The 53,424-nt window shown below is 61.3% G+C and carries 62 protein-coding genes and 2 pseudogenes (1 of these 64 only partly in view); 25 read left to right on the top strand and 39 right to left on the bottom strand.

Features of this window, described 5'->3' with window-relative positions:
• Positions 1–8: the 3' portion of a DMT family transporter gene (locus ACHMXK_RS00320; RefSeq protein WP_397436645.1), read on the top strand. 898 nt of this gene lie to the left of the window's left edge; 8 of the gene's 906 nt are visible here — the last part of the coding sequence; its start codon lies beyond the left edge, outside the window; the stop codon is at positions 6–8.
• A 107-nt stretch (positions 9–115) separates the two neighbouring features.
• Here ACHMXK_RS00320 and ACHMXK_RS00315 read toward each other — a convergent pair whose 3' ends face one another.
• The 3 genes from ACHMXK_RS00315 to phnA are packed head-to-tail and all read right to left on the bottom strand — an operon-like array spanning position 116 to position 4,080.
• The gene (locus tag ACHMXK_RS00315) at positions 116–1,816 is read right to left on the bottom strand and encodes a Na/Pi cotransporter family protein (protein WP_397436643.1); all 1,701 of its coding nucleotides are present in this window, start codon (positions 1,814–1,816) and stop codon (positions 116–118) included.
• 24 nt (positions 1,817–1,840) lie between these two features.
• Positions 1,841–2,815: a Bug family tripartite tricarboxylate transporter substrate binding protein gene (locus ACHMXK_RS00310; protein WP_397436641.1), complete on the bottom strand. Its 975-nt coding sequence runs from the start codon at positions 2,813–2,815 to the stop codon at positions 1,841–1,843.
• A gap of 35 nt (positions 2,816–2,850) precedes the next feature.
• On the bottom strand, positions 2,851–4,080 hold the full coding sequence (phnA, locus tag ACHMXK_RS00305) for a phosphonoacetate hydrolase (RefSeq protein WP_397436639.1): 1,230 nt from the start codon (positions 4,078–4,080) through the stop codon (positions 2,851–2,853).
• A gap of 73 nt (positions 4,081–4,153) precedes the next feature.
• Between phnA and ACHMXK_RS00300 the strand changes: the two genes are divergently transcribed.
• Positions 4,154–5,044, top strand: coding sequence for a LysR substrate-binding domain-containing protein (locus ACHMXK_RS00300; RefSeq protein ID WP_397436637.1), 891 nt, complete (start codon positions 4,154–4,156; stop codon positions 5,042–5,044).
• Between the two features lie 68 nt (positions 5,045–5,112).
• Here ACHMXK_RS00300 and ACHMXK_RS00295 read toward each other — a convergent pair whose 3' ends face one another.
• Positions 5,113–5,760, bottom strand: a complete 648-nt coding sequence (locus ACHMXK_RS00295) for a TetR/AcrR family transcriptional regulator (RefSeq protein ID WP_397436635.1) — start codon at positions 5,758–5,760, stop codon at positions 5,113–5,115.
• Between the two features lie 113 nt (positions 5,761–5,873).
• On the opposite strand from ACHMXK_RS00295, the gene ACHMXK_RS00290 reads away from it, so the two are divergent.
• From ACHMXK_RS00290 to ACHMXK_RS00260, 7 genes are all read left to right on the top strand, one after another.
• Positions 5,874–6,347, top strand: a complete 474-nt coding sequence (locus ACHMXK_RS00290) for a VOC family protein (RefSeq protein ID WP_397436633.1) — start codon at positions 5,874–5,876, stop codon at positions 6,345–6,347.
• Positions 6,348–6,411: 64 nt separating this feature from the next.
• Positions 6,412–6,849, top strand: a complete 438-nt coding sequence (locus tag ACHMXK_RS00285) for a VOC family protein (RefSeq protein ID WP_397436631.1) — start codon at positions 6,412–6,414, stop codon at positions 6,847–6,849.
• A gap of 44 nt (positions 6,850–6,893) precedes the next feature.
• Positions 6,894–7,379 carry a DUF1579 domain-containing protein gene (locus ACHMXK_RS00280; RefSeq protein ID WP_397436629.1) on the top strand — a complete coding sequence of 162 codons (486 nt, stop codon included), beginning with the start codon at positions 6,894–6,896 and terminating at the stop codon, positions 7,377–7,379.
• Between the two features lie 138 nt (positions 7,380–7,517).
• Positions 7,518–7,919 (top strand): GFA family protein, encoded by a 402-nt coding sequence (locus ACHMXK_RS00275; protein ID WP_397436627.1) that lies wholly within the window; start codon positions 7,518–7,520, stop codon positions 7,917–7,919.
• A 121-nt stretch (positions 7,920–8,040) separates the two neighbouring features.
• Entirely contained in the window at positions 8,041–8,997 is a 957-nt protein-coding gene (locus ACHMXK_RS00270) for an ABC transporter ATP-binding protein (protein WP_397436625.1), read from the top strand.
• Positions 8,994–9,755, top strand: a complete 762-nt coding sequence (locus ACHMXK_RS00265) for an ABC transporter permease (protein ID WP_397436623.1) — start codon at positions 8,994–8,996, stop codon at positions 9,753–9,755. The genes ACHMXK_RS00270 and ACHMXK_RS00265 overlap by 4 nt, the downstream gene beginning before the upstream one ends.
• Before the next feature lie 181 nt (positions 9,756–9,936).
• Positions 9,937–10,965, top strand: coding sequence for a pirin family protein (locus tag ACHMXK_RS00260; RefSeq protein ID WP_397436621.1), 1,029 nt, complete (start codon positions 9,937–9,939; stop codon positions 10,963–10,965).
• Positions 10,966–11,178: 213 nt separating this feature from the next.
• Here the strand turns inward: ACHMXK_RS00260 and ACHMXK_RS00255 are convergent, their stop codons facing one another.
• A complete protein-coding gene (locus ACHMXK_RS00255) occupies positions 11,179–11,988 on the bottom strand; it encodes a THxN family PEP-CTERM protein (protein ID WP_397436619.1) in 810 nt (269 codons plus the stop codon).
• Positions 11,989–12,240: 252 nt separating this feature from the next.
• Here ACHMXK_RS00255 and ACHMXK_RS00250 point away from each other — a divergent pair, with 252 nt between their 5' ends.
• The 3 genes from ACHMXK_RS00250 to ACHMXK_RS00240 all read left to right on the top strand — a co-directional run bounded on the left by ACHMXK_RS00250 (position 12,241) and on the right by ACHMXK_RS00240 (position 13,995).
• On the top strand, positions 12,241–12,633 hold the full coding sequence (locus tag ACHMXK_RS00250; protein ID WP_397442405.1) for a hypothetical protein: 393 nt from the start codon (positions 12,241–12,243) through the stop codon (positions 12,631–12,633).
• A 373-nt stretch (positions 12,634–13,006) separates the two neighbouring features.
• Entirely contained in the window at positions 13,007–13,408 is a 402-nt protein-coding gene (locus ACHMXK_RS00245; RefSeq protein WP_397436617.1) for a hypothetical protein, read from the top strand.
• Entirely contained in the window at positions 13,408–13,995 is a 588-nt protein-coding gene (locus tag ACHMXK_RS00240; RefSeq protein WP_397436615.1) for a GNAT family N-acetyltransferase, read from the top strand. The genes ACHMXK_RS00245 and ACHMXK_RS00240 overlap by 1 nt, the downstream gene beginning before the upstream one ends.
• A gap of 10 nt (positions 13,996–14,005) precedes the next feature.
• Here ACHMXK_RS00240 and dkgB read toward each other — a convergent pair whose 3' ends face one another.
• On the bottom strand, positions 14,006–14,809 hold the full coding sequence (gene dkgB, locus ACHMXK_RS00235; RefSeq protein ID WP_397436613.1) for a 2,5-didehydrogluconate reductase DkgB: 804 nt from the start codon (positions 14,807–14,809) through the stop codon (positions 14,006–14,008).
• A gap of 29 nt (positions 14,810–14,838) precedes the next feature.
• Positions 14,839–16,041, bottom strand: a complete 1,203-nt coding sequence (locus tag ACHMXK_RS00230; protein WP_397436611.1) for an MFS transporter — start codon at positions 16,039–16,041, stop codon at positions 14,839–14,841.
• Between the two features lie 109 nt (positions 16,042–16,150).
• Between ACHMXK_RS00230 and ACHMXK_RS00225 the strand changes: the two genes are divergently transcribed.
• Positions 16,151–17,041 carry a LysR substrate-binding domain-containing protein gene (locus ACHMXK_RS00225; protein ID WP_397436609.1) on the top strand — a complete coding sequence of 297 codons (891 nt, stop codon included), beginning with the start codon at positions 16,151–16,153 and terminating at the stop codon, positions 17,039–17,041.
• A gap of 626 nt (positions 17,042–17,667) precedes the next feature.
• Here ACHMXK_RS00225 and ACHMXK_RS00220 read toward each other — a convergent pair.
• Entirely contained in the window at positions 17,668–18,282 is a 615-nt protein-coding gene (locus ACHMXK_RS00220; protein ID WP_397436607.1) for a helix-turn-helix domain-containing protein, read from the bottom strand.
• Between the two features lie 129 nt (positions 18,283–18,411).
• On the opposite strand from ACHMXK_RS00220, the gene kbl reads away from it, so the two are divergent.
• The 5 genes and pseudogenes from kbl to ACHMXK_RS00195 form a co-directional block, all read left to right on the top strand.
• Positions 18,412–19,626 (top strand): glycine C-acetyltransferase, encoded by a 1,215-nt coding sequence (kbl, locus tag ACHMXK_RS00215; RefSeq protein WP_397436605.1) that lies wholly within the window; start codon positions 18,412–18,414, stop codon positions 19,624–19,626.
• Positions 19,623–20,627, top strand: a complete 1,005-nt coding sequence (locus ACHMXK_RS00210; protein WP_397436603.1) for an NAD-dependent epimerase/dehydratase family protein — start codon at positions 19,623–19,625, stop codon at positions 20,625–20,627. The genes kbl and ACHMXK_RS00210 overlap by 4 nt, the downstream gene beginning before the upstream one ends.
• A gap of 648 nt (positions 20,628–21,275) precedes the next feature.
• Positions 21,276–22,352: an NAD/NADP octopine/nopaline dehydrogenase family protein gene (locus tag ACHMXK_RS00205; protein WP_397436601.1), complete on the top strand. Its 1,077-nt coding sequence runs from the start codon at positions 21,276–21,278 to the stop codon at positions 22,350–22,352.
• Between the two features lie 68 nt (positions 22,353–22,420).
• Positions 22,421–23,398: a Bug family tripartite tricarboxylate transporter substrate binding protein gene (locus ACHMXK_RS00200; protein ID WP_397436599.1), complete on the top strand. Its 978-nt coding sequence runs from the start codon at positions 22,421–22,423 to the stop codon at positions 23,396–23,398.
• A gap of 76 nt (positions 23,399–23,474) precedes the next feature.
• Positions 23,475–23,618, top strand: a pseudogene (locus tag ACHMXK_RS00195) (LysR family transcriptional regulator); the annotation flags it as partial.
• 6 nt (positions 23,619–23,624) lie between these two features.
• Here ACHMXK_RS00195 and ACHMXK_RS00190 read toward each other — a convergent pair.
• Positions 23,625–24,524: a LysR family transcriptional regulator gene (locus ACHMXK_RS00190; RefSeq protein ID WP_397436597.1), complete on the bottom strand. Its 900-nt coding sequence runs from the start codon at positions 24,522–24,524 to the stop codon at positions 23,625–23,627.
• An 88-nt stretch (positions 24,525–24,612) separates the two neighbouring features.
• Between ACHMXK_RS00190 and ACHMXK_RS00185 the strand changes: the two genes are divergently transcribed.
• Genes ACHMXK_RS00185 through ACHMXK_RS00170 form a run of 4 tightly spaced genes read left to right on the top strand, consistent with a single transcriptional unit; the run spans position 24,613 to position 27,983 of the window.
• Positions 24,613–25,299: an RraA family protein gene (locus tag ACHMXK_RS00185; RefSeq protein WP_397436595.1), complete on the top strand. Its 687-nt coding sequence runs from the start codon at positions 24,613–24,615 to the stop codon at positions 25,297–25,299.
• 30 nt (positions 25,300–25,329) lie between these two features.
• On the top strand, positions 25,330–26,310 hold the full coding sequence (locus ACHMXK_RS00180; protein WP_397436593.1) for a Bug family tripartite tricarboxylate transporter substrate binding protein: 981 nt from the start codon (positions 25,330–25,332) through the stop codon (positions 26,308–26,310).
• A 22-nt stretch (positions 26,311–26,332) separates the two neighbouring features.
• Positions 26,333–26,995, top strand: a complete 663-nt coding sequence (locus tag ACHMXK_RS00175; RefSeq protein WP_397436591.1) for an RraA family protein — start codon at positions 26,333–26,335, stop codon at positions 26,993–26,995.
• Between the two features lies 1 nt (position 26,996).
• A complete protein-coding gene (locus tag ACHMXK_RS00170) occupies positions 26,997–27,983 on the top strand; it encodes a Bug family tripartite tricarboxylate transporter substrate binding protein (RefSeq protein WP_397436589.1) in 987 nt (328 codons plus the stop codon).
• Between the two features lie 122 nt (positions 27,984–28,105).
• On the opposite strand, the gene gap is transcribed toward ACHMXK_RS00170, so the two are convergent.
• Both gap and tkt read right to left on the bottom strand, forming a co-directional pair.
• On the bottom strand, positions 28,106–29,104 hold the full coding sequence (gene gap, locus ACHMXK_RS00165; RefSeq protein WP_397436587.1) for a type I glyceraldehyde-3-phosphate dehydrogenase: 999 nt from the start codon (positions 29,102–29,104) through the stop codon (positions 28,106–28,108).
• Between the two features lie 53 nt (positions 29,105–29,157).
• A complete protein-coding gene (gene tkt, locus ACHMXK_RS00160; protein ID WP_397436585.1) occupies positions 29,158–31,260 on the bottom strand; it encodes a transketolase in 2,103 nt (700 codons plus the stop codon).
• A 210-nt stretch (positions 31,261–31,470) separates the two neighbouring features.
• Here tkt and murU point away from each other — a divergent pair, with 210 nt between their 5' ends.
• Positions 31,471–32,163, top strand: coding sequence for an N-acetylmuramate alpha-1-phosphate uridylyltransferase MurU (murU, locus tag ACHMXK_RS00155; RefSeq protein WP_397436583.1), 693 nt, complete (start codon positions 31,471–31,473; stop codon positions 32,161–32,163).
• Between the two features lie 19 nt (positions 32,164–32,182).
• A pseudogene (locus ACHMXK_RS00150) lies at positions 32,183–33,569 on the top strand (aminopeptidase P N-terminal domain-containing protein).
• 441 nt (positions 33,570–34,010) lie between these two features.
• Here ACHMXK_RS00150 and ACHMXK_RS00145 read toward each other — a convergent pair.
• From ACHMXK_RS00145 to ACHMXK_RS00090, 12 genes are all read right to left on the bottom strand, one after another.
• A complete protein-coding gene (locus ACHMXK_RS00145; protein WP_397436581.1) occupies positions 34,011–34,838 on the bottom strand; it encodes a DNA adenine methylase in 828 nt (275 codons plus the stop codon).
• Positions 34,804–35,031 (bottom strand): Com family DNA-binding transcriptional regulator, encoded by a 228-nt coding sequence (locus ACHMXK_RS00140; protein WP_397436579.1) that lies wholly within the window; start codon positions 35,029–35,031, stop codon positions 34,804–34,806. Before ACHMXK_RS00140 ends, ACHMXK_RS00145 begins: the two co-directional genes overlap by 35 nt.
• Positions 35,032–35,571 (bottom strand): hypothetical protein, encoded by a 540-nt coding sequence (locus ACHMXK_RS00135; protein WP_397436577.1) that lies wholly within the window; start codon positions 35,569–35,571, stop codon positions 35,032–35,034.
• 264 nt (positions 35,572–35,835) lie between these two features.
• Positions 35,836–36,837, bottom strand: coding sequence for a hypothetical protein (locus ACHMXK_RS00130; protein WP_397436575.1), 1,002 nt, complete (start codon positions 36,835–36,837; stop codon positions 35,836–35,838).
• 9 nt (positions 36,838–36,846) lie between these two features.
• Entirely contained in the window at positions 36,847–37,440 is a 594-nt protein-coding gene (locus ACHMXK_RS00125) for a putative phage tail protein (protein ID WP_397436573.1), read from the bottom strand.
• The gene (locus tag ACHMXK_RS00120) at positions 37,440–38,567 is read right to left on the bottom strand and encodes a baseplate J/gp47 family protein (protein WP_397436571.1); all 1,128 of its coding nucleotides are present in this window, start codon (positions 38,565–38,567) and stop codon (positions 37,440–37,442) included. Before ACHMXK_RS00120 ends, ACHMXK_RS00125 begins: the two co-directional genes overlap by 1 nt.
• Positions 38,564–39,154: a phage GP46 family protein gene (locus ACHMXK_RS00115; protein WP_397436570.1), complete on the bottom strand. Its 591-nt coding sequence runs from the start codon at positions 39,152–39,154 to the stop codon at positions 38,564–38,566. The genes ACHMXK_RS00120 and ACHMXK_RS00115 overlap by 4 nt, the downstream gene beginning before the upstream one ends.
• A gap of 58 nt (positions 39,155–39,212) precedes the next feature.
• Positions 39,213–39,758: a phage baseplate assembly protein gene (locus ACHMXK_RS00110; protein WP_397436568.1), complete on the bottom strand. Its 546-nt coding sequence runs from the start codon at positions 39,756–39,758 to the stop codon at positions 39,213–39,215.
• Positions 39,755–40,876, bottom strand: coding sequence for a phage baseplate assembly protein (locus ACHMXK_RS00105; RefSeq protein WP_397436566.1), 1,122 nt, complete (start codon positions 40,874–40,876; stop codon positions 39,755–39,757). The genes ACHMXK_RS00110 and ACHMXK_RS00105 overlap by 4 nt, the downstream gene beginning before the upstream one ends.
• A complete protein-coding gene (locus ACHMXK_RS00100; RefSeq protein ID WP_397436564.1) occupies positions 40,876–42,213 on the bottom strand; it encodes a DNA circularization protein in 1,338 nt (445 codons plus the stop codon). The genes ACHMXK_RS00105 and ACHMXK_RS00100 overlap by 1 nt, the downstream gene beginning before the upstream one ends.
• Before the next feature lie 2 nt (positions 42,214–42,215).
• A complete protein-coding gene (locus ACHMXK_RS00095) occupies positions 42,216–42,506 on the bottom strand; it encodes a hypothetical protein (protein WP_397436563.1) in 291 nt (96 codons plus the stop codon).
• Positions 42,466–44,085 carry a phage tail tape measure protein gene (locus ACHMXK_RS00090; RefSeq protein ID WP_397436561.1) on the bottom strand — a complete coding sequence of 540 codons (1,620 nt, stop codon included), beginning with the start codon at positions 44,083–44,085 and terminating at the stop codon, positions 42,466–42,468. The genes ACHMXK_RS00095 and ACHMXK_RS00090 overlap by 41 nt, the downstream gene beginning before the upstream one ends.
• On the opposite strand from ACHMXK_RS00090, the gene ACHMXK_RS00085 reads away from it, so the two are divergent.
• The gene (locus ACHMXK_RS00085) at positions 44,072–44,308 is read left to right on the top strand and encodes a hypothetical protein (RefSeq protein ID WP_397436560.1); all 237 of its coding nucleotides are present in this window, start codon (positions 44,072–44,074) and stop codon (positions 44,306–44,308) included. The two genes, ACHMXK_RS00090 and ACHMXK_RS00085, sit on opposite strands and share 14 nt — an antisense overlap.
• On the opposite strand, the gene ACHMXK_RS00080 is transcribed toward ACHMXK_RS00085, so the two are convergent.
• The 16 genes from ACHMXK_RS00080 to ACHMXK_RS00005 form a co-directional block, all read right to left on the bottom strand.
• Positions 44,261–44,839 carry a hypothetical protein gene (locus ACHMXK_RS00080; protein WP_397436558.1) on the bottom strand — a complete coding sequence of 193 codons (579 nt, stop codon included), beginning with the start codon at positions 44,837–44,839 and terminating at the stop codon, positions 44,261–44,263. The two genes, ACHMXK_RS00085 and ACHMXK_RS00080, sit on opposite strands and share 48 nt — an antisense overlap.
• 127 nt (positions 44,840–44,966) lie before the next feature.
• Positions 44,967–45,338, bottom strand: a complete 372-nt coding sequence (locus tag ACHMXK_RS00075) for a hypothetical protein (protein ID WP_397436556.1) — start codon at positions 45,336–45,338, stop codon at positions 44,967–44,969.
• A 34-nt stretch (positions 45,339–45,372) separates the two neighbouring features.
• On the bottom strand, positions 45,373–46,857 hold the full coding sequence (locus ACHMXK_RS00070) for a phage tail sheath subtilisin-like domain-containing protein (protein WP_397436554.1): 1,485 nt from the start codon (positions 46,855–46,857) through the stop codon (positions 45,373–45,375).
• A gap of 57 nt (positions 46,858–46,914) precedes the next feature.
• Complete coding sequence (locus tag ACHMXK_RS00065; protein ID WP_397436552.1) at positions 46,915–47,175, bottom strand: hypothetical protein; 261 nt, start codon at positions 47,173–47,175, stop codon at positions 46,915–46,917.
• Positions 47,176–47,185: 10 nt separating this feature from the next.
• Positions 47,186–47,836 (bottom strand): hypothetical protein, encoded by a 651-nt coding sequence (locus ACHMXK_RS00060; RefSeq protein WP_397436550.1) that lies wholly within the window; start codon positions 47,834–47,836, stop codon positions 47,186–47,188.
• Positions 47,833–48,372: a phage virion morphogenesis protein gene (locus ACHMXK_RS00055; RefSeq protein ID WP_397436548.1), complete on the bottom strand. Its 540-nt coding sequence runs from the start codon at positions 48,370–48,372 to the stop codon at positions 47,833–47,835. Before ACHMXK_RS00055 ends, ACHMXK_RS00060 begins: the two co-directional genes overlap by 4 nt.
• Complete coding sequence (locus ACHMXK_RS00050; protein ID WP_397436546.1) at positions 48,369–48,881, bottom strand: phage protein Gp36 family protein; 513 nt, start codon at positions 48,879–48,881, stop codon at positions 48,369–48,371. Before ACHMXK_RS00050 ends, ACHMXK_RS00055 begins: the two co-directional genes overlap by 4 nt.
• On the bottom strand, positions 48,881–49,237 hold the full coding sequence (locus tag ACHMXK_RS00045; protein WP_397436545.1) for a hypothetical protein: 357 nt from the start codon (positions 49,235–49,237) through the stop codon (positions 48,881–48,883). The genes ACHMXK_RS00050 and ACHMXK_RS00045 overlap by 1 nt, the downstream gene beginning before the upstream one ends.
• 131 nt (positions 49,238–49,368) lie before the next feature.
• Positions 49,369–49,557: a hypothetical protein gene (locus tag ACHMXK_RS00040; protein WP_397436543.1), complete on the bottom strand. Its 189-nt coding sequence runs from the start codon at positions 49,555–49,557 to the stop codon at positions 49,369–49,371.
• Positions 49,547–50,008 (bottom strand): hypothetical protein, encoded by a 462-nt coding sequence (locus ACHMXK_RS00035; RefSeq protein WP_397436542.1) that lies wholly within the window; start codon positions 50,006–50,008, stop codon positions 49,547–49,549. Before ACHMXK_RS00035 ends, ACHMXK_RS00040 begins: the two co-directional genes overlap by 11 nt.
• Complete coding sequence (locus ACHMXK_RS00030) at positions 49,972–50,211, bottom strand: hypothetical protein (RefSeq protein WP_397436540.1); 240 nt, start codon at positions 50,209–50,211, stop codon at positions 49,972–49,974. Before ACHMXK_RS00030 ends, ACHMXK_RS00035 begins: the two co-directional genes overlap by 37 nt.
• 165 nt (positions 50,212–50,376) lie before the next feature.
• Positions 50,377–50,751 carry a DUF2190 domain-containing protein gene (locus tag ACHMXK_RS00025; protein WP_397436538.1) on the bottom strand — a complete coding sequence of 125 codons (375 nt, stop codon included), beginning with the start codon at positions 50,749–50,751 and terminating at the stop codon, positions 50,377–50,379.
• Between the two features lie 58 nt (positions 50,752–50,809).
• Positions 50,810–51,253 carry a hypothetical protein gene (locus ACHMXK_RS00020; RefSeq protein WP_397436536.1) on the bottom strand — a complete coding sequence of 148 codons (444 nt, stop codon included), beginning with the start codon at positions 51,251–51,253 and terminating at the stop codon, positions 50,810–50,812.
• A complete protein-coding gene (locus ACHMXK_RS00015) occupies positions 51,211–52,020 on the bottom strand; it encodes a hypothetical protein (protein WP_397436534.1) in 810 nt (269 codons plus the stop codon). The genes ACHMXK_RS00020 and ACHMXK_RS00015 overlap by 43 nt, the downstream gene beginning before the upstream one ends.
• Positions 52,021–52,046: 26 nt before the next feature.
• A complete protein-coding gene (locus tag ACHMXK_RS00010) occupies positions 52,047–52,415 on the bottom strand; it encodes a hypothetical protein (protein ID WP_397436532.1) in 369 nt (122 codons plus the stop codon).
• A 355-nt stretch (positions 52,416–52,770) separates the two neighbouring features.
• On the bottom strand, positions 52,771–53,094 hold the full coding sequence (locus tag ACHMXK_RS00005; protein WP_397436530.1) for a hypothetical protein: 324 nt from the start codon (positions 53,092–53,094) through the stop codon (positions 52,771–52,773).
• Between the last annotated feature and the right edge of the window lie 330 nt (positions 53,095–53,424).

Here is a 53,424-nt window from a genome sequence, read left to right as displayed (position 1 = left end):
AACCATAATTAATGCGCATCAGCAAAAAGAGCAGCCTGCGGGCTGCCCTTTTTATCGATGATGGCGACGTCAAGCCCGCTTGGCGCCAGGCCCCGCCTGTTTTAAAAGAGCGTCCTCACGCAGCCGTCTGGAACACACCCGCCTTGTTGTCCGTATTTTTTGCCCGAACCGCTGTGCCCGAAAGTGTCAAACGGCTGGGCGCGAGGGCGCCGGCGGCCTCCAGGATGGGGTAGGCCACCGAGCAGAGGTGCGAGTTGATACGTTTCAGGTCGCTGATCAGATCCAGGTGCAGCGCGCTGGTCTCCACGCTGCGCGACGTGTTGTCCGTCAGGCGTGTGAGGTGGGCGGCGGCATAGGCATGCTCCAGGTCGCGAAAACGCGCTTTTTCTTCCAGCAGTTTGTGCGCGTCGCGCAGCTTGCCGTTGAGAAACACACTCATGCCCAGACGCAGGTTGTCGGTCAGCCGCGCATGTAACTCGCAAATTTCGGCCATGCCCGCATCCGAAAAGCTGCGCCCCTTTCTGATTTTTTTCTCCTCGATGTCCAGCAACACGCGTTCGATGAGGTCGCCCACCTGCTCCAGGTTGATGCTGAAACTGATGATGTCGGTCCAGCGCCGGCTTTCTTCCTCGGCCAGCTCGTCACGCGATATTTTGGTCAGGTAATACTTGATGGCTGAATACAGCTCGTCCACGGTGTCGTCAAGTTGGCGCAGCTCTTCGGCCAGGCGCAAGTCGTTGTGTTTGATCACGCTCAACATGCCCATCATCATGGTCTCGACAATATCGGCCTGGTGCAGCGCCTCACGCGCGGCACACGAAATCGCCAGCGACGGTGTGGCCAGCGCCGAGGGGTCCAGGTGGTGCGGCCGGCCGGCGCGCAGGCTGGTGCCGGGTTGGGGCAAGCAGCGTGTGACAAGTCGGGCCACAGGCGCGGTCAGGCCGATAAACAGCAAGGCCACCACGCTGTTGAAACCCAGGTGAAACAACACCACCGCCGTCGCCGGCTCGCCCAGCAAGGGCCGCACATGTTGCAGCCACAGGCCCACCCACGGCGCCAGCAGGACCACCCCACCGGTCTTGAACATCAGGTTGCCCAGCGGCACCTGGCGCGTCTCCACGCTGGCGCGCGCCGTCGTCAGCACGGCCAGCAGGCCGCTGCCCAGGTTGGCGCCCAGCACCAGGCCCAGCGCCACCTCCAACGGGATCACCCCGGCCGAGGCCAGCGTGGCGGTGAGCAACACAATCGCCAGGCTGGAATAAGCCGCCACGGCCAGCAGCGCGCCCACGGTGATCTCCAGCAACAGGTCGCTGGACAGGGAGGTCAGCAGCAACTTGACGGCCGGCGCCTGGGTCAACACCGCCGTGCTGTCGCTGACCATGCGCAGGGCCAGCAGCATCAGGCCCAGGCCGATCAGGATGCGGCCGACACGCCCGCTGGGACTGGCCTGGCGCGAGATGTACAGCACCACCCCGGCGAGGATGAACAGCGGCGAGAGCCAGGACAAGTCAAAGGACAGCACCACCACCATCAGGCTGGTGCCGATGTCGGCCCCCAGCATGACGGCCAGGGCCAGCGGCAGGGCGATCAGGCCCTGCCCGACAAAGGCCGACACAATCAGCGCCGTGGCCGTGCTGGACTGCACCAGGGCGGTGACGCCCAGGCCAGCCAAGGCGGCGCTGTAGCGGTTGTTGATGCTGCGTGCCAGCACCTGGCGCAGGTTGGCACCAAACACCCGCAGGATGCCTGTGCGCACCAGCTGGGTGCCCCAGACCAGAAGTGCAATCGCCGCCAGAAGATTCAGAAGTACACGCATCAGAACCTTCCGCCTGCCCGGGGCTTAATCAACCTTGGCGCCCGCTGCGCGCACCACGGCGCCCCAGGTCTTGAGTTCTTCGTTCATGAAGCTGGCGAAGTCCGCCGGGCTGCCGCCGCCGGGTTCGGCACCGTCGTTGGCCAGCGCCGCCTTCACACCGGGACTGGCAATCGCGGCCCGTGTGGTTTCGGCCAGCTTGGTCACCACGTCCCTGGGCGTGCCCGCGGGCACCAGCAGACCGGCCCAGGAGGTGACGGAAAACCCTTTCAAGCCCGCCTCCTGCATGGTGGGCAGATTCGGCGCTGCGGCGGAGCGCTGGTCGGACGTGACGGCCAGGCCGTTGAGTTTGCCGCCGCGGGTGTGGCCGATGGCGCTGGGGATGGTCTCGAAACCGAATTGCGCCTCGTTGGACATCAAGGCCAGCATGGCCGGGCCACCGCCGCGGTAAGGCACGTGGCGCACATCGGTCCCGGTGGCGGTCTTGAAAATTTCACCGGCCAGGTGGGCGGGTGAACCATTGCCGGACGAGGCAAAAAAAGTCTGACCCGGATTGGCCCTGGCGTAGCTGATCAGGTCCTGCACCGAGTTCAGCTTCAGTTGCGGTGGCACCACCAGCAGCAGCGGGTATTTGGCCACCAGGCCGATGGGCTCGAAACTTTTGATCGGATCAAACTTGAGCTTGGCGTAAAGATGAGGGTTGATCGCCTGGCTGCTCAAGGTGGCCATGAACACCGTGTAGCCGTCGGGCGCCGCGGCGGCCACACCTTCGGCCGCGATATTGCCCGCCGCGCCAGGCCGGTTGTCCACCAGCACCGGTTGACCCAGCAACTCCCCCATGCGCAGGGCCAGCACGCGCGCCAGCTTGTCGGTGGAGCCGCCGGCGGCGAAACCCACCACAATACGCACCGGTTTGGCCGGGAAGGCCTGGGCGTGGACCTGGACGCTGCTCGTCAAAAGCAGCGCCGTCATGGCAAGAATTTTCAATAGTGGCTGGGTCATGTTGTCTCCTGGCGGTGGGTGTAGGACGTCACGCTCTAGGCGGCGTGATTGAGGGCGAGGGAAAGAATGTCGAAGTTGCGCAGACGCGTCGCGGGCACGTCGCTCAGGACGCAGTTGAACAACAGCGGCACACGTTGTTCCGACATGCCGCCGTGCGAACGCAGCGGAACCGTCAGGCCTGACAAGTCGTGCTGGCTGGCTGAGGTGCCGATGACGGTCAGGCGTTCGCTCAACACCACCAGGTCGCCGATGCGGTCGGGCGGCAGCTCAAAGCTTGCTGCCGCCTCGGAGCGGCCGAGCACGCGTTCTATACCGGGGAGGGCGGCGATCAGCGCGGCCACACGGGCGGTGTCCGCGGCGTGCTTGACATAGACCGTGGCATAGGAGCCGAGTGCGCCGTGGTGCACCACATAAGGGTCGGTGATGGGCAGCAACACCCGTGCTGTGCCGTCGCCCAGGTCCTTGTCCAGGACGTCCTGCAGAAACACGATGTTGGGCCGGCCCAGCGCGTCGGTCTTCGCATTCATGCCGTGGTCGGCGGTCAGGCCGATGAGTGCACCCATGGCATCCAGTTGCACCAGGTAGCGGTCCATCATGGCGTAAAAATCATTCGCGCCATCGGTGCCCGGTGCAAATTTGTGCTGGATGTAATCGGTGGTCGAGAGGTACATCAGGTCCGGCCGCTCCGACTTCATAAGCGTGACGCCGGCGGCGAAAACAAATTCCGACAAGTCGGCGCTGTAGACGGAGGGCACAGGCAGGCCAACCTTTTGCAGAACGTCTTCGATGCCGTTGTCGGCCAGCGTGGTGTCCGCCGCCTTTTCCGCCGAGAAACAAATGCCGCGCAAACCGTGGCCCAGCAGGCTGCGCAACTTGTCCTTGGCCGTGACCACCGCGACTTTTTTCCCGAGGTCGGCCAGGGCCGCCAGCACACTGGGGGCACGCAGGTAACGTGCGTCGTTCATCAAGACCTCAGCCTGCTGCTCGGGGTCGAAGAAAAAATTGCCGCAGATGCCGTGCACGCTGGGCGGCGCGCCGGTCACGATGGACAGGTTGTTCGGGTTGGTGAAGGAGGGCATCACACAGTCGCCCGTCAGCACCGTGCCTTTGTCCCGGAGGCTGGCGAAAAAGGGCGCGACGCCGGCCTGCACCGCCTGGTTGATGTATTCCTGTTCACAGCCGTCGATGCAGACAATCACGACGGGCCGGCTGGGCAGCCGGTAAGAACGGGTGTTGACGGTGAATTGGTTGGATGTTTGAGTCATGCCCGCAGCGTATTTCAGAGATTGCGTGAGGTCTATCGACAAAAACTCGGGCATCTGTGACTAATAATCACATATGCCCCATCATTTACCCCCGCTGAACGCCTTGAAGATTTTCGAAGTGGCGGCCCGTGCGGCCAGCTTCACCGAGGCCGCCCAGGAGCTTCACCTGACCCATGGCGCCATCAGCCGGCAGATTCGGCTGCTGGAAGAAGCGCTGGGGCAACCGCTGTTTCGCCGCGACGGCCAACGCATGGTGGCCACTGCCCATGCCAAGGCCTTTGCGCGCGAGGTCAGTGCTGCCTTTGACCACATCAGCGACGCGTCGCGCCGTTACGGCAAGCTGGCCTCGCAAAAAGTGGTGCGGGTGAATGCGCCGGCCACCTTTGCGATGCGTTGGCTGATTCCGCGTCTGGACAGTTTTCGCACCGCCTTTCCGGGTGTGGACGTGCGTGTCTCCACGGCCTTCAGCAACGAGCCGGCGCTCAAGGGCAGTTTCGACCTGATCATTCGCCGGGCACCGGGGGACGCCAGCCAGTACGAGGTTGTTCCGCTGTTCCAGGAGTTCAACACGGTGATCGTCAGCCCGGCCCTGGTGAAGAAAAAAATGGCCAGGCGCGATCTGCGCCGCTTCTTGTCCGCATCGTCACACCTGAGCACGGAGACCCGGCCGGGCGATTGGGAAGCCTGGCTGACCGCCGCCGGCATCCTGGACCTGCAGCCGGCGCAGCACCTGCGGTTTGACCACTTTTTTGTCACCTTGCAGGCGGTGGTTGATGGCATGGGCCTAGGCATAGGCCCGGTGCCCACGCTGCAAAGCGACCTGGACCTGGGCCGGCTGGTGGCGCCGTTTGATGACATCCGCGTACCCGGCAACAGTTATTACGCGCTGCTGCCGCGCGACGTCGACAAACCCAAACACCTGCGGTCGTTTCACGAGTGGCTGGTGGGTGCGCAGGAGGTTTGAGCCCGCCGGTGTCAGGCAAACGCCAGTCGCTCCCAAAAGAATAGCTAACTGCGCAATATGGACGGTGGCTACAGCCCTTTTTCAACCATATCCAGCAGGCGCTGGCCGACTTGCTGCATCTGCGGCCCGATGACCGGGCCCAGCGGGCCGTCCACCACCAGTATGGCCAGGCCGTGCACCGCCGACCAGGCGATGAACTCCGCGCCAGGGCGGCGCTCGGGCGGCATCACGCCGGCTTCGACCATCTGATCGAGCGCGGCGCCCAGCAATTGGAAGGGGTTGAGGCCGCTGTGACCGGCCCGGGCCGGGTCAGGCGTGGCCTCTGTCAAATCGTCCGACGGGCCAAAGGCGGTGCGAAACAAACCCGTCTCGGCCTGGGCAAAACGCAGGTAGCCGGTGCCCACCGCACGCACACTGGCACGGGCCAGGTCGGCGGGTGGCAGGCCGCCAGGCAGGGCCGCCAGCTCGGCTTCCATCGCCCCGGCCACGGCCGACAGGGCGGCAGCGCGCACCGCCTGCAACAAGGCCTGGCGGCTGGCGAAGTGGCGATAAGCGGCGTTGGGCGCCACACCGGCGCGACGTGTGGCCTCGCGCAGCACCACGGCATCGGGCCCACCGCTGCGCGCCAGCGCGATGCCGGCCTCCAGCAACACACGCCGCAGGTCGCCGTGGCGGTAGGTGCTACGGGCGACGGGTGGCCGGGATGCATTTGTCATGACTGCTTACTTTTTAATGTGGACACTGTCCATTATCTTTGTTATTCTATTGTGTACGGTGTCCACAATACCTTTGTTTCCCCGATCTTGCCAGCGCCAACAAGGAGCACCCCATGCAAAAGATCACGACCTTTCTGACTTTCAAGGACCAGGCGGAAGACGCCCTGAAGTTCTACACCTCGGTCTTCAAAAACGCGACGATCGGCGATGTCCGGCGCTACGGCAACACGGGGCCTGGCCCGGCAGGCTCGTTCATGACGGGTACTTTCGAGATTGAAGGGCAACAGTTCATGGTGCTGAACGCCGGCGCCGACTTTGGTTTTGCGCCCGGCATATCGCTGTTTGTGGACTGCAAGACGCAGGAAGAAGTCGATGACTTGTGGGAAAAACTCTCTGCCGGCGGCACCGTCCAGCAATGCGGCTGGCTGCAGGACAAGTTCGGTGTGAGCTGGCAAATCGTTCCCAGCGTCCTGATGACGCTGATGGGCGACCCCGACCCGGTCAAGGCAGAACGCGTCATGAAAGCCATGATGCAGATGGTCAAGCTGGACATCCAGAAGCTGCAGCAGGCTTACGACGCGGCCTGAGGCCGGCACCCATCCATTCCTCCACGGCATTCATTCCCCAACCACCCCTGAAAAGGAGTTCCCCATGCTAGTTCAGCCCTATCTGTTTTTTGAAGGCCGCTGCGAAGAGGCCCTGAATTTCTACAAGAGCGCCATAGGTGCCGAAGTGACGGCGATGATGCGCTACAGCGACAGCCCGCAGCCGCCGTCGCCGGAGATGTGCGCGGGCGGCTCGGGCGCCGGCAAGATCACGGGCAATCACATCATGCACGCCAACTTTCGCGTCGGCGACACGCAGGTGATGGCGTCCGACGGCATGGCGCAGGGCAAGGCCGAGTTCAAGGGCTTTTCGCTGTCCATCAGCGCCAGCGATGACGCGCAGGCGCAGCGCCTGTTCAAGGCACTGGGCGAGGGCGGGCAGGTGCAGATGCCCATGAGCGAAACCTTTTTTGCCACCAGCTTCGGCATGGTGGCCGACCGCTTTGGCGTGTCGTGGATGGTGATCAACCCGAAACCCATGTGAGGCCGCTGGCAAGCCTCGTTTCAAACCAAGCGGAGAGATGTCTGATGGAAACCGTCAAAGCGCAAAAAGAGCATGTCTGGCTGCAACAGTTGCTGGGCCAATGGACCATGGAAGGCGAGTGTGACGGCCCGCCAGGCGAGCCACCCATGAAGAGTTCAGGCACGGAAAGCGTGCGCGGCCTGGGCGACTTGTGGGTGGTCTGTGAAGGCCAGGGAAGCATGCCCGGCGGCGCCCCTTGCGAGATGTTGATGACGCTGGGTTATGACACGGCGAAAAAAGCCTTTGTCGGTCACTGGGCCGGCTCCATGATGAGCGGCATGTTTGTCTACCGCGGCACGCTGGACGCGGCGGGCAAGGTGCTGACGCTGGACACCGAAGGGCCGAGCTTCAAGGGCGACGGCAGCACGGCGCATTACCAGGACGTCATCACCATCAAAAACCAGGACGAGCGCACCCTGCATTCACAAACCCGGCAGCCCGACGGCTCGTGGCAACGTTTCATGACGGCGACCTACCGGCGGGCAAAGTAGCATTTTTGGAGCATGCCCATGAGGTCACATCAGCAACCCACACCGCCGCGCAAGCCGGCGAAGAACCCTGGCTTCGTTTCCCGGACGGGAGCGACGTTCTGAGTTATGCCAATTCATGAATTTTTTAAACGCAGGCCGATGAGAAAAACGTACCACGGCAGTTGCCACTGCGGCGCAATCCACTTTGAAGCAGACATCGATATACGTGCCAACACCTACCGCTGCAATTGCTCGATCTGTTCCCGCAACCGTTTCTGGCCGGCGATCGTCGCGCCAGGCGCTTTCCGCCTTTTGTCCGGCCAGTCGGACTTGACAAAATACCTGTTCAACACAAAGCGTCATGAGCACTATTTCTGCAAACACTGCGGCGTGCGGCCGTTTGGCATCGGCCGCACGCCGGAGGGCCATCAGATTTATGGTGTGAATCTGGGATGCCTGGACGATGTGGCACCCAAGGAGCTGGCCGAGGCTCCCATCCTCTATGTGGACGGCCAACACGACAACTGGTCCGCCGCGCCCTTGGTCACAAGCTACCTGTGATCCGGCCCGGCTTGATGCCCGGTGCGCAGGGTCTGGGCAGCGTTCACGCGATCCGGTTAAAGTGGCGCAGGCCCTTGCGCCTTCACCGTCATCTGCCTCGTCACGACCCCAGGAGCGCCGTGTGCCCGCCATTATTTCCATTCGCCAACTCGGCAAGACCTACGCCTCGGGTTTTCAGGCACTCCGTTCGGTCAACCTGGACATCCAGCAGGGAGAAATTTTCGCCCTGCTCGGCCCCAACGGCGCCGGCAAGACCACGCTGATCAACATCGTCTGCGGCATCGTCAGGCCCAGCTCGGGCAGTGTGACGGCCGGCGGGCACGACATTGTTCGCGACTACCGCGCGGCACGCGCCAAGATCGGCCTGGTGCCTCAGGAGTTGTCCACCGATGCATTTGAAACCGTCTGGTCCACCGTGAGCTTCAGCCGCGGGCTGTTTGGCAAGCCGCCGAATCCGGCGCACATCGAGAAGGTGTTGCGCGACCTGTCGCTCTGGGACAAGAAGGACAGCAAGATCATGACGCTGTCGGGCGGCATGAAGCGCCGGGTGCTGATTGCCAAGGCGCTGTCGCACGAGCCGCAGATTCTGTTTCTCGACGAACCCACAGCCGGTGTCGATGTCGAATTGCGCCAGGGCATGTGGCAGATGGTGCGCCAGTTGCGCGACCGTGGGGTCACCATCATCCTGACCACACACTACATCGAGGAGGCCGAGGAAATGGCCGACCGCATCGGCGTGATCAGCAAGGGTGAGCTGATCGTGGTCGAGGACAAGGCGGTGCTGATGCGCAAGCTTGGCAAGAAGCAGCTCACGCTACAGCTGCGTTCGGCCCTGCAGAGCATTCCCGCGGCGCTGGCCGGGCTGCCGCTGGCGTTGACCGATGGCGGCAACACGCTGGTCTACACCTTTGACACCCAGCAGGAGGAAACCGGCATCGGCGAGCTGCTCAAACGTCTGGCCGGCCTGGGCATCGACTTCAAGGACCTGCAGTCGAGCGAAAGTTCGCTGGAGGACATCTTCGTGAGCCTGGTGCACGCGGCCCCGCCTGCGCAAGCCCTGCAAAAGGAGGCCGCATGAACTGGCACGGCATCAGCGCCATCTACCGCTTCGAAATGGCGCGCACCTTCCGCACCCTGATGCAGTCCATCGCCTCGCCGGTGATCTCGACCTCGCTGTACTTCGTCGTCTTCGGCGCGGCCATCGGCTCGCGCATGGGCGACATCGACGGCATCAGCTACGGTGCGTTCATCATCCCCGGCCTGATCATGCTGTCGCTGCTCAACGAGAGCATTTCCAACGCGGCCTTCGGCATCTACATGCCCAAATGGTCGGGCACGATTTACGAGCTGCTGTCGGCGCCGGTGTCGTCGATGGAGGTGGTGCTGGGTTATGTGGGTGCGGCGGCCAGCAAATCGGTGCTGCTGGGTCTGCTGATCCTGGCGACGGCGCGCCTCTTCGTGCCCTACAGCATTGCGCACCCGTTCTGGATGTTGTGCTTTTTGCTGCTGACCGCGCTGACCTTCAGCCTGTTCGGCTTCATCATCGGGCTGTGGGCGGACAACTTCCAGAAGCTGCAGCTTGTCCCGATGATGATCGTCACGCCGCTGACCTTTCTGGGCGGCGCGTTTTATTCGATCAACATGCTGCCGCCGCTGTGGCAGAAGATTGCCTTGGTCAACCCGGTGGTCTACCTGATCAGCGGCTTTCGCTGGAGCTTTTACGGCGTGGCCGATGTCAATGTGGGCATCAGCGTGGCCGCCATCCTCGGCTTTCTGGCGCTCTGCCTGGGCACGGTCTGGTGGATTTTCCGCACGGGCTGGAAGCTCAAGGCCTGAGCGCCACCGACACGGCGCCCCGGACGCTACTCATTTAATAGCTAATTACGCCTACCCAGCAAGGGCCAGAGGCCAATTTAGCTTGAAAATCCGACGCAAAGTCGCGCCTGACCACTGCTTGAAAAAATGCCGGCCTGCCTCATCTCATTTGTTTGAAAGCTCACGCCAGAAAGGCCCCGCCATGCCCGCCAGCCCTGTCCTCCAGATCAAGCCCCTTGGTTTTCCGTGGGAGACCCTAGACCCGTTTCTGTTTTGCGTCTACCACGATGATGCCTACCCCGCGGCCAATACGCAGATGGGACCGCAAGCCTCGCTGGCCGGCCGCGATCTCGGCCAGGACTTCAGCCGCAAGGACGGCTGGAGCATGTACCACGGCAGCACGGTGCCGGGTTTTCCGGCGCACCCGCACCGCGGCTTTGAGACCGTGACGATAGCCCGCAAGGGCCTGATCGACCATTCGGACTCGCTGGGCGCGACCGCGCGTTTCGGCCAGGGTGATGTGCAGTGGCTGACGGCCGGCAAAGGTGTGGTGCATTCGGAAATGTTTCCGCTGCTGGACAACACCGCGCCGAATCCGCTGGAGCTGTTCCAGATCTGGCTCAACCTGCCGGCCGCCAGCAAGATGGCCGAGCCGCACTTCACCATGTTCTGGTCGCAGGCGATTCCACGCCTCACCGCCACGGATAACAACGGCCGCAACACCGACGTCGCGGTGATCGCCGGCCAGTTGCAAAACGCCGATGCGCCGTTACCGCCACCGCCCGACTCCTGGGCCGCACAGCTGGACGCCGACGTGGCGATCTGGACCATTCGCATGGAAGCCGGCGCGCGCTGGACGCTGCCGGCCGCCACGGGTCAAAACACGCGGCGCAGCCTGTATTTTTTCAAAGGCAAAACCGTCCACATCGCCGGCCAGGGCATCGACCATCCGGCCGCCATCGAGTTGCGCGCCGATGCCGCGGTGGAGCTGCTCAACGGCGACGAAGTCAGTGAATTTTTGCTGCTGCAAGGCAAACCCATTGGTGAGCCCGTGGTGCAACACGGCCCCTTCGTGATGAACACGCAGGCCGAGATTGTGCAGACCCTGGCCGACTACCGGTGCACGCAGTTTGGCGGCTGGTCGTTTGCCAGCGAAGCGCCTGTGCACGGGCGCGACCCGACACGTTTTGCCAAACATCCTGGCGGGCGCGAGGAAAAACCGGAATCCTGAACACCCTTTGTGCTCAAGACCCCTGGCCCAAACTGCCTGCAGGTGACGCACCAACGGGAAACTGATTCAGGGAAGTTAAGGTTTGCCCCAGACTGGGTCAGGGATTAAACGTCATTCGTAACAAAGCCGGAACATGCGCTAAACATGTTCCGGCTTACCAGGGATACGTTACAACTGACCCACCTTACCGGCCAGGCGGCGATAGTGCCCGGATTAATGCAGTTTGCGCCTACGGCTGGCCAACCAGCCTGCCGCCAAAGCGATGCCGAGCAGCGCAAGAATGCTTGGCTCAGGGATTTGCTGCGTCAAACGCTGGGTAGAAATCGTGAAGCCAAATGCCAGTGCAGTTGATTGACCTTCCACCGTGGTGAAGCCCAGGCAGTTGTTGGCTGCACCGGCTGCCGCACAAGCAGCATTTGGCAAGGTTCCCAACACGCCACCAGAGGTCGGAAAGATGTTGATGAAATAAGTATTGCCGTCAAAGTTAAGGATTTGGTTCAGGAAACCTGTTTGCTGCACAAAGATGTCATTGCAGGGAATGGGGCTGGCCACGACAGCGCAGGGCGTGCTATTCGGCGTTTCGGAAAACAAAATGTCGTAGTTGAGGGATGGCAAAGCGCCCGGAATACCAGGGGTGTTGGCGGGTAACGCTGCGGACAGGTTCAGGGTGACCCGAAGTTCCGCGTTGGTGAGGGTGGTTCCTGTAATAGGGTTGTTGTTGTGGGTCAAGGTCACGCCGGCAGCGGTGGTTCCAGGAACTGGCGAGGTCCCGGTGATTTGCGTCTGAATAGCGCCAGGGGCCGGGTCGGTAATCACCAGTGAAGATCGCCCCGAGCCGGTTGAGTCACCCCAAACCAAGGTCTTGGAATTGGGGTTGTCCACCCCAACTGGCGCGAATGAACCCCATACGCCTGACAAAGAGTAGGTCCAGTCGGTGACCAGGGGTCCCGCATGGGCGGCCGTGAAACCGGCCAAGCCGATCACCAGCGGAGCCAGGACCTTGAGTGCGGAGTATCTTTTCATGATGAGTCTCCATTCAAATTGCTAGGTTCAACTTGGAGGTTTCTTGCCCGCCAAGCCCTCCGCCAGATCAAATGCATAAGTCGTACCATCTTTCCAAGAGATGGGAAACGCTATATAAATCAATGCTCTCTCATGTTTGCTTCGCTTTCCTGAGATCTTGACTGTCAGGAAATCCGACAGTGCAAGGCGTTCTTTCGGGTTCGGCTACGGGTGGCCTCAAGTCAGTTTTTTTCGATCCCTGACGCCTTGAAAATGCCATACCTGCCAATAACGCAGTCTCCTGCACATCACGCTGGTCGGGCGCATTCGGCCTGCTGTCGCGCTGGGGCGATGTCCCAGGGCAAGCGCATCAAATGGCCGGCGAACACACGGTCTCTATATGACGTGGCACGCAACGAGGGAGGCCTGCACCTCAATACCAGCGTGGACACCAGCGAGTTCTGCCGCGACAGCATCGCGCACGGGTGGATCCAGCATGGCAGGCCTCAATGCGCCGACGCCCATCGTCTCTTGCTGCGGTGCGATGGAGGAGGCGCCAACGCCTCCAACCGGCATGTGTTCAAGGAAGCGCTGCAGAAGGTGGCCCAGCGGCGTGATTGTGGGCGCATCACGCGCTTGCCCGAAAGTGATGTCCAGCAGGATTGACTTGGCGCGGGCTTTGGAAGCTGCGGCCAAACGCAACAACGCATCGGCGTGGTTCTGGTAACGGTTAGGCCAGGCACTGGCGCTGCTTTGGAAAAATTGAGGGTCGTACATCACGTACCGTGATCTGGTCGCGCGCCCTGGCGAGGCAAACGAACAGGGCCGTTAGTGGTGCCTGTGTGTGAGCCATAAAGCCGATCAACGCCATGCCACTGTCGTTCGTGTGTGTGCCCTGACGTCTGTACAGCCTATCCGGTATCACACACGGATTCAGCCCGAGTCCCTGCGGGTCTATGCAGGCCAAGTAAACTCAGAATGCCCTTGCGGGCAGGCGCGGGTGACAGTCACTGGCGCCGCATTCACACGAGGTGGTTTGATGGCGATTGGTTGGCTGGCAGTGTTGCAAATGGTTCCCTGGTCGGACGTGATCAACAACGCGCCCAAGGTGGCCGAGGGTGCCAAAAAGCTGTGGAAGGCAGTCGGTAAAAAACCGCCGCCCCAGGCGCTGCCGGATGAAGAAACCACCGCCGCGCTGTCGCCCGAGGCGCAGGCCATGGCCATCTTGCAAGCGCGTATCGCCGCCATGGAAGAAGCTACGGGCGAGCTGCACAACCAGATGCTGGCCTCGTCCGAGCTGATCAAGACCCTGGCCGAACAAAACACCCAACTGATCCAGCGCATCGAACTCAGCCGCGTGCGGCTGTTGTTGCTGTCAGGCGTGACGGTGGTGGTCGCCATCGTCGCCGTGGTGGGGCTGACACTGGCGCTGGCGCGCTGATGCAAGCGCCGCTCCAGCCCGTCACCTTGTCCGGACACCATGTCCGGCTGGAACCGTTGACCCTGGCGCATGTGCCTGCACTGGCGCGTGTCGGGCTGGCCCCCGAACTCTGGCGACTGCAGCCGGTGCCCATCATCAGCGTGGACGACATGCACGCCTATATTGCCCAGGCACTGGCTGATCAACAGCGCGGTGTCAGCCTGCCTTTTGTGATCCTCCACAGCGGCACCGGCGAGGTGATCGGTAGCACGCGTTATATGGACATCGCGCCGGCCCATGACCGGCTCGAGATAGGCGCCACCTGGCTGGCGCCGGCCTGCCAGCGCACAGGCGCCAACACCGAGGCCAAACTCCTGCTGCTGAGCCATGCGTTTGAAACCCTGAAAACCATTCGTGTGGTGTTCAAGACGGAAGTGCTCAATGAACAGTCACGCAAGGCGCTGGCACGCCTGGGCGCGGTGGAAGAAGGCATCTTTCGCCAACACCTGATTGCAGCATCGGGGCGCCGACGGGACATGGTTTATTTTTCCATTCTGGAGACCGAGTGGCCGGCGGTCAAAACCGGCTTGCTGGGCCGGCTTCGCTGAGGCCGTCCTCCTAGTCCCAGGCGGGCGCCAGCCCCTCGGGATTGACCAGGCGTTCGCCCCGATCCAGCGCGGCGATCTGTGCCATGTCTTCCTCCGTCAAACGCAGTTGCTGCGCCAGCAAATTGCTTTGCAGGTTGACGCGCTGGGTCGATGAGGGAATCACCGCGTAACCCAGTTGCATGGCCCAGGCCAGCACCACCTGCGCCGTGGTGGCGCCACGGCTCGCCGCGATCTGCTGGAGCACCGGGTCTTGCAGCACCTTGCCGTAAGCCAGCGTCATGTAGGAGGTGATGTGAATGCCCTGGCTGCGCGCGAAGTCGGCCACCTTACGGTTTTGCAGGTAGGGGCTGAGCTCGATCTGATTGGTGGCGATACTGGCGGCGCCCACGATGGCTATCGCCTCCTGCATCAGCGCGATGTTGAAGTTGGAAATACCGATCTGTTTGGTCAGGCCTTGTGCCTTGGCCTCCATCAAGGCGCCCAGTGTGTCGGCCAGCGGCACGGCCGCACCCGGCGACGGCCAGTGGATCAGTGTGAGGTCCACATGGTCGGTGTGCAGCTTGGCCAGGCTGTCTTTCAGGCTGGGAATGACGCTGCCTTTGGCCAGGTGTTCGGTCCAGACCTTGGTGGTCAGAAACAGTTCGCTGCGCGGCACGCCGCTGCTGGCAATGGCCTGGCCGATCTCGGCCTCGTTGCCGTAGATCTGCGCCGTGTCTATGGCACGGTAACCGAGCGCCAGCGCGTTGCTGACGGAGGCCATAACGACCTGGTCTTTGAGGCGGAAGGTGCCGAGGCCGAAAGCTGGGATAGTCATAAGGATGTCCTTGTTGAGTGTTGAAGAAATTAGTGCGCAGGTACGGGCGCTTGGTTCATCGCGCGGGCCGGCACGCCGTCCCGGGTATCGAGGCGACCGCTCCAGTAGGTCAGGGCCAGCGCGCCCAGCACCACCAGCCCGCCTATCCAGGGTGTGTGCATCAGGCCGAGGTGCGTCACCACCAGGCCGCCGGCCCAGGCCGCGAAAGCAATGCCGAGATTGAAGGCGGCGATGTTCAGGCCCGAGGCCACATCCACCGCCTGCGGCGTGTGGCGTTCGGCCTGGCGCACCACATAAACCTGCAGACCGGGCACGTTGCCAAAAGCCACGGCACCCCACAAAAACACGGTGGCGACCGCTAGATAAGGATGCGGCGCGGTGAAGTTAAACACCAGCAGCACGGTGGCGAGCAAGGCAAAGATGAGCTTGAGCGCGGCGATGGGGCCCTTGCGGTCGGCCAGCTTGCCGCCCCAGATGTTGCCGGCCGCCACCGACACACCGTAGACCAGCATGACCCAGCCGACGGCACCAACGCCAAAGCCGGCCTGCTGCAGGATGGGTGCAAGAAAAGTAAACGGAATAAAGGAGCCGCCGTAACCCACCGCCGTGGTGGCGTACACCAGCAGCAAACGCGGCTGGGTCAACACCTTGAACTGCTGCGTCAAGGAGGCCGGTGGTGTGTGTTTGATGCTGCGCGGGATAAACAGCAGGCTCACGACAAAAGCGATCGCACCCAGCGCTGACACCGCCAGAAAGGTTTCGCGCCAGCCGAAATGTTGGCCTATGAAGGTGCCCAGCGGCACACCGGTGACCAGCGCCACCGTCAGGCCGGTGAACATGATGGCAATCGCGCTGGCGGCTTTGTCCTTGGGCACCAGACCCGTCGCAATCGTCGAGCCGATGGAGAAAAACACACCGTGGGCCAGGCCGGTGAGGATACGCGCGGCCACCAACGAGTTGTAGCCGGGCGCCTGCCAGGCCAGCAGGTTGCCCAGCGTGAACAACGCCATCAGGCCCAGCAGCAGGGTTTTGCGCGGCAATTTGCCGGTCAGGGCGGTCAGCACCGGCGCGCCTATGGCGACACCGAGCGCATACAGGCTGACCAGCAGGCCGGCCGAGGGCAGGCCGATCTGCAGGTCGGCCGCCACCGTGGGCAAAAGACCCACGATGACAAACTCGGTCGTTCCGATGGCAAAGGCGCTGATGGTCAGCGCGAGAAGGGCAATAGGCATGAAAAGCTCCGTCATGTTCACGAAGCCTGTAGTGTGGGATTTTTACCTTTGCAGAAAAAGCCCTGTTCAAGCAGAATATTATTGAGTCCAAGTCAATAATGAAGCTGCCATGAAAACCACCCTCGAAGAACTGCTGGCCTTTCGCGCCGTGGTCGACAGCGGCTCCATCACGGCGGCGGCCGACCAGCTGGGGCAGACCGTGTCGGGCATCAGCCGGGCGCTGGGCCGTCTGGAGAAAAAACTGGGCACAACGCTGTTGCGCCGCACGACGCGGCGGCTGGAGTTGACCGAAGAGGGTGCGACCTTTCTGGCGCGCACACGTGCCATCCTGGATGCGATGGAGGAGGCCGAGGAGGAGCTGGCGGCGCGCCGGCAAGCGCCCGCCGGCCTGCTGCGGGTGAACGCGGCATCGCCCTTCATGCTGCACGCCATCGTGCCGCGCTTGCCGGAATTCAGCCAGCTGTATCCCAAGATCCAGCTGGAGCTCAATACCGATGAGCTGAATGTGGACCTGCTGGCGCAACGCACCGACATCGCGATCCGCATAGGGCCGCTGCGCGACTCGACCTTGCATGCGCGGCCGCTGTGCAGCAGTCGCCTGCGTGTGCTGGCCAGCCCGGCCTACCTTGAAAAACATGGCAAGCCCAAACGTGTGGCCGACCTCGCCAGTCATGCGCTCATAGGCAACAGCCAGTTGCCCACGCTGAACCAATGGCCGCTGCGCGGACCTCAGGGCGACAGCTACCCGGCGACACTGGCCTTCAGCGCGTCCAGCGGCGAAACCATGCGGCATCTGGCGCTGGCGGGTGTGGGTATCGTCTGCCTGGCCGACTTCATGACCGAGGTAGATCGCGCGCGCGGCGACCTGGTGCAGGTACTCACGCGCGACACGGTGGAAGTGCGGCAAGCGGTCAACGCGGTGTACTACCGCAACACGGCGCTGTCATCGCGCATCACGGCGTTTCTGGATTTCATGGCGGCGCGGCTGGCGGACCAATGAAGAGCAGGGTCCACGTCGCTTTGCGACTGGGCCCTATCTCACTTTGGCCCGCCGTCGGCTACAGTGCAGCGACGCACACCACGCGCCAATCCACTTCATCCCGACTTGTCCGGCTGGCACAGCTCGCCGCCGGTTTGGCCTTGAGGCTGGGCACGAAGCCCAGAGGAGGCACTAGGTGGCTCCTTAGAAAGGAGATTGGTCCAAGCGATCTTTATTGCTACTTTGGCGCGCGATTTGGCCAGCCTAACGGCATACAGAACTTCCTTCGCAACAACGATTCGGACAATCCCATTCACTGGGAATGGACCCTCCCCGTTTTTGAATCGCGTCAGGAAGGAGCGAAACCTTGATGTCTAACCAGTCGTATATGGATTCCCCCTCAACGGCAAGAAACTAACCGATATGTTGGCTGTCGGGGAAGCGCCTACAGTCGGATATCCGGCAGGCGAACACAAAAACGCTTCACGCCATTGCAGGAAGAAGCACCGCGCAACGCCTCTCGAACTGAGCGCTTAGAGCCGCTAAAAAAACCCAGCGCAGCGGTCCTTGCTAGGCGTGTTGCCGCAGACAATACTGCAGCACGGCAAGGCGGAACAACGACACCAGGAGGGTTTTGTTAGCGGCGCTTAGTCGGGATGCATGACCACCAGCAACCCAGAGCCAGCGGCGCGGCCTATGTTCCGGATGCTGTGAGCAACGTCCGCTGGGTAGCGGGCCGTTTCCCCCACCGTGACCTTGGTCGATACGGTGCCTGCGCTGACCTCGAAGCTGCCCGACAAGACTGTGAAATGTTCTTGGGTTCCGGGTTCGTGAGGTTGGGAAAGCAAGCCGCCGCCGGCTTTCATCTGCAGTTGATACCACTCAAAATGACCTGCGGTTTCTATGGGCCCCAAGATCTGTAGCTCACCCAGCTCATCGCTGGTTCTAAGGGTTGGCGTCTGTGCGGCAGGGACCACCACCACCTTGGGTTGCGCATTCTGCACGTTGCCCGGCTCTAACAGTTCCAATAGCGGTACGCCCAGTGCATTTGCAAGACGCCAGACGACGGCGACTGTCGGATTCGCCTGGCCTCTTTCAATTTGCGACAGCATTGACTTCGAAACCCCGGCTCTTTGCGAGAGAGATTCCAAGGACCAGTTGCGCCGCTCTCGAAGTTTTGAAAGCTGCGCGCCTACGGCTGGAGGTGCCTGAATACCACCGGCTTCTTGCGGACTGGGGGTTGCTGATGTGGCGCGGGTCATTTTTGTAACTTGGTAGCGAAAAATTTGTTTGGCGCAGATGTCAAAGCATGCTTGCTCGCTCTAAAAAAGTTCGATATAGTGCAAATCATGTTCGATATGTTGGAATTTTCCAGCTAAAAGAGAGTTTACATGACAGCCACTGTATCCACAACCAGCACTTTCTATGCATCCGTCCGGCAGCAGCTTGACGACATCAAGGCCAGCGGTCTGTACAAGACCGAGCGGGTCATCACCAGTCCCCAGGGAAGTCAGATCCGCACGGCTGACGGAAAAGAGGTGATCAACCTCTGCGCCAACAACTATTTGGGTTTGTCTTCGCACCCAGAGGTGGTCGCGGCGGCGGGCGAAGCCTTGTCTCAGCGCGGCTTTGGCCTCAGCTCCGTTCGCTTCATCTGCGGCACTCAGGATATTCACAAAGAACTGGAACAGCGTTTGTCCCGGTTTCTGGGTACCGAGGACACGATTCTTTATGGCTCAGCTTTCGATGCGAACGGCGGTCTTTTCGAGACCCTGCTTGACGCGCAGGACGCGGTCATCAGTGATGAGCTCAATCATGCCTCCATCATCGACGGCATACGCTTGAGCAAAGCCAAGCGTTTTCGCTACAAGAACAATGACATGGCCGATCTCCGCCAGCAGCTTCAGGCGGCCCGTGCGGATGGTGCAAGGTTTATCTTGGTCTTTACCGATGGTGTGTTTTCCATGGATGGCACCATCGCAAAACTCGATGAGATGCGCTCCATCTGCGACGAGTTCGGCACCTTGCTGGGCGTCGACGATTGCCATTCCACCGGCTTCCTGGGAGCCACCGGGCGCGGCACCCAGGAGCACCATGGCGTCTTCGGAAAAATTGATTTGATAACGGGAACGCTGGGCAAAGCGCTGGGCGGCGCATCGGGTGGATTTACCAGCGGCAGATCGGAAGTTATCTCCCTGCTGCGCCAAAAGTCCCGGCCCTATTTGTACTCCAACACCATTGCGCCTGCCATCGCCGGAGCCAGCATCAAGGTGCTGGATTTGCTGGAAGCCGACACCAGCATGCGTGACAGGCTGGAAAGCAACGCCAGGCATTTCCGCAAGGGACTCGAGCAACTGGGTTTCGACCTCAAGCCGGGTAGCCATCCGATCATTCCCGTGATGGTGTACGACGCCGACAAGGCGCAGGAGCTATCCCGGCGTCTGCTTGAACTCGGGGTCTACGTCATCGGCTTCTTCTACCCGGTCGTGCCCAAGGGGCAGGCCCGGATTCGCGTGCAAGTCAGCGCGCAACACACCACGGAACAGTTGAATTTGGCCATAGCCGCTTTCGCCAAAGCGGGCACAGAAATTGGAATCCTGAAATGAACGCACAACCAAAAATCCTGATCATCGGCTCAAACGGCCAGTTGGGGACAGAGCTCGCGGCCGCGCTGGCAGAGCGTTATGGTGCAAAAAACGTGATCACCAGCGACGTGGCACCCCATGGCCGCCACGAACATCTCACGCATGAGATGCTGGACGTCACCGATGCTGGTCAGTTGAAGTCCATCGTTGAAGGTCATGGCATCACGCAGATTTACCACTTGGCCGCCGCTCTTTCCGCGACGGGCGAGCGAGCACCGGCCTGGGCCTGGAATCTCAACATGGTTGGCTTGCTCAACGTCTTGGAGTTGGCAAGGCACAAGAAACTGGATCGCATCTTTTGGCCAAGCTCGATCGCCGCCTTCGGCCCCTCGACCCCTCCTGATGACACACCTCAGCGTACTGTCATGGAGCCCACAACCATCTACGGAATCTCCAAGTTGGCTGGTGAGGGCTTGTGCCGGTGGTACTTTGAGAACCATGGCGTGGACGTCAGAGGCGTGCGCTACCCGGGTCTCATCTCTTACAAGACGGCGCCAGGTGGCGGTACCACCGACTATGCGATCGATATCTTCCATTCCGCGCTCATGGGAGAAGCATATGCATGTTTCCTCAAAGAAGACGAAGCACTGCCGATGATGTACATGGATGACGCGGTTAGAGCCGCTATCCAATTGATGGAAGCGCCCGCTTCCAGCATCTCCGAGCATGGCAGCTACAACCTGGCTGGCGTCAGCTTCACGCCCGCTCAGCTCGCTGCCGAGATCGCGCAACGTGTCGCAGGCTTTCGCATCTCCTACGCGCCCGACTTCCGTCAGGCGATTGCGCAAACCTGGCCCAATTCAATCGACGATGCTCTGGCGCGCCGCGACTGGGCTTGGGCTCCCGAGTTTGGATTGGCGCAGATGACCTCCGAGATGTTGGCGAACTTGAAGCGTTTGACGGCGGCCCAGAGCAAGATGAGCCGCGCAGACTCGCGACTTGAACACGCGCTCCAATCGTGATCACTGAGGTGCCTATGTTCAGAACATTGCAATCGAATGGTGCAGAGCGCCTCGTGGCTTCGGTGGTGCCAATGGAGGAGGGCTACCACTTGATGTTAAGTACACGGAACGCGCTCGGGAAAAGCAACGAGGAGTTCGTTAGGTTTCAGCGCCACGTCACAGCGGCAGAGCTTAGGGAGTTACGGGACTTTCTCAATGAGGCTTGTCCAGCCCAAGGCTCGCCGGGATACCTGGACTCGCATTGCCGTGCGCCACGCCGTCACAGCTTTAAAGAGCGCATCGCAGCAATACCAGATTGAACATTCATCAATTTCTTGATGAGTACAGGAGGCCCAAGACCCCGGTGATGATTCACTCTGGGCAGGGCAGTCAGTTCGGCAGTGATGAAGTCCAGTCTGGCTAGAAGAAAGAGCCGCGTAAACCCTAGCTTCAAGGTCGTTTTTATTTCGATTTAGTGAAATAAAATTCGATTTACAGGAATTTTATTAATTCATTTCCATATGCGTTCGATTCTTTGCAAAAGAATAAATAGTCGTTTCGTTCGCCTCATTTCTTTGCACTTCTGGTCGCATAGCGCTACAGCTTGACCGTCTAAGTGATCACGCATTTTTTGATTTTCTTCTAACAACTCCGACGAGAAAGGTCGATATGAATGTGAGTATTCTTGGCGCTGGCGGCGTCGCATTTGGCACCGCAGCTTTTCTAAAGCAGGCGGGCCACACCCCAACACTGTGGTCTCCTTCTGGAAAAGGTACCGCCCCGTTTAAGGCGGGTGAGCCGCTGGTCGCCGAAGGTGCAGTTCAACTTGAATTCTTGCCTCGCATCGCCAGTGATTGCGCGCAAGCTGTGTCGGACGCTGACGTCGTCATGATCTGTCTTCCGGGCTTTTGTCACAAGGCCACCATGGATGCCATGGCACCCCACATCCGCAACGGTCAGCCGATCATTATTAGTTCGCACAGTTCGTTCGGCGCGCTATATCTTTCCAAGCTCTTGGCTATCCGCGGCATACGTGCACCCATCATTGTCTGGGGCACAACGCTGACCACGGGGCCTAAGAATGGCGCCAAGGTCCATGTGGGGACTGTCAGAAAGAAGATTGATGTTGCAGCGGTGCCTGAGAGCGAAACGGCGGCAGCTGTCGCACTGTGTTCAAAGCTTTTCGGAGACCGCTTTGTTGAACGCGATGGGCTCTTGGCGATTGCTTTGAGCAATCTCAATCCCCAGAACCACCTCGCTATTGCTTTGATGAACCTCACGCGCATGGAGCGTGGCGAGGTTTGGGGACAAGCGGAGAACGTAACGCCAGCAGTCGGAAGATTGATTGAGGCTTTGGACCTTGAGCGGATTGCTATCGCGCAAGCATTGGGTCTCAAAGTAAGAACGGTGCAGGAACATTTCTCATTGTCCTTCCACGTTGCACAGGCGAACGTTTCAGATATGAATCAGGAAATGCATCGCAATGGCAATGGTGGCTTCGGGCCCAAGACAGCGGAATCTCGTTACGTCCTTGAAGATGTTCCATTTGGCCTGGAAGCGACGGCTCAACTCGGACGCTTGGTTGGCGTTCCCGCTCCACTCCACGAAGCAGGAGTCGCCCTGTTCTCTGGCGCCTATGGACGTGACTTCACCAAGGAGAATGATCTCTTGCCTGCAATTGCGATGGAGTCGCTTTCTCTTGAGCAATTGAAGGCCTTGTGCCGAAACGGTGCTGCGTTCGCTTGATTGCCGGCAACCCCTCGTGTCAGAAACACGAGTGATGCGTGTTTTCCCCCTCAACTAAAGGACTCATGATGTATCGTCGATTACTATTGGCTATCGTTTCCGCATTCGGGTTTTCGGCACTGCCGGCGCACGCTCAGACGGCGCCTTGGCCCAATGGACCCGTTCAAGTTGTTGTCCCTTTTGGTGCAGGAGGGGGGACTACAGACCCGCTCGCTCGAATCGTCTCCGAGGAGCTTGGTAAACAGCTAGGAGCAAGCTTTGTAGTCGCCAACAAGCCCGGAGCAAATGGCAACCTGGGGGCAGTTTTTGTCAAGCGTTCGGCGCCGAACGGGCAGACTTTCCTTTTCACCGGTGCCGGCACCCTGGCGACCAATCCCGCCATGTACAAGGATCCCGGATTCAGCACAAAGGCAGATTTTGAACCGGTGGTTGTCGTTGGTAGCGTTGCCAATATCCTGGTTGTCAATCCGTCGCTTCCTGCAAAAAACGTCAAGGAACTCGTTGACTATTTGAAGAAAAATCCGGACAAGGTGTCATTTGGCTCCACTGGAAACGGTAGCTCAATGCATACGGCCGGCGAGCTGTTTCGGCAAAAGACTTCGACGTCCATGACCCATATTCCCTACAACTCCGCGGGGCCAGCGACCACTGACTTGCTGAGCGGCAATATTCAAGCCATGTTCCAACTGGTGCCTGGGATCTCACAATTTGTGAGCAACAAGAAAGTCACCGCACTTGCGGTCATGTCGCCGCGACGCTCACCAACTCTGCCAGATGTGCCAACCATGGCTGAAGCCGGCTTTCCCGGTTTGGAGTCATATACCTGGCTATGTCTGATGGCGCCGAAAGGCACTCCAAAGGCAATTGTTGATCGCCTGAACGAGGCCGTGAACAAATTGCTTGTTCAACCCGCCTTTCGGGAGCGCTTGATTGCGATGGGCGTCGAGCCCGTGGGCGGTACGCCTGCAGAGTTTTCTGCATTTCTCGATTCGGAAATCAAAAAGTGGGGTGAGGTCGTGAGAAGTGCGCACATCGTGGTTGAATAGAACCGGCGCAAAAGACCCTGGGGCGCAGCAAAGGTATTGAAGCGCCCCAACTTTCGAGGAGGCCATTTGGTTTTACCGCGCCAACGGCAGCCTGGTGCAAGTGCTGATGCGCCACACCGTGGAGCTGCGCCAGCCCGTGAACGCGGTGTACTACCGCAACACGGCGCTGTCATCGCGCATCTCGGCGTTTCTGGATTTCATCGCGGCGCGGCTGCAATGACAACAGCTAGAGCCGCCGCGCAGATTGCGCCTGGATGATTTTCAGAAATGCATCGGTCAACCGGCTGTGCTCGTCCCGCTTGTGAACGGCAAACACCTTGGCCGTCATCCTGGCGCCGCGGATCGGCAAAAAGCAAACATCTGTCCGGTTGTTCACCGCCACCGTTTTTCCAACCAGTGTCGCACCCAGTCCGGCTGCCACCAGACCCAAGGCCGTATGAATTTCCTTGGCTTCATAGCCGATGCGCGGTTTGGCGCCCGCCGCTTCCAGCAACCTCAGCGACAACTTTGCAAAATTGCTCTGCGAATCTTTCGGGTAGCTGATGAAGGGCAATTCCTCCAGATCCGTGGCTTTGAGAAACTTTCGCGCGGCAAGCGGGTGATGCAGGGGAATGGCCGCAATCAACGCCTCCTTGAACAGAGGGGTGTACGCCAAGTCGGGCTCGGCCTCGAATTCACCAATGGTTCGCGAAACACCGATGTGGATGACTCCTTTTCGAATGTTTTCCGCCTGGTGTTCGGTCAGGATTTCGACCAGATCGATCTGCACTTTGGGGAAGGCAGATTTCATCTCCCTCACGGCGTCGGGCACCACCGAAAAAATCGTTGATCGCGTAAAACCGATGCTCAGCCATCCCAGGTTTCCAGACGCGATGCCCTTGGCTTCCTCGACGAGCCGGCCGGCATCCGCCAGCAGCTCCTTGGCTTTGGGATAAACAAAACGGCCCAGCGGCGTCAGTGCCATCGGCCTGGAGGAGCGATCAAACAGCTTGCCGCCCAGCAAATCCTCGAGCTGGCTCATTTGCATGCTGATCGCCGTGGGCGCGACAAACAGCTTGTGGGCCGCCGTGTTTGCGTTGCCGGACTCCACCACTTCACAAAAGTATTTGAGTTGCCGTAAGTTCATAAATATTGAATTTCTAATCAAAATTCAGCCATTGAATTCAATCTAACTTTACTAAAGAATAGCGCCTCCTTCATTCAAGAGCGCAAGCATGCAAGACGATTTCGAAAAACTGGACTGGTTCAACCAGGCCAGGTCACTGTCCACAGCCGAAGTGTCCGATGCGCTGGACTACTTTGGCTTGCCGGGCAGCGCTCTGGGCATCAAGCCGGTGGCCGGCCCGCAAAAGCTGTTTGGTTTTGCTTTCACGATCCGCTTCGCGCCGATTGACCGGTTCGAGCCCGGCACCGTGGGCGATTTCATCGACACCCTGGTGCCAGGCACGGTGGTGGTTCTGGACAATGGCGGCCGCCTGGACTGCACGGTCTGGGGCGGCATTCTCAGCCGGCTCGCCGCCCACAAGGGCATAGGCGGCACCGTGATCCATGGCGTCTGCCGGGACACGTCCGAAGCCGACGAAGCGGGCTACCCTTTGTACGCCAGCGGCAAGTTCATGCGCACAGGCAAGGACCGTGTCCAGGTGGAGGCTTACGAACAGCCGGTGACGCTGGGTGATGTGCGTGTGCTGCCTGGCGATCTGGTCATCGGCGATGCAGACGGCATCGTGGTGGTGCCCAGGCTGAGGATGCATGAAGTCCTTGCTAAGGCATTGCAGACCCGCGAAACCGAAGAACAAATATTGAAGGCCGCACTCGGCGGCATGGCCTTGTCCGAAGCCCGCAAAAAGTTTGGCTACCACACGCTCCAACGCGCTTGCGCAAGCGGGCTGGCTCAATAAATCAAATCAGCAACGCAGGCAACAAACAACATGAAACCCTTGAAGAAAACCGTATTGGCCCTGGCGACAGGCTTGGGCCTGGCCCTCACCGGGCTGGGCGTCGCCGCCCAAACGGCGTACCCCTGCGCCACGGTGAAAGTCGTCTCGCCCTACCCGCCCGGCGGCACAACCGACATCCTGTCGCGCCTGCTGGCGCCAGGCCTGGCCAAAGAGTTGGGCACCACCGTGATTGTGGACAACAAGGGCGGCGCCAGCAGCAACATCGGCACTGAATTTGTTGCCAATGCCACCGGTGACGGCTGCACCCTGCTTCTGGGCAACAACACCGGCATCGTGATCAACCGCAACCTCTACAAGTTGCGTGTCGATCCCGTCAAGAATCTTGTGCCCGTGGGCGAGGTCGCCTCGGTGCCCCTGGTTCTCTACGTCAACACAGCGGTGCCCGCGACCAGCGTGAACCAGCTGTTTGAGCTGATCAAGGCCAGCCCCGGAAAGTACAGCTACGCCTCCGGCGGCAGCGGCAGCCCACAACACCTGATGGGTGAACTGTTGAAGCTGGAGAAGCAGCTGGATATCACGCACATCCCGTACCGGGGCCAGGGCCCTGCGCTGGCAGATGTGTTGTCCGGCCAGGTGCCGATGGCCTTCGAGACGACCACCGCCATTGCTTCCCAACTCAACTCCGGTCGCATCCGCGCTTTGGCGACCACGGGGGCTGTTCGCTCTAAAAGCATGCCTGATGTTCCCACGATGAAAGAACTGGGTTACCCCAGCTTCGTGATTGAAAACTGGTACGGCATTTTTGTCCCTGCCAAAACACCTGCCCACCTCGTCAAGCGGCTGAACCAGGACCTGAACAAAGTGCTCAAGAGCGCGGAAGTTGCGGCCAGCCTCAACAAGATGGGCTCCAGCGATGTGGCGGGAACCACAGAGCAGTTCTCGCAGTTCATTGTCAAAGAGCTTCCCTATTGGGAGTCCCTGGTGAAGCGCTCTGGCGCGACCGTGGATTGAATGCACAAAAAGAGGAATCAACATGTCAAATGGAATCGTGATTGAAGCGAGACGCAATGCTTTCGGGCCCGGGATTGAGGCACTGCGCGGCATGCCCTCATCCGTGATCGGTGATGTGATGGGTCGTCTGGTGGGTACCACCGGGCTGCACCCTGTGAACCGCTCGCCCGTCACGGTGTGCGGCAACGCCTTCACCGTCAGCGTGCGCGCGGGTGACAACCTGTTGATCCACAAGGCTCTGGAACTGCTGCAACCCGGCGACGTGCTGGTGATTGACGGCGAAGGCGATGTTTCACGCGCCCTGGTAGGAGAAATCATGATGAGCGTGGCCCGCTGGCGCGGCGCCACCGGCTTTGTGGTGGATGGCGCGATCCGGGATGTGGAAGCCTTTGAGCAACAGCAATTTCCCTGCTGGGCGCGGGGTATCAATCTTCGCGGCCCCTACAAGGATGGCCCCGGAACTATCAACCGGCCCATCAGCATAGGCGGCATGCTGGTCAACCCGGGTGACATCATCGTTGGCGACTCGGATGGGCTGGTGGCCGTCACCCCCCAGGAGGCTTTGACGGTTGCCAAAAAAGCCGGCGACAAGGTCGCGCAGGAGCAGGCAACGATCCAGTCGATTCTCAACGGTAGTTATTCCGCCCCATGGGTCGATGTACTCCTCCAGCAAAAGAAAGCCTGAAATGACGACAAGCCTGAAAAACAAGCCTTTCGGCAAGCTGCGCCGCTGTGCTTTGGTGCTGACACTCGGTTTCCTGCCCTCGTCATGGGCCCTTGCTGCTTACCCAGACAAACCCATCAAGATCATTGTTCCCTGGGCGCCCGGTGGCGCCACAGACCAGGTCGGACGCCTGCTCGCCCAGGGCCTGGCGCAATCGATGGGGGTGGCCGTCGTGGTGGACAACAAGGCGGGCGCGGGCGGCAACATCGGCACACAGGCCTTTGTGAAGGAGAAGCCGGACGGCTATACCCTCTTGCTCGCCACCAGCTCGACCAACGCGGCCGGGCCTCATCTGTTCGCGAAGCAAGGCTTTGACCCGGTCAAGGACTTTACCGCCGTTGTCCTTCTCTGCGCCATACCGAATGTGATGGTGGTTCCGGCCAAATCACCGTGGAAAAGCCTGAAAGACATTCTGGAGGCTGGCCGCGGCGCCCCCGGTCAGTACACCTACGGGTCGGCGGGCATAGGGAGTTCGCAGCATCTGGCCGGCGCGCAGTTCAAGACCGTCTCCGGCATCGACATCCGGCATGTACCTTACAAGGGGAGCGGCCCGGCGGCGCAAGACCTGATGGCAGGACATATCGACATGATGATCGACACCGGCTCCCTGGGCAGCATCAAGGGCGGGCTGTTGAGGCCGCTTGCCGTGGCCTCCGACAAGCGGCTTCAGGCCCTGCCGACGGTTCCCACCTTCAAGGAAGCGGGTGTACCCATGGTGGCATCGGCCTGGTACGGCATCATGCTGCCGGCCGGCGCGCCCGCAGAGGTGACCAGCCGGCTCAACAAAGAATTCAACCTGTTGCTGCAAAAACCGGAAATTCGAACCAGGTTCCATGAAATAGGCGCCGAGATAGCCGGCGGAAGCGCGGAAGAATTCACCAAGTTTTCCATTTCGGAAATCAAGCGCTACGAGACTATCGTCAAAGACTCAGGCGCTCCGAAGGAATGAGTCTTGGATTGGGCCATGTTTTTTCGGCGTGCATTGCCGGAAAAAAGGCCCTGAAAAACCAGCTCATCGCCAACAAAAAACGCGCCCTCAGGCGCGTTTTTTGTTGGATGTGTGCGGCCGGATTACTTCGCGACCACGCGTACCATCTCCAGGCACTTGTTGGAGTAACCCCATTCGTTGTCGTACCAGGCGACGATCTTGACGAAGGTGCTGTCCAGTGCGATGGACGCATCCGCATCAAAAATCGAGGTGCGGGTATCGCCGCGGAAGTCGGTGGCCACCACCTTGTCTTCGGTGTAACCCAGCACGCCTTTGAGCGCGCCTTCGCTTTGCGCTTTCATTTCGGCGCAGATTTCTTTCAGTGTGGCTTCCTTGTTCAGCTCACAGGTCAGGTCCACCACCGACACGTCGGAGGTCGGCACGCGGAAAGACATGCCGGTCAGCTTTTTGTTCAGCTCTGGGATCACCACACCGACAGCCTTGGCCGCGCCCGTGCTCGAAGGAATGATGTTTTCCAGAATACCGCGGCCGCCGCGCCAGTCTTTGTTGCTCGGGCCGTCCACGGTTTTTTGCGTGGCGGTGGCCGCATGCACGGTGGTCATCAGGCCGCGCTTGATACCCCACTTGTCGTTCAACACCTTGGCCACAGGGGCCAGACAGTTGGTGGTGCAGGACGCATTGGAGATGATGGCCTGACCCGCGTAGGTCTTGTCATTCACGCCAAACACAAACATCGGGGTGTCGTCTTTGGAGGGTGCCGAGAAAATCACTTTTTTCGCGCCGGCGGCCAGATGTTTTTCACCCGAGGCCTTGTCCAGGAACAGGCCGGTGGATTCGATCACCACATCGGCGCCGACTTCGTTCCACTTCAGGTTGGCCGGGTCGCGCTCTTGTGTCAGGCGGATTTTTTTGCCGTTGACGATCAAGGTGTTGCCGTCAACCGAGACCTCGCCCTTGAAGCGGCCGTGCACCGAGTCGTACTGCAGCATGTAGGCCAGGTAGTCGGGCTCGAGCAAATCGTTGATGCCGACGATTTCAATATCGCCAAAGCTCTGCACCGCCGAGCGGAACACATTGCGGCCGATGCGACCGAAACCATTGATGCCTACCTTGATCGTCATGCTTGTCTCTCCAGAAAAGTTAATACAAAACCCGGTTCACGCTGAATGCGGAATTATTTCTTCAACACCTTGCGCACGGTGTCGGCCACGTTTTCCGGCGTGAAGCCGAAATGTTTGAACAGCACCGGTGCAGGTGCCGACTCGCCATAGGTGTCGATGCCAACCACGGCCGCGCAGCCGTATTTCCACCAGCCGTCGGTGACACCCATCTCCACCGCGATACGTGGCAGGCCTTCGGGCAAGACTTCGGTTTTGTAGGCGGTTTTTTGTTTGTCAAAAGTCGTGGTGCTGGGCATGGAAACCACACGCACGGCGATTTTGTAGGTGGTGGCCAGCAGCTCTTGCGCCTTCAGCGCGAGTTGCACTTCGGAGCCGGTCGCAATGATCACGGCCTGGGCTTTTTTGTTCAGGCCCACTTCGGCCGGTTCGGCCAGCACATAAGCACCTTTGCTGATTTCGCCGAGGTCGTTTTTCGGCGCGTAAGGCAGGTTCTGGCGGCTCAGCAACAAAGCTGTCGGCTTGTTTTTGTTTTGCAGGGCCACGGCCCAGGCCACGGCGGTTTCGGCGGTATCGCCCGGACGCCAGACGTCGAGGTTGGGGATCAGGCGCAGGCTGGCCGCATGTTCAATCGACTGGTGGGTCGGGCCGTCTTCACCGAGGCCGATGGAGTCGTGGGTGAACACATGTACCACACGCAACTTCATCAGCGCGGCCATACGGATGGCGTTGCGGCTGTAGTCGCTGAAGGTCAGGAAGGTGCCGCCGTAAGGGATGTAGCCGCCATGCAGCGCAATGCCGTTCATGATGGCGGCCATGCCGAATTCGCGCACGCCGTAGTTGATGTGGCGGCCGCCGATTTTGCTGCCGTCCGCCGTCTCGGTTTGCACCACCTCACCGGCCAGGTCAAAACGCAGGCTGGGGGTGGATTTGGTGTTGGTCAGGTTGGAGCCGGTCAAATCGGCCGAGCCGCCCAGCATTTCCGGCAGGCCGGCGGTGAAGGCTTCCAGCGCCAGTTGCGAGGCCTTGCGCGAAGCCACGGTTTCGTACTTGGTGTGGGCGCCCACCACGGTGTCCACGGCGATCTGCGCAAACGCCTTGGGCAGCTCGCCTTTCATGCGGCGCACAAACTCGGCGGCCAGTTCGGGGTAGGCCAGTTGGTAGGCGGCGAACTTGGCATCCCAATCGGTTTCCAGTGCCAGGCCCTGGGCCTTGGCGTCCCAGGCCTCGTAGCTTTCTTGCGGGATTTCGAAAGGCGCGTAAGGCCAGCCCAGCGCTTCACGCGTGAGTTTGATTTCTTCGGCGCCCAAGGGCTCGCCGTGGGCCTTGGCGGTGTTGGCGCGGTTCGGCGAGCCTTGGCCGATGTGGGTCTTGCAAACAATCAGCGTCGGTTTGTCGGCGCTGTTTTTGGCGTCGGCAATCGCACGTGACACCGCGTCCACGTCGTGGCCGTCGATAGGGCCGATCACGTTCCAGCCGTAGGCGGCAAAACGCAGCGGCGTGTTGTCGACAAACCAGGGCGCGACCTGGCCGTCGATGGAGATGCCGTTGTCGTCGTACAGCGCGATCAGCTTGTTGAGCTTCCAGGCGCCGGCCAGCGCGCTGGCTTCGTGGCTGATGCCTTCCATCAGGCAGCCGTCACCCATGAAGACATAGGTGTGGTGATCCACCACCTTGTGCTCGTCACGGTTGAACTCTTTGGCCATCAGCTTCTCGGCCAGCGCCATGCCGACCGCGTTGCTCAGGCCCTGGCCCAGCGGTCCAGTGGTGGTTTCGACGCCGGCGGTGTAACCGAACTCGGGGTGGCCCGGGGTCTGGCTGTGCAACTGGCGGAAGTTTTTCAGCTCCTGCATCGACAAGGCGTAACCGGTCAGATGCAGCAGCGCATAAATCAGCATGGAGCCATGGCCGTTGGACAGCACAAAACGGTCGCGGTCAAACCAGTTCGGGTTCTGCGGGCTGTGCTTGAGGTGCTGGCCCCAGAGCGCGACCGCGATGTCGGCCATGCCCATGGGCGCGCCGGGGTGGCCGGAATTGGCCTGTTGCACGGCATCCATGGCCAGAGCACGGATGGAGTTGGCCATGAGGGATGAAGTGTTGTCAGCCATTGCTTGAAGTCCAGGTGGGTAATGAGGCAAATCCCTTGTCCGGCAGGCCATGGTGGAGATGGCGGGCGCACGCGGGAAAACCCGGATTTTACGGGATGTGCCCGCCGGCAGTGCCGCTGCGGCGACTTGGCGCAGCGCGCAGGTCGGCGATATGACTAACGACCAACACCCCAGTCGCTAGCAATTCAATAGCTGCTTGCGCCCGTGACATAAGGGTTAGAGGCCAATCTAGCTTGTAAAAAGGTGATAATCAAAACCAATATGAGCACCCAAGCCCTGATTCTGGCCGCCGGTCGCGGCGAACGCATGCGACCGCTGACCGACCAACACCCCAAACCGCTGTTGCCCGTGCAGGGCAAGCCGCTGATCGTCTGGCACCTGGAAAGTCTGGCGCGTGCCGGCGTCACCGACGTGGTGATCAACACCGCCTGGCTGGAAGAACAGTTTCCGGCCACGCTGGGCGACGGCAGTACGTTTGGCTTGTGCATTCGTTATTCGCACGAAGGCGCGCGTTATGGCGGCGCGCTGGAAACCGCAGGCGGCATTGCCACCGCCTTGCCACTGCTGCAGGACGCGCCCTTCTGGCTGGTGGCCGGCGATGTGTTCATGCCGGGCTTTGAATTTCCGGCCGCCGATGCGCAGCGTTTTGCGGCCTCCAGCGCACTTGCGCATATCTACCTGGTGCCGAATCCGCCGCACAACCCGCGTGGTGACTTTGGCATCAGCGACCAAGGGCTGGCGCGGTCCCAGGCCAAAGAACAATTCACCTACAGCACCCTGGGCCTGTATCGGCCTGCACTTTTTAAACACACCCCACCCGGCCAGAAAGCGGCGCTGGCACCGCTGCTGCGCCAGGCCATGCAAAACGGCGAGGTCACGGCGGCGCTATATTCAGGGCCATGGACCGACGTGGGCACGCCCGAACGTCTGGCCGAACTGAACACCCACCGTTGACAACCAGGCGCTTCAACCCATGACCACGATTTACGAAAAACGCCGTGCCGCCGTGGCACGTGCCCTCAAAGCCGCCGGCGGCGGTGTGGCCCTGCTGCCCACCGCGCCCGAGCTGGCCCGCAACCGCGACAGCGACTTCCCCTACCGCCACGACAGCTATTTTTATTACCTCACCGGTTTCGACGAACCGCAAGGCTGGCTGGTGATTGAAGCCAATGGTCGCAGCACCTTGTTTTGCCGCCCCAAAGACCTGGAACGCGAAATCTGGGACGGCTTCCGCTTAGGCCCCAAAGCCGCGCCGGCAGCACTGGGTGTGGATGCGGCCTTCAGCGTGGAGACGCTTGATGAAAAAATGCCGGCCCTGCTGGCCAACCAGAATGCCGTGTGGTTTCCGTTTGCCACGCACAAGGGCCTGGAGACGCAGGTCGATGGCTGGCTGAACCAGGTGCGCGCGCGCGTGCGTTTGGGCGCCGAGTGCCCGCAAAGCCAGCACGATTTGTGCAAGCTGCTCGACGAGATGCGGCTGTTCAAGGACAACCACGAAATCGCCATCCTGCGCCGCGCTGGAAAAATTTCCGCCGGTGCCCATGTGCGCGCCATGCAGACCTCGGCCGCCATGCTGCGAGCCCCCGTGAAAGGCGGCCTGCGTGAATACCACCTGGAGGCCGAGCTGCTGCACGAGTTTCGCCGCCACGGCTCGCAGTTTCCGGCCTACACCAGCATCGTCGCCGCCGGCACCAATGCCTGTGTCTTGCATTACCGCGCCGGCAACACCGAACTGAAAGACGGCGATCTCTGCCTGATCGACGCCGGCTGCGAGCTCGACGGTTACGCCAGCGACATCACCCGCACCTTCCCGGCCAGCGGCCAATTCACACCGGCGCAACGCACCTTGTACGACATCGTGCTGGCCGCGCAGGAAGCCGCCATCGCCGTCACCAAGCCTGGCAAACGTTTCATGGACCCGCACAACGCCGCCACCCGTGTGTTGGTCCAAGGCATGCTGGACACAGGCCTGCTGGCCAGAAACAAACACGGCAACGTCGATGACGTGTTGGCCTCGGGCGCCTATCGCCAGTTCTACATGCACCGCACCGGCCACTGGATGGGCATGGACGTGCACGACTGCGGCGACTACACCGAACCCGGTAGCAAAGCACGCGAAGAAAAAAGACGCGCTGGGCCAGACCGTGATGCGCAAACCCTCACGGATCCTGCGACCCGGCATGGTGACCACGGTGGAGCCCGGCATTTACGTGCGGCCCGCCAAAGGCGTGCCCAAGGAGTTCTGGAACATCGGCATCAGGATTGAAGACGATGCGCTGGTCACGGCCAAAGGCTGTGAGCTGCTGACACGCGGCGTGCCGGTGAAAGCCGATGAAATTGAGGCCTTGATGCGGGGCTGATGTTGGGCTGAGGCGGAGCGACGCGAAGCCGGCGCAGTAGCGCGCCGTTTGGTTTGAGCTAGAGAAGCGTTTGGTTTGATCCAGCATTTAAGCAACAAAACGCCGCAATTGTGAACCAGCATTAAAACGGCTTTGAAGAGCGTTCATGGCTCCGGCGCTATTCGGTGAAGCTGAATTCAGTCTTGCAGTGCTTGCACCTGGCCAAGCCAGTTCCGACCGGGCTAGTAAGAGGCACAAGCCGCCCCTCGTTGCCAGCCATGAAACAAACCGGACAGGGCAGCGGTTGGCCTGGATGGCCAACAGCCCAATTCCAGCCAGCCTCCCAGCCGTTCAGCACCGGCTGACCTGCACCAGCCTCATTCAGCTGGCGCAGGCATTCGTCATGAAGATGATCCAAAGCAGCCATGGCGTCCCTTTCAATCGAAGCCCACAGTATGACTGTCAGGGTTTGAAGTTGCTGATCACCAGCTCGCCCTTGGCATCCCGCCCCTTCCCTGACGCCCCTACCGTGTAGTTGACCGTGATCCGCTTCATGGTGTGCCCTTTGAAGGCCTGGCGCATTTCCGGGATGTCGTTGACGCTGACCACTGCCTTGCCCTTCATGGTGCCCATGAGGGCGGCCATCTGGTCGTAATGCTCCAGCCCGAACTCGACGCCGTAACCCTGGGTGCCCCAGTACGGCGGATCCAGGTAGAACAGGCTGTGCGGCCGGTCGTAACGCTTAAAGCAGTCTGCCCAGCTCAAGTTCTCAATAAACACCTGGTGCAGGCGCAGGTGGACGGCGCTGAGCTGCTCTTCCAGCCTTAAAAGGTTCAAGCGGGCGCCACTGGTCGTGGCGGTCCCAAAGCTCTGGCCATCGACCTTGCCGCCGAAACCGAGTTTTTGGAGGTAGAAGAAGCGCGCCGCCCGCTGGATGTCCGTCAGGGTCTCAGGCGGGGTTTCCTGCAGCCATTGGTAAATCTGGCGGCTGGCCAGCGCCCACTTGAAGTGCCTGACGAACTCTTCCAGATGATGCTGGACGACCCTGTACAGGGTGACCAGGTCGCCATTCACATCGTTCAGCACCTCTACCTTGACCGGCTCCTTGATGAAAAAGAGCGCGGCCGCCCCGGCGAAGGGCTCAACGTAGCAGCTGTGGTCGGGGAACAAGGGCAGGATGTGGGGCGCCAGGCGGCGCTTGCCACCCACCCAAGGCACCAGTGGCATGGCTGGGGCGTCTGCCCCGTTCGGGTTGTTAAGGGGCGCTACGGCCCCGGTTTTGCGCGTCATTGTCGTTTCCATTCTTGGACGACGCTCGACGGCGTGCTGGTGGGGCGCTCTGGCTGCTGGGATCAGCGGCACTGGCTCTCAAGATGTTCAAGGCCCCACAGCGGGGGCACTTGATGTTTAGGCTGGTGTAGCGGCCTTCGCCCAGCTTGCGCTGGCAGCTGCCGCACCGTATTTCTTCTAGCTTTTCAGGCATTTAGACCGTGTAAACCACCGCCTCCATTGCAGCGCGACCAGCCAGCTCGGCGGCTGCTACGCCTTCGGCGTCCACAGCCTGGCGGATGGCCAGCTTGGCCCGCAGTCTGGCGGCGCCGCGCAGGTCAAAGGCGACGGCCTGCGCCTCGGTCCATTTTTGAACCACGACATTTGCGGCCTGCTCATTGGTCACGCCGTAGCTCTCGGCCAGGGCTTTGACGCGCTCGGGCGCTGGCTCAGCCTGGTTTTCCAGCCAGCGCTTGGCCACCATGTAAGCCGCATCGTATTCAGCCTTCAGGGCGCTGTTGGGCACGGCTTGGTCGAACAGTGCCTGATAGTGGCTGTCGATGGCGGCTTGTGCGGCCGCCTTGGCAGCGTCCACCAAAGATATCAATTCTGCCCACTCGCCCTCGACCAATTGCCACCGACCGGGCTCAAGCAAAAAATCATCAGGAACATCAACGGGCAAGTCAGTACCGTTGCTGTCAACATAGCCCCACGCGGTCAAAACGCCGGACGCGTCAATAAATGCTTTTTTCATCAGGAATCTCCATTTGATACGGCGTAACCGAAAACGGCGATGGTTAGCGCAACACTCGTATCCGACACCGTGTACAAAACACTCTGACCCACGTTGGGCACGGTGATGCCTTGATTCGCGTAGCCGGAGATCGTCACGTTCAAAGACGCGAAGATGACGCCAGCAGCGAGGCGGATCGAAGCCGACCGGGAGGTGCCCGCCCCATTGCTGAGCGAAAAATCCAAATGCGCTCGCAGCGCGTTTGGGGGCACATACGGGGCCAGACTAACCGTCGCCTCGGCGGTAGACGTGCCTCCGGACAAGGCGAGCTGCGTCGCTTGGTAGCCAACCCACCCGCCGCGAAACGTAGACCCGCCTCAGAATGCTGGCCCCGTCGTACCACTGCGGGTGCGAATATGCCCAATGCGTGTAACCCGCGGGCAGCGCTGGTCCTGCGGTGGGTGGCTGAAGGCTAGAAAGTGTGATCAACGTTCCGGTCGAGGGGTTCAGGGCCCAATAGAAATGCACCCATGAAGACGCCGGGAACACTGCGGCTCGATCCCGCCCATTGGCGGCAGGACCGGCCACTGTCACGTCGTTGGTGATGGTGCCCGGTGCCGCCTTGCGGATGGTCTCGCCGGTTGCGGGGCTATACACAATGACAACATCGGCGAGCAGATCGACCTTGGAATTCGGGGTAGCGGCGTTGCTTTGGGAAGCATTGTTAACGCAGCGCGAAAAGCCCTCTTTCAGCCCGTCAACAAAGGCGACAGTAGACCAAGCGGCGCCGCCGTCTGAGGCTACCTTGCAGGCTTTGCCGGGGCTGAGCGTGAAAGAAGTTAGAGCGCCGTCAATCGTATCTGCCCCTGCGCGGTTGACTGTGGCCATGTTTGCCGAAGCGTCTTTTCGTCGGAAGTCAAATTTCAAAGCCGACAGCGCGTTGGCCGCTGGCAGCGTGACGCTCGCGTTGCCAGCCGTCGCGTCCATGATCACCAGCCCGGCGTGGTCTTTAGTCAGCACAAACGGCGAGTTAGCGGCGTTGACCGTCGTGACATTGCCGCCGAAAGCGGCCTTTAACGCGCTGAGCAGCACCTTATAGGTGGCGGGCACTGCTGGGTCAAACTGCGCGCCCGCCTGACCGCCGAATTTGACGACCTCCATCAAGGACCATATCAACGAATTCATGTCTTTTTTTGTGACCGCCGTCGGGACAGCGGCATTGTCCTCATGCCGGTTAAAGCCCGTGCCCGCGTCAACAACAAAGGCGTTTGATTGGGTGTAATCCATGGGTTTTCCTCAGATAAAAATGACGTTGACTTCATACCGGGCGTGCACGATGCGCTGCAGGTAGCAGGCCAGCTCGCCGCCGTTCAAAGTGCCGATGCGCAGGCGGTCGCCCACGCGGTTGACGCCCACGCGAAAAGGGGCGGTTTCGAGCGTCACTGTGATCCACAAGCGGCCATTGAGCGCGCCCAGCCGCTCGCCCACCCGGTTACGGCCCACACGGAACGGCGTGTTGTAGCGGACGGTCGCCTTGTAGCCCAGCCAGGCGCAGATCGCCTCGATGGAGCCGGTCGCCGCAGGGCTCGAATCCCCATAAAACAACTCAACTGGCCGTAGCCTGGCCAGCAACAGCTTGCGGCGCAGGGCCAGGGGCTGGTCAAGTCCAAAGCAGGCATCCGGCAGGCCGGTGGATTCTTCCCATTCGGCCATGCGGTTGACGGTGGTGGCCGGTTGCCACTGGCGCACCGTTTCCGCGACGACTTCGTGGTGTTCGTTAAACGATGCCGCCACGCCCCTGATCACCCGCATCAGCGTCGAGCGCGGGTCGCGTGGCCATGCGAAGCCGGTGGGCAGCAGGTTGGCAAGGGACTGGAGAAACTTTTCCATCACGGGACAAAGGTAAAACTGCCCGACGCCAGCAACTCATAGATGCTGGCCACCGTGAAAATCCCGCCCTCGGTCAGCACGGGCGACATGATGTTGTGGTTGTACTCACCGGGCGAGGCGCTGATCACTTCCTTGACGTGGCTGTGCGGAATTTGCCCACCGGGAATCGCTTCGCGGAAAAACAGGTCTTGCACCGCCGCAATGACCGCCTTGCGGTTATCCGCCGTGTCCGGCGTGATGGACAGCACCCAGTTCTTGGTCACCGCCGTGGGAATGATCACAAACAGCTCATCGGGCGGGCCGCGCTTGGGGTCGCGTATGTAGTCCAGCACCTGGCGCTGTTGCATGGCGCTGGGCAGGCCCGGCGCTACATTGCCATCGGCCATGATGATCACGCCCGCCGAGGTCGGCCCAGCCGGGTTGCGCACGCCCCACGCTCGCGTGATGCCAGGTAGCTGCAACGCCCAGCGCACATAGTCTGCCGGGCACCCGCCCATGGGTTCATTGCTCAGGCGCTGCTGCAGGCGGTAAATGGCCTGGTCGTCGCTTTCCTGGTCCGCACCGCCGCCCAGACCGTCTACGCCGACGGTGAAGGCCGAATCAATGCCGTTCATTGGCGATACAAGCGTCAGCTTCAGCCCCGCCACGGCGTTGCCGGCAATGCCGGTCACGGTGGCAATCAGGCCAGGCGTGACCGTGCCGCCAACAGCCACGGCGACGTCTGACGTGACCCTGAACTGTCTGCCCTGGTCGTCGGCCATCAGCGTGCCGGTGGTCAGCAGCGTGCCGGGCACCCCCGTGCCGCCAGCCGGGCCGATAGCTGCAGCGGGCTCTTTGCGCTTCAGGCCGTAGGTTTCCAGCCAGCCGTCCAGAAACTCGCCGACCGACTTGATGGGGATGGCCTGCCGTGCGATGAAGTCGCGCAGGTAGCGGTAGGCGCCGTGCAGCCCGGCGCCCTCTACAAAGGCCAGCGCCTTGACGTTGGAGCGCGCCAGCTCCAGATCGACGGAACTGAGCGAGGCCGGGTCGGCAACCTGCGCCGCCTGTGACAGGCTTTGCTGCAGCAGGCGAGCGGCGTTTTCCGCCGCTTGGCGGATTGAGGGGATGGGTACGTTTAGAGGGGTCATTGGCCGAACCTGCGGATGGATGTGCCCCACAGCACGTCGTAAACGGGCGTGACCTGGTTGGGCTTGTAAATCTGCGGCCGAACAGCCAGCCGGTCGAGGCCTTCGCCGGTCCACAGGGCGGTCACGTCAACGCGGCTGGCAATGCCAGCGCGAATGAGCCAGCGCAGCCCTTCCTTGCAGGTGAACTCGACCATGCCCAGTACGTCGTCTGTCACCTTGCCGGTGTAGTACAGCCATAGCAGCGTGCCCCAGTCGTCGCGCTGGTCGGTCGCGCTGCTGGCCATGAACTCATCGCCCACCCAGCCGCGCCGGTTGGTTTCATTCGCTGGCAGCATGTCGTCAAGGCTGGCCCGTGCGTCTGTGAAGAGCGAAAGGATGATGGGTGTTGCCAGCGTGTCTTCCAGCTCCAGCGCATAGGTGACCAACTTCTCAACAAACTGCTGCGGCGCGCCGGTTGGGCTTCCGAAGTCTGTCCACGGGTAGTCGGACGGCGCTGTCGGCAGGGTCAGCCGCCAGTCAAACGGCACAACGCTGGCCATGCCGCCGCGTGCGCTGCTGGGGAGGGGTCGAGTAGCCACATCAAACATGCAGCCAGTCTCGGTTCTTAAGCGTTTTGGGTCTTGGTGAAACGCTTCACCAGCGGGGTCAGTTGTTTGGCCCGGTGCGGACGCCCGTCTCGTTGTGGTCGTGGCCGTCGAGGTTCTTGCCCGCAGCCGTCACGCCCAGCGCGCTAACGCGGCCCGCCGCAAAGGTGGCATTACCGCCACCTGTGAGGCCGTTTTTCACATCCAGCGTGTCGCCGACCGTGGCCTTGGTCGACATGGCCACGGTCGGCGTGTTCAATTCAACCTTGACCGCCGCGTTGACCCGGTAAATATCACAGTTGGTCTCTACCACCTTACCGTCGCGCAGGGTCACGTTGTGGCCTTCCTTGTGCCATACGCTTACCTCGTAAGCGGCGAGCCTGGGGCGGTCTGCAATACGGTCCATACGCAGAACGATCACGGTGCCGTCAATGGTCAAAACCAGTCCTTGCCCGTCCACCACGTTGGCGGCAAAGCCGTAATCCTGCATACGCTCGATAGCGTCCTTGGCATCGTTCTCCGTTGCCTCGGTGCGCACGGTCTGCACCAGGCCCTCTTTCAGGCTGCGCAAACGCGCACGGCGCAAGAAGATGGCGGGCGTACTCACCGTGCCCCGCCTTGCGCCTTGTCACGCGGTCCGCGTGCGTGGTTGGTGGTATTGCCCTTGTTCCCGAAGTTGCGATGCTTGACCTTGGTTTTGAGTGGCGCGGTGTCGTAGGCCTCGATGGGCCGCACGACGACCTCTGTCACGTCGCCCTCCTTGAGCGTGCAGTGCTGCTTGACTTGGCAAAGCAGCCATTCCTCACCGTCAAGACCGGCAATGTCGTCATACACCGGCACGCGCTGATTCAGCGGCCACGGCGCGCCCTGGTGCGTCCACCCCTCTAGCAGGTACTTGAAGCCGAAGGCGTGGCCACGTCGGACGCGGGCGGTGTGGTCAACCAGGGTCTGCAGATCGGCTTGCGTGATGTTGCCGTCAGCGTTGATGACCAATGGCATGTAGCGGGTCACCTCGGGGTCTTTGGCCATGGCCTTCAAGCTGCGGGAAGTCTCAAAGTCGGCAATAGTGTTTTGCTGGCCGTAGGCGATGTACTGGCTGTGACGTTGCTCATCAGAGCCTATGCCCTGCATGCTGATGACGTTTTGGCCGCGCACGATGGCGCCGGTGAATTTGGTGGTGCCCGCCTTGGTCAGCAGCAGGCGGCCAAAGTCGTCGCGGGTGACCAGCACGCCGCGCAGCCGGGCCGCCCTGGCCAGAGCGTCAACCACCGACTCACCGTGGGATAGCTTGAAGTCATGCAGGGGCGCCCCGGTGTCGGCGTCCACCTTCACCTCTATGCCATAGGGCGCCAGCAAGTCCCTGGCGACCTGCTCAAGCCGGGCGTTGCGCCACTGGCCGCCCTTGTGGATGGCCGAGCAGCGCACCAGGTCGCCCGTGCGGTCGCGGCCTGTGACGCGGTAGCCGCAGTTGTCCTTGTCGTAAAACGGCTCAGCGGCCAGCACAGAGCCGGTAATGACCTGCACGCCGCCAATCCGCACCGTTATGGCGTCCTGGCGCTTGATGGCCGGGGGCTGACCGGGAATCATGGACACGGGGATGCTGAAAGTGCCACTGATCGCCTCAAGGCTGCGCTCGACTTCGCTTTCCAGCCAGCCTTCGTACTCAAGGCCTTTCACCTCGACCGTGATCTTGACGTTGTCCCGTGGTACGCGCCGCTCGGCCATCAGTCGTGCCTCACGATGCGCAGCGGCCTGCCGGGCTGCGCCAGCAGCGGGTGGCGAATGTGCGGATTCATGGCCATGATTTCGTCTGCGTAGTCCGCCGTGCCAAACAGCTTGTAGCTGATGGACCAGATGGATTCCCAGCCTTGCGGCGTGTACGTCGTCAGGCGCACCAGGTCACGGCTGCGCACCTGCAGGTCGGCCAGCGCTGCGGTGTGCAGTTGCCGCATGGCGTCATGCCATGAGGTGGCCGTCAGCCCGCCCGACGGCGTCATGCTGGACGCCTCCATCAACAGGCGCGTGCACTGGTTGTTAATGACCGTGCGCAGCGCCAGCGCTTCGTCATAGGCTGTCAGGTCGGTATCGGCCACCACCTGCACATAGCTCGCCGTGGCCAGCGTTTCGAAAAGCTGGTCACTGGCGGCGGTCAATTGGGTCAACTGCTGGCGGGCGGCGGTATCGGTCTGCAGGGCGGCCGGATTGCCCGCGCCGTAGATCACCAGCCCGGCATCACCGCTGCCCCCCGCATGGCCGCTACTGGCCGGGGCCGGGATCACAAAGCTTTCAAAGTCGTTTCGGGCGACCTTTTTATCAAGGTCAAACCCCCAGCTAAAGGCGCTTTGAAAGGCTGCGGCGGTCGCTGCCTGCAGGTCGCTCGGCAGGCTGAACAGGTTGGCGATCTCGCTGGCCAACTGCTGGGGCACACGTACCAGGTCGCCCAGATTGGCGCGCATGGTCTGGTAGCCGCCGATCAGCCCATTGCTGTAGTCGCCCAACCCGGTCTGCACGCCCTTGAGCTGGCCCCACACGCCGTCTAGCGACGAGGTCAGGTTCTTGATGGCGCCGTTGACAGCCCAGCCCGGCGCCTTGAGTAGGTTCCAGTCAATCTTGAACTGGTCCTGCGCGGCCTGGGATGCCGCCTTGGCCGCGTCTTTGGCCTGGCTGCCGGTGTTGGCCACGCCCACCGGGTAGCGGCGTGCCTCGGCCCGAACAAAGGTCAGGTCGAAGCGGGCCATGCCGCCCTCTGCGGTCGGGTTCTCCTTGATCGTGGTCTTGCCCACCACGTAAACGCGGATCGCGCCGGCCGTTGGATGAATCAGCACGCGCTCGCCCGTCAGCACTGCACGCAGCGCCTCGCGCTGTTCGATGTAATCGTCGCCAATCACATAGGCTGAAAACTTGATCTCCTCCACGCCATCGCCCATGCGAAAGACAGTCGGCAAGTCCTGAAATGGGTATTCGCGCAGGACAGTGTTGTCACCGAAACTGACGTCGATGCTGTCCACGTGAAACGGCACACCGGCCAGGCTGGCGCGTTTGAGTTGTTCGAGCCAACCCATCTTTAGAGTCCTGCAGGGTTGGTGGCCCCGGCGCTGACCTTGACGCTTGACATGGGCGTAGTCAGCGTGGTGCTGGCAGAAGCGCGCTCATCGGTCACCCGAACGTCCACGGCCAGCTTGCCTTCGCCCAGCTCGATCTTCGTGGTCTGGCCCATGGCCATGGCCTGGTCGGCGATGCTAGGGGTTGTTAGGCTCAAAAGGCGCGGGTCGTTGTAGCCCTTGCCTCTCAGTCCATCCCCGTTTTTACGAGCATCAGCCGCATTGAGCGTGGCGATGTCCGCGTCGCTTGTCATAAACAGTTCGCTGGCCAACGCCAGCCCTGAGCCGATCCAGCCCAGGCTGCGCATTGCGCCTGCCACTTCCCCCCGGCGCTCGCCCCGGCTGCGGGCGTAGCGCCCTCCAACACGGGAAGGCGCCGGGAGAACCTCCGGCACGTGGCAGCCCACCCCCTGGCCCGCCAAACCCCGGAAGTCCCCCAGCATTCTTTGCCCCTAACAAACCAAGAACGGCCAGCGCAGTTGCAGCGCCGCCAGCGGCTGCGGCAAGTCCGCCGACAGCCAGCTTTGCGCCTTCGATGTACTGGGCGAACTCGGGGTATTTTTGGTAAAGCGCGGTTGTGCCCTCGGCAAATTTGCCAAGCACCGCGTTGAGCCCACCAGTGCTGCTGGTCTGCGCAAAAAGCTCCGAGTTGGCCTTTTGCTGCATCTTGTAGTCATTGGTCTGGGCGATGGTCTCGAAGTCCTGTCCGCCGATCTGGCCCTTGGCCAGGCCCGTGGCAGCGATCTGATCCTTGTAATAGTCGCGGTTGTTCCGCAGCGCCACCAGCGCCTGCATGGACTGCTGGTTGTGGAACAGCTTTCCCAAGGCGCTACCCTGAAAAAGCGCCGCCTGCTGTTGCATGATTTCTTGCTGCTCGGGCGTGTACAGCGGCTGGCCACCTTTATCTCTGGCAATGCCCCCGGCCTTCAGCTTGTTATCAAGGGCCATGTAGCGTGGGTCACTGTTTGCCACGCGGTCGGCAAGGCCAACGATGCCGGTGATCGCATCGCCGCCTTCGGCAATATGTTTGGCAATGGCGTCCGAAGGGCTGATGCCAAGTTTCTTGGCCGCCGTCATCAGCGCGTGGCCATTGATCATGGACAGCAGGTCTTTAAAGTTCGTGCCCGCCTCGTCCTTGGTGCCAGCGGTCAGACGAGACGTTTGCACGCCTGCCAGCATGGACTCGTAGCCCTTCATGCCGCGCAGGCCCGCCATGCTACCCGCAGCGCCGACCTGTGGCATCCACTTGGCCAGGCTGTCGAACTCCATGCTGCCCCCCTTGGTTGACTGCAGCGTCTTGTCCAGCATCAGGGGAATGTCCTTTGCGTCGAGCTTGAGCGACCGCAGGCCGTAAATCACGAGCTGGGCGATGTTGGCCGGATCAGCGTTGCCCGACGTCGCGTATTTCTGCATGTGCGGCAGCACGGATTCCACAACGTCCTTGTCGATGTTGGCCGCGTACAGGTCGTTCATCGCCTTGAGGGCCGAATCCCTTGTCCCGCCGCCGCTGCTCACGGCACTTTCAATCTGCTTGTTCATGGCCGCCATACCCTGCTTGCGTGAGCCGTATGGGAAGGCGATGTTGGCCGCGTCAGCCAGAGAGCGCTCATAGGTCCGTTCAATCTTGAGCGGCTCCGCCAAAACCGCTTTAGCCGCCTGATAGCCCGCAAACCCTGCAGCACCGGCCTTTCCCAGCTTGACGGCCGTCGCGCCCAGCCGTTCCATCCGGGCGTGCGCATGGTCAACCGACCGCGCCAGGCGCTGCATGTAGCCGATCTGCCGCTCGGTGCCGGTGTTGTTCAGGAAGCGCAGGTAAGCGGTGTCCAGCTTCACAAAAGACCCCGTGGTCTTGTCCACCGACGACTTGATGGCGGCTTGCGACTGCTCCAGCGCCTGCGCCTCGGTGCGCGCCTTGGAGCCGATGTTGCTGGCCAGCTCAAGAAAATACTTCAGCTTTAACTCACGCATGGCGGGTCATTTCGATTTGGTCAATTGCTTGACCATCGCCTTAAGTCTGGCCTTCGGCAGAACTTCCAGCGAAGTCGGCGAGCAGTGAAGGGCCAGACTCAGGAAGGTCAGCAACCGCTCCCACTGTTGGAGCCTGGCCCGAATGCTGTGGGGGCGAATTGATCGGCTTTGACGCGCCAGCGACGGCGCTGTCAAACTCAGCCTGCGTGATGTTGCCGTACCGCACTTCGCTGGCCAGTGTCAGCAAGAAGATGCGCTGTTCGATCAGCTCAAGGTCGCGGGACGAGAGCCTGTCGTACATATCCAGATCAATCAGCCCCCGCGGGATCACCGTGTCGTCGCAATGAAACGATTCGATGTGCAGCATGTTCAGCACGTGTTTGAAATTGGAGTCACTGACCAGCAGCTTCCAACCACCGCCCACCATCATCGCGCGCTCGGACAGCGCCTCGGCCTTGCGTTCGTCGGCTACGTTGGTGTCGCGCAGGCTGACGACCTTGTAGAGGATGTCCTTGCCGCCGCTTTCCAGCTTGAGCCCGTCGGCTAGAACGAGTTTGTAGAGGTTGTCGATCCGCACTGCGGGGGACGACTCGGCATTGGGGGTGCTTTGTTCGGTCATGCATGCAGTGTCCGGCTGCAGGCGCTTTGGGTCTTGGTGAAACACTTCACCGCGCCAATGAAAAAGGCCGGTATTACCCAGCCTTCTTCATTTCGGTGCGACTTGCACCAAATCGCAAACTATCCCTTTAGAGCCATTGCGGCTCAGAAAGCACGTTAAACGTGATGTCCACCGAGCCGCCGCCGAGGTCGCCCATCTCGCCGAAGCTGCATTTGGTCATCAGGCAGCGGCGGCCAGTCTGGCTGTCGCGGGCCGTGATCTGGATGCCGCGCAGCTTGTTGTAGTCGCCCGGCTGCTGGTTACTGCCGAACTGGATTTTTGCCTTGAAGATGCGCGGCACGCGGGCGCGCTTTTCAAAGTCATCACCGCTGGCGCTGGGCACCACGGTGTTCGTGAAGCTCGCAAAGCCGGAGGCGATGCCAGAGCCGTCTTCGAAAGGCAGTGGTTTTCCATCGACCGTGATCTGGTCGATGTGCAGCAGCATGTTTTCAGTTCCCATTTATCTCTCCTGAAGTTGAAAGGTTTGTTGCTGCCTAGACCTGGCCAGCGATGACGTTGCTGGTGATCTCGGTCTGGTAGTGCTGCGTCACGATGACCGGCTCGTCCAGAATCTTCAGCTTTTCGTTCGGGCCGTCCACCTCGACCACGATCGTCTTCTGGTAGTAAGGCATGTTCTGGCACAGCCCGGCATCGCAGAAGAGCTTGTACAAGCCGAGCATGATTTCCTCGCCCAGCTCCTTGGTCATGATCTTCTGGCCAGGGATCGGATCAGTGATGTACTGCGCCAACTTGTAGCCGGTGTACTTCGTCTGAAACTCGGTCACCCGGAACCAGCGGTAGTAGCTCATGGTCTTGATCCACATCAAGTTCGCCATGCTGCGGTCGGGCGCGCCGCCCGCCGTCTGCGTGTAGTTCGTCACCATGCGCCAGAGGCGACCCGTGCCATCCTGGTCGATCTGCAACGGTGAGCCGCCAAGCGCCAGCAGGTTGCCCTTTTGGTCGTCGGTGAGGTCGTCGCCCTGTTTGGGGCCAACGTAGCCGACCAGCAGCGATGTGGGTGGGATGGCCGGGTCAATGGCTGCGCTGCTCTCGATGGCGGCACCAGCCATGGCGGCGGTTTCCCAAGGGCTGGTCAAGTCCTTGCAGGTGGTCATGGTGTGCACGTGCGGGCTGTTGCGGGTCGAAAGAAGCGTTGTCAAAGCGCTTTCGGTGCCACGCGCTCCGACGACGATTGCGCCGTCCCGCATGTTGTTCTGCAACCAGCGCACGGCCATTTCGGTTTCCAGCAGTCCCATGTTGGCGCTGTCAGTGAAAGGGTTCACGATCTCGGTCGCACGATAGCCCAGCATCTTCTGGATGACCGGCGTCACGTCCGGTGCGACCGCACCTGCGGTCATAGCCGGGAGAGTGACGGTCAGGCCAACCGGCAGGTAGTCGTCGGCATAGTGCTGCGTGACCAAGCTAATGTCATTGCCGGTAGGGCCGCCCCATTTGCAGGTAACAACCACCTCGCCGGGGTTGGCGTTCGTCGCGGCGGTCACGGGCAGCTTCGGAATGGCGCTGATTGCGGCAGCCAGCTTGGCGGCAATCGTCGTCGGCGTGTCCGAGGCGATAACGCCAAAGCTGATGCGCTGGCTGGCGATGTAAAACATGAACTCGCCAGAAGTCCCCAGCGTAGCGCCTGCGGTCGCAATGACCACCGTGCTACTGGCCTTGACGGCCGCGGTGCCTTCAGCAATGCAAATCGTGTCAATGGGCAGGCCACGGTCGGCGTTCGCTTTCGCGGCGCGCCACAGGATCAGCATCAGCGAGCCTTCACCGAACAGAGTCACAGCGTCGGAGTCCGTCGTCACTGTCAGGATGGAGTTTGTGGCGGCGGTGCCGGCCGCCAGCTTGTGGGCGATCAGCAGCACGCGACGGGGCATGCCGCGCATGCCGCGAATGGCGCGGGAAAAGTCAATCTTTGCGGCGACGCCCGGCAGCAGAAAGCCGAGGCTAAAGAGGTTGGGCAGTGACATGGGTAGGCTCCAGTTAAAAGGTTTTGAAAGGCGTTTGAGGCCGCTTTAAGTTCCGCTTCAGCTCACGCGCACCAGGCAGCCGTCTTCAAGGCGTCGCAGCGTGGTGACCGTCACCGTTTGCGGCGTCTCCTTACCTTCCTCGAAACGGGCGCCGGTTTCGTTGTTGACCAGCACCTGGCCCTCGGCAACCATCACGCCGCAGGTTGAGCCCAGCGCAGGCATGGGTAGCGGCGTCTTCGGCTTGCCGCTGATGCCGATGGTTCCAGCGGCCAGCGCGGCGATTTGTGATGTAGCGGCTTGCGTGTCGTTTTTGGCCATGTCAGCTCCTTTAGGGTTTTTCAAAATCAATTTTTTCCTGCACATCGGGGACGATGCTCGTGTCAGGCGTGTCGCCAGGCGCTTGGCCGCCTCGGGCGGTGTCGTAAATCTTGACGTGGCGCATGTTCGGCCTGTCCGCGTAGGGCACATCAGGGCGCTCCTGGTTGAGCGGGATCACGCCCTTGGCGCACTGATACCAGTCCACCATCCAGAGCGCCTGCCCCTGTTCATCGACGGCGCGGTTGTAAAGGTTCTCGCACGTCGGCTGATCGTCCAGTCCCACGATGGTGACGCCCTGCGCCTGTATGGCGCTGGCGTAGGGCTGTTGAGCCATAGGCGCCCACTGGCGCAGCAGCACAGACAGGTCTTCGGCCAGGCGCATCGCTTCCGTCATGCGCGCCTCGCGGCTCTTGGCGTTCTTGGTCACCACAAAGGCGACCATGCGGTGGTTCTTGGCGTGCCGGCCTGTCAACCGCCCGCCCTCGTCCGGCTTCTTCCAGCCGAGCAGGCTGATCAGGATGGCCGGGCAGTTGTAGCTAACGTTTTTCATTTCAGCGGTCGAGAACTCACCCGCGTAGGCGCGCACGTCCTTGACCTGCGCCTTGGTAAAGCTGGCGCGCACGTAGGCCACGGCCTGTTCAAGCAACAACACGCCGCTCATTGGATACGCCCAATCGCGGCGACCATGAAGTCACCGATGGCGCGTTCCTGCGCGGGCGCCACGCCCAGCACGGGTCTGGCCGTCATGGTGAAGCGGTGGCCGAGCCGCCCGGTCTCGCCGCCAAAGTGATGGATGGCCGCATAAATCAGCGCCGAGCCGATCTCTACGCCGCTGCCCGCGAGCTGGTAGACGTAGCTGTCATACAGATGGTGCCGGTCGATCAGCGTCTTGCCTGCGGCGCGCACGTTGCCCCTGACACGACCCTTGCTGCGGTTGTTGGCCTTCCAGTGCGTGGTGCGGCCCTGCGCGGCTTTGCTGGGCGGCATGGCGGTGCCGTCAAACAGGCGCTGACCGTCGAAGTTGTCCTGCACGTTGCCCAGCATGTACTCGCCGATCTCGCGGCGCACGGCGATGAAATGCGAGTTGTTGAGCCGCTCAAGACCGCGCAGGTGCCGCGTGATGGGCGTGGTGTCCAGCGTTTGCTTGATATGGGTAGATTGGGAGCCCGCGCCCCAGACCGAATAAACGCCGCTCATCGTGCCACCTTGTGCGCGGCCCAGTTGTAGGAGCTGGCGGCCGGTCCGAAGCGGATGCGGCTTTTGCCGGGCAACGTTTCACCAGCCGGATTGACCAACTGAACGGTGCCGCGTGACACGTCTTTGAGCCAAGCGCGCCACGTGTTGCAGCAATCGTCCATGCGCTCGGTGGCGTTGTCAGGATCATCAGACAGGCTGCAGCGCACCAGGGCCATGCAGCACTCATTAAGCGTGCCAATGTTGACGTCATCGGCCGACAGCGGCAGCGTGACGGCGTTGCGAAGGTAGCCGTCCATGAAGCTGCTGCTCGTTTCGATCTTTCGCACGAACCGCGCCAGCGCCCCAGTAGCAGCGTCCTTTTCCTCCTGGCTCGGCGCACCCGTCCACACTTCTGCAATGGCGTCAGTCAGAAGCTGCTCGGTGAGCAAGTCCTGCTCATCGGCCAGCAGTTGCGTGACTTCCTTCAGACCGTAGGCCTGAATGACTTGCTGGGGCGTGGCGTAGGGCATCAGGCGCGGGCCGTCTTTCGGGCGGCAGTTTTTGCAGGGGCCGTCTTGGTCGCGGGCTTGGAGGCTTTGGCCTCTGCGACCGCTGCTGCAACCGGCGGCGAGATCAGCGTGCCGGCACCTGCAGCGTTTGCATCGGGGCCTGGCGCGGCAGGGCTGCCAACCGCGCTACCGGCCTCTTCGATGGCATCGTCCTCGTCGGTAGCCGGCCTGGCGTGACCCATGGCCTCCAGCTCGTCGGATTGCTGCTGAGTGAGCCCCTTGACGCGGGCGCCGGTCGGGTGGACGCGGCCATTGAACCGAATTGGCTCAATTGCGATGATGTCCACCAGCACCGCCTCTTCGTTTAGCTTTCCCATGTCGTACTCCTGTCAATAAACAAATGGCGGGGGCTTGGGGTTAAGCCACCCGCCTTGCGTTCACCTCTGCGCTTTCGCCAACTCCCGGCTCTGGCGCTTCACAGGTGCTGCCTAGCGGCTCCTTTGAATCCCTACGCGACCGCTGCGCTGAACAAATAGCCCAAGTCTGGAGCCGTAACCAGTTCCTTGACGGACTCGCCGACGCGGACACGCACACCGCCTCGGAGACCGATGTCCGGATCGACAATCTCACCGGCTACGCGGGGGCCGAACTGGGCGGTGAAGCCGAAGGTGATGCCGAATTCGGTGTCAGCGCTCATGTTGCGGTGAAGGATGGCGCAGCTCTTGCCCCCAGACCCGCGTCATGGCGGGCGCCTGGCCCTTGCGCGCGGTGTTCAACCAGCCTTCGCCGACGTACAGCTCGTCCAGTTCGAAATGGTCGGCGAACTGGCGGCGGCTGATGATGCCGGCGTCTGTGTTGTTGCCGAAGATGGCCTTGCACATCTTGGGGTGCTGACGCAGCACGGTCCAAACGGCGCGGCCAATGACACCGATGTTGCCCTTCATGATCATGGCGTCTTGTGCTGCCAGGATGTCGGCTTGCGGGTTGCTGTTGGCATAGTCGCTCCATTGGGCTTGGCCGACCAGCGTCTGCTTGTTGCCCGCGCCATAGTTCGCGGCGTTGAAAACCAGGCTGGCGGCGCGTGCTTCGCGCTTCACCAAAATCAACTCGGTCAAACCTTGCGCGGCGCGCAGTTTGGGGTCGGGCATGCGGGCATTGCCGCAGCGTTCATGCTGTCCGAATTGGGGATGGGATCATCCAGGCCGTGGTCTTCGGTGGAGTCCGGCGTTTCGGTTGATGTGAACTCGACCTGGTTGACCTGGCCTTTGCGGCCGACCTTGGTCTCGGGCGGGCTGAAGAACTCACCCAGTGGGAACTTGTTGTACTTGAAGTTCTGCGCCGCGACGGGCACACGGGCAGAACGCCATCGGCGATCATGGCCCCATTTTTATAGGCCACTGCGACGGCGCAGAGGACGGGAGTTACTACAAAAGGCGCTTTCGACATGGTTGCTCCTAGAAAATTTGGGTTGGCTTGAGGCTGGTTCGGGTCAGGTACTGGCGGGTGCTATGGCTGTTTAGCCTTGCATCACGCCGGGGGCGATCTGGTAGTCGATGACGTCGTCCAGCACACCGCTCTGCAGAGCGAAGCCGATGATGCGAACGTTGGAGCCGGCAGCCGGTGCCGCCGTGATGCCCTTGGAGGACGCATCGGCGGTGATCGGGTCGCCCCGCGTCACGGCGGCGCCCAACTTCACCTCGCCAGTGCCCGTGGTGGGGTAGTCCACCTGTTCGCCGACGTCCTTACCCAGGGCGTCGTTGGTGCCGATCAGCTTGTCGGTCGCGGCGGTGGCCAGCGCTGCCGAGTTGTCGACGGTGCCGTGCTTGATGATCAGAAAACCGGCGATGGCCGCTTGGGCAAGGACGCTCCGGTGTTGAAGAGGTGCAGACATTGAAATGCTCCTGAAGTGTTCGTGGATGGTTGGAAGGGCGGGGATGGTCGGTGCTGGCTTACTTGGCGTCGGTAGCGGTGCGGATGACGTGTTGCACCGCGTTGGCCGCACTGATGGTCCGGCCTTCTTTTTCTTCAGCCGCCATGAAGTCGTTGGCCGCCTTGGTCACCGCCTCCGTGTTGTTGACGTCCAGCGCGCCCTCGTCGATTACCCGACCATTGCCGCCGATCTTGATGACAGGCGGCTGCGCGGCCATGAAATCCGCAAAAAACTGCGCCGGGGTTTTCTTGCCTTCGCCGCCTTCGGCCTTGGAAAAGCTGAACTCTTGGCCCGCGTCTTCCAACTGGGCCATGTACTCGTACAGGCCGGCTTCGTTGGCGGGCAGCACAAGCCCTTTGTCTTTCCAGCCCTTGATCAGGCCGGCAATGCGGGTTTTCTGCTCGGCCTTCTTCAGGTCGGTCAGTTGAGTTTGGGCGGCGCTGAATTCGGCTTCAGGGACCATGCCCTTTTTCCTGCGGTCTCGCCCTCGCTGCGGGCCAGCGCCACGGCGGCGTCGAGTTGCTCTTGAGTGATCATGGTTTCGTCCTCGGTCGGTTGGTTGAAAAGGGATGCGGGCTTGTCGTCGTTGAACTGGGCGCGGGCGGTGCTGGCCGCTTCAGTCATCGAGTCGATTTCCCATTGCGGCAGGGTCGCGTCGGCGGCCTCCAGGCCGTCCTTTTCGATCATTCGGTCGCGCAGGCGGCGCAGCAGCTTGGCGGCGCTCTCCAGGCCCCAGACTAGGGAATAGCCAGGCGCGGCGAATTCAAAGCAGGTTTCGTCGTCGGCTGCGAACTCGACCGGCTGCAGTCCGTCGATGGCGGGCGGCACGGCGCCCAGCCAGCCAACATGGCGCACGCGCCAGCCGTGGACCTTGTCCTTAATGACGGAAAGCGAACGGTTGTAATAGGCGCCGGAATCGACGCCAGCCTCAAAGGCCGGGTTGATCTTGTCGAATTTGGCGAACAGGCGCCCGTCGTCTTCCAGCTTGTACTCGGCCACCTGGGCATATGCCGGGGCGGTGTCCTTGGGGTGACCGATGACGGCCGGCGCGGCGCCGAGCTTGTGGTTGTCCACCATCTGCTCGACGTCGGCCTTGCTGAAGGTGACCTGTCGGCCCTTGCTGTCGGTGTGCGTGCCGGTCTTGAAGACCTCGACAAAGCCGCGCAGGCCTTTGACGGTCGCATCAATAGCTTTGGCGACCGGGCTTTTCTTGGTTGGTGCTTTACTCATGCCCCAACTGTGCCCAGACGGTCGCGCTAAATCTTGGTGAAGCGTTTCACCGTATTGGCTTTACGAGGCTCTGGGAAACGCCCTGGACGGGCGTGGTGGCGGTTAGTCGCCTTTGGCTGCCCGCGTTGCCGCTTCGCGGGCCTTGGCGCAATGGGCTTCAAGCTCAGCGCTGACCACGACAACAGCGTGGCAAGGTCGCCGCGCTGCAATTGAGGGAGGTTTTCCAGAGAGCCCGCCTTGTCATTGGTCGTCAGCTGCTGCACGGCGCGCAGCGCGCCGAGCTGGTTATGCAATTCGTCAACGGCGTCCACCACACGGAATGCACGACGCTGCTGTTCAGTGGTGACATGGATCGCCTGCACTGTGGGCTGATCAAAGGAAACTGCTTTATTCATAAATGCCGCGTCGTCTCAGAAATTGAACAAACGGCGCAACCACATCAAATGGTGGCGGCGGCCCGAACAGGTGTGAGAGACCGGGAGACGCTTGGCGTTACCGGCAGGAGCTTGCGCCCCTCCATTCGGGCCGCCAAAAACTGGCGCCCAAAGGAAGAAGCTGCAAACCAGTGCGGGGTTGCGGCCTCTTGCCGCGTCTCAACGGGCTCTCACACCGGTCGCCCACTTTTTCTGGGCAACGTCGCAATTATGGGTCATTTGCCCGACCAGGCGCCAAAGGCCATTGATTGAACAGAGGCAGTTTTGAGGGTGTTGTGAAATCAGGCCCTTGGCGGGCCTGGAGGCTGTTAGAGCCTCAGTGGTGCCGCGCAGGTCCTGCGCGGCGGTTTCGAAGGGGTTTGCGGCGGTTTTGAAAGCCGTTTCGCTTGCCCGGCCCGGTCGTCAGGCCGGTTCCCCAGACCGAAGGGGTCGTTGGCTCGCACGGCGTAGTTCTCGGGCTCTTCAAGCTCATCGAACATAGCCCGGCTTTCATGTCCGTCATGCTGGCATCGCCGCCCATGATGTTGATGGCCTGGCGCCGACTGTAGCCGGTGGCCTGGGCGGTTTCGTCAAAGGTCAGGCCTTGCTCGCGGGCATTGGCGCACATGGTCGTGGCGCAGTCGGCGAAGGTAGGCGTCACCCTTGGGCACTTCGAGCATACCGCCGCCCCACTCGGCGACCAGCTTCTGCGAAACCGGTCGGGCTAAGCGCCATGCGCAGAGGGTGGTCTTCTTTGGCCTTGTCCGGCTTGGGCACCGATATGCGGGCGCCTGGCATTGAGGGCCGATCAGGCGCATCGCGTCGGCGTCACCCAACACCCGCGCCAGTTCACGGACGGCCGCAGGCAGCGCCTCGGGCTGGGTGGTGAGTGTGGGGGATGTGGCGGGTCATGTCAGTCAATAGATGTTTGCTTTAACGCGCTGACCCCAGAGCTTCATGGCCTCGACCAGATGATTCAGTTGCTCGCCAG

Origin of the sequence: Polaromonas sp. UC242_47 (assembly GCF_044452385.1) — a bacterium.
Taxonomy (GTDB): Bacteria; Pseudomonadota; Gammaproteobacteria; order Burkholderiales; family Burkholderiaceae_C; genus Polaromonas.
Note: the sequence above shows the minus strand (reverse complement) of the source record. Positions and strands in the feature narration are given on the sequence as shown.

Excerpts from the sequence above, each read along its gene's own strand:
- ACHMXK_RS00315 (WP_397436643.1), bottom strand. The coding sequence starts at position 1,816 with ATGCGTGTACTTCTGAATCTTCTGGCGGCGATTGCACTTCTGGTCTGG.
- ACHMXK_RS00310 (WP_397436641.1), bottom strand. The coding sequence starts at position 2,815 with ATGACCCAGCCACTATTGAAAATTCTTGCCATGACGGCGCTGCTTTTG.
- phnA (WP_397436639.1), bottom strand. The coding sequence starts at position 4,080 with ATGACTCAAACATCCAACCAATTCACCGTCAACACCCGTTCTTACCGG.
- ACHMXK_RS00300 (WP_397436637.1), top strand. The coding sequence starts at position 4,154 with ATGCCCCATCATTTACCCCCGCTGAACGCCTTGAAGATTTTCGAAGTG.
- ACHMXK_RS00295 (WP_397436635.1), bottom strand. The coding sequence starts at position 5,760 with ATGACAAATGCATCCCGGCCACCCGTCGCCCGTAGCACCTACCGCCAC.
- ACHMXK_RS00290 (WP_397436633.1), top strand. The coding sequence starts at position 5,874 with ATGCAAAAGATCACGACCTTTCTGACTTTCAAGGACCAGGCGGAAGAC.
- ACHMXK_RS00285 (WP_397436631.1), top strand. The coding sequence starts at position 6,412 with ATGCTAGTTCAGCCCTATCTGTTTTTTGAAGGCCGCTGCGAAGAGGCC.
- ACHMXK_RS00280 (WP_397436629.1), top strand. The coding sequence starts at position 6,894 with ATGGAAACCGTCAAAGCGCAAAAAGAGCATGTCTGGCTGCAACAGTTG.
- ACHMXK_RS00275 (WP_397436627.1), top strand. The coding sequence starts at position 7,518 with ATGAGAAAAACGTACCACGGCAGTTGCCACTGCGGCGCAATCCACTTT.
- ACHMXK_RS00265 (WP_397436623.1), top strand. The coding sequence starts at position 8,994 with ATGAACTGGCACGGCATCAGCGCCATCTACCGCTTCGAAATGGCGCGC.
- ACHMXK_RS00260 (WP_397436621.1), top strand. The coding sequence starts at position 9,937 with ATGCCCGCCAGCCCTGTCCTCCAGATCAAGCCCCTTGGTTTTCCGTGG.
- ACHMXK_RS00255 (WP_397436619.1), bottom strand. The coding sequence starts at position 11,988 with ATGAAAAGATACTCCGCACTCAAGGTCCTGGCTCCGCTGGTGATCGGC.
- ACHMXK_RS00250 (WP_397442405.1), top strand. The coding sequence starts at position 12,241 with ATGCCATACCTGCCAATAACGCAGTCTCCTGCACATCACGCTGGTCGG.
- ACHMXK_RS00245 (WP_397436617.1), top strand. The coding sequence starts at position 13,007 with ATGGCGATTGGTTGGCTGGCAGTGTTGCAAATGGTTCCCTGGTCGGAC.
- ACHMXK_RS00240 (WP_397436615.1), top strand. The coding sequence starts at position 13,408 with ATGCAAGCGCCGCTCCAGCCCGTCACCTTGTCCGGACACCATGTCCGG.
- dkgB (WP_397436613.1), bottom strand. The coding sequence starts at position 14,809 with ATGACTATCCCAGCTTTCGGCCTCGGCACCTTCCGCCTCAAAGACCAG.
- ACHMXK_RS00230 (WP_397436611.1), bottom strand. The coding sequence starts at position 16,041 with ATGCCTATTGCCCTTCTCGCGCTGACCATCAGCGCCTTTGCCATCGGA.
- ACHMXK_RS00225 (WP_397436609.1), top strand. The coding sequence starts at position 16,151 with ATGAAAACCACCCTCGAAGAACTGCTGGCCTTTCGCGCCGTGGTCGAC.
- ACHMXK_RS00220 (WP_397436607.1), bottom strand. The coding sequence starts at position 18,282 with ATGACCCGCGCCACATCAGCAACCCCCAGTCCGCAAGAAGCCGGTGGT.
- kbl (WP_397436605.1), top strand. The coding sequence starts at position 18,412 with ATGACAGCCACTGTATCCACAACCAGCACTTTCTATGCATCCGTCCGG.
- ACHMXK_RS00210 (WP_397436603.1), top strand. The coding sequence starts at position 19,623 with ATGAACGCACAACCAAAAATCCTGATCATCGGCTCAAACGGCCAGTTG.
- ACHMXK_RS00205 (WP_397436601.1), top strand. The coding sequence starts at position 21,276 with ATGAATGTGAGTATTCTTGGCGCTGGCGGCGTCGCATTTGGCACCGCA.
- ACHMXK_RS00200 (WP_397436599.1), top strand. The coding sequence starts at position 22,421 with ATGTATCGTCGATTACTATTGGCTATCGTTTCCGCATTCGGGTTTTCG.
- ACHMXK_RS00190 (WP_397436597.1), bottom strand. The coding sequence starts at position 24,524 with ATGAACTTACGGCAACTCAAATACTTTTGTGAAGTGGTGGAGTCCGGC.
- ACHMXK_RS00185 (WP_397436595.1), top strand. The coding sequence starts at position 24,613 with ATGCAAGACGATTTCGAAAAACTGGACTGGTTCAACCAGGCCAGGTCA.
- ACHMXK_RS00180 (WP_397436593.1), top strand. The coding sequence starts at position 25,330 with ATGAAACCCTTGAAGAAAACCGTATTGGCCCTGGCGACAGGCTTGGGC.
- ACHMXK_RS00175 (WP_397436591.1), top strand. The coding sequence starts at position 26,333 with ATGTCAAATGGAATCGTGATTGAAGCGAGACGCAATGCTTTCGGGCCC.
- ACHMXK_RS00170 (WP_397436589.1), top strand. The coding sequence starts at position 26,997 with ATGACGACAAGCCTGAAAAACAAGCCTTTCGGCAAGCTGCGCCGCTGT.
- gap (WP_397436587.1), bottom strand. The coding sequence starts at position 29,104 with ATGACGATCAAGGTAGGCATCAATGGTTTCGGTCGCATCGGCCGCAAT.
- tkt (WP_397436585.1), bottom strand. The coding sequence starts at position 31,260 with ATGGCCTGCCGGACAAGGGATTTGCCTCATTACCCACCTGGACTTCAA.
- murU (WP_397436583.1), top strand. The coding sequence starts at position 31,471 with ATGAGCACCCAAGCCCTGATTCTGGCCGCCGGTCGCGGCGAACGCATG.
- ACHMXK_RS00145 (WP_397436581.1), bottom strand. The coding sequence starts at position 34,838 with ATGACGCGCAAAACCGGGGCCGTAGCGCCCCTTAACAACCCGAACGGG.
- ACHMXK_RS00140 (WP_397436579.1), bottom strand. The coding sequence starts at position 35,031 with ATGCCTGAAAAGCTAGAAGAAATACGGTGCGGCAGCTGCCAGCGCAAG.
- ACHMXK_RS00135 (WP_397436577.1), bottom strand. The coding sequence starts at position 35,571 with ATGAAAAAAGCATTTATTGACGCGTCCGGCGTTTTGACCGCGTGGGGC.
- ACHMXK_RS00130 (WP_397436575.1), bottom strand. The coding sequence starts at position 36,837 with ATGGATTACACCCAATCAAACGCCTTTGTTGTTGACGCGGGCACGGGC.
- ACHMXK_RS00125 (WP_397436573.1), bottom strand. The coding sequence starts at position 37,440 with ATGGAAAAGTTTCTCCAGTCCCTTGCCAACCTGCTGCCCACCGGCTTC.
- ACHMXK_RS00120 (WP_397436571.1), bottom strand. The coding sequence starts at position 38,567 with ATGACCCCTCTAAACGTACCCATCCCCTCAATCCGCCAAGCGGCGGAA.
- ACHMXK_RS00115 (WP_397436570.1), bottom strand. The coding sequence starts at position 39,154 with ATGTTTGATGTGGCTACTCGACCCCTCCCCAGCAGCGCACGCGGCGGC.
- ACHMXK_RS00105 (WP_397436566.1), bottom strand. The coding sequence starts at position 40,876 with ATGGCCGAGCGGCGCGTACCACGGGACAACGTCAAGATCACGGTCGAG.
- ACHMXK_RS00100 (WP_397436564.1), bottom strand. The coding sequence starts at position 42,213 with ATGGGTTGGCTCGAACAACTCAAACGCGCCAGCCTGGCCGGTGTGCCG.
- ACHMXK_RS00095 (WP_397436563.1), bottom strand. The coding sequence starts at position 42,506 with ATGACAAGCGACGCGGACATCGCCACGCTCAATGCGGCTGATGCTCGT.
- ACHMXK_RS00080 (WP_397436558.1), bottom strand. The coding sequence starts at position 44,839 with ATGACCGAACAAAGCACCCCCAATGCCGAGTCGTCCCCCGCAGTGCGG.
- ACHMXK_RS00075 (WP_397436556.1), bottom strand. The coding sequence starts at position 45,338 with ATGGGAACTGAAAACATGCTGCTGCACATCGACCAGATCACGGTCGAT.
- ACHMXK_RS00070 (WP_397436554.1), bottom strand. The coding sequence starts at position 46,857 with ATGTCACTGCCCAACCTCTTTAGCCTCGGCTTTCTGCTGCCGGGCGTC.
- ACHMXK_RS00065 (WP_397436552.1), bottom strand. The coding sequence starts at position 47,175 with ATGGCCAAAAACGACACGCAAGCCGCTACATCACAAATCGCCGCGCTG.
- ACHMXK_RS00060 (WP_397436550.1), bottom strand. The coding sequence starts at position 47,836 with ATGAGCGGCGTGTTGTTGCTTGAACAGGCCGTGGCCTACGTGCGCGCC.
- ACHMXK_RS00055 (WP_397436548.1), bottom strand. The coding sequence starts at position 48,372 with ATGAGCGGCGTTTATTCGGTCTGGGGCGCGGGCTCCCAATCTACCCAT.
- ACHMXK_RS00050 (WP_397436546.1), bottom strand. The coding sequence starts at position 48,881 with ATGCCCTACGCCACGCCCCAGCAAGTCATTCAGGCCTACGGTCTGAAG.
- ACHMXK_RS00045 (WP_397436545.1), bottom strand. The coding sequence starts at position 49,237 with ATGGGAAAGCTAAACGAAGAGGCGGTGCTGGTGGACATCATCGCAATT.
- ACHMXK_RS00040 (WP_397436543.1), bottom strand. The coding sequence starts at position 49,557 with ATGAGCGCTGACACCGAATTCGGCATCACCTTCGGCTTCACCGCCCAG.
- ACHMXK_RS00035 (WP_397436542.1), bottom strand. The coding sequence starts at position 50,008 with ATGCCCGACCCCAAACTGCGCGCCGCGCAAGGTTTGACCGAGTTGATT.
- ACHMXK_RS00025 (WP_397436538.1), bottom strand. The coding sequence starts at position 50,751 with ATGTCTGCACCTCTTCAACACCGGAGCGTCCTTGCCCAAGCGGCCATC.
- ACHMXK_RS00020 (WP_397436536.1), bottom strand. The coding sequence starts at position 51,253 with ATGGTCCCTGAAGCCGAATTCAGCGCCGCCCAAACTCAACTGACCGAC.
- ACHMXK_RS00015 (WP_397436534.1), bottom strand. The coding sequence starts at position 52,020 with ATGAGTAAAGCACCAACCAAGAAAAGCCCGGTCGCCAAAGCTATTGAT.
- ACHMXK_RS00010 (WP_397436532.1), bottom strand. The coding sequence starts at position 52,415 with ATGAATAAAGCAGTTTCCTTTGATCAGCCCACAGTGCAGGCGATCCAT.